General features: G+C 71.0%; 57 protein-coding genes and 2 pseudogenes (1 of these 59 cut by a window edge). 35 read left to right on the top strand and 24 right to left on the bottom strand.

Annotation, left to right across the window (positions count from 1 at the left end; translation table 11 throughout):
* The 4 genes from AC07DI_RS35645 to AC07DI_RS35630 form a co-directional block, all read left to right on the top strand.
* Positions 1-11, top strand: the 3' portion of a protein-coding gene (locus tag AC07DI_RS35645; RefSeq protein ID WP_478908924.1) for a PQQ-binding-like beta-propeller repeat protein. Its footprint begins 742 nt before the window's first position; 11 of the gene's 753 nt are visible here — the last part of the coding sequence; its start codon lies beyond the left edge, outside the window; it ends in the stop codon at positions 9-11.
* 121 nt (positions 12-132) lie between these two features.
* Positions 133-1,731 (top strand): ABC-F family ATP-binding cassette domain-containing protein, encoded by a 1,599-nt coding sequence (locus AC07DI_RS35640; protein ID WP_384257642.1) that lies wholly within the window; start codon positions 133-135, stop codon positions 1,729-1,731.
* Between the two features lie 389 nt (positions 1,732-2,120).
* A complete protein-coding gene (locus AC07DI_RS35635; protein ID WP_055550175.1) occupies positions 2,121-2,342 on the top strand; it encodes a helix-turn-helix domain-containing protein in 222 nt (73 codons plus the stop codon).
* Between the two features lie 134 nt (positions 2,343-2,476).
* Positions 2,477-3,280 (top strand): enoyl-CoA hydratase/isomerase family protein, encoded by an 804-nt coding sequence (locus AC07DI_RS35630; protein ID WP_384257644.1) that lies wholly within the window; start codon positions 2,477-2,479, stop codon positions 3,278-3,280.
* A gap of 219 nt (positions 3,281-3,499) precedes the next feature.
* Here the strand turns inward: AC07DI_RS35630 and AC07DI_RS35625 are convergent, their stop codons facing one another.
* Entirely contained in the window at positions 3,500-4,249 is a 750-nt protein-coding gene (locus tag AC07DI_RS35625; protein ID WP_478908922.1) for a nucleopolyhedrovirus P10 family protein, read from the bottom strand.
* A 113-nt stretch (positions 4,250-4,362) separates the two neighbouring features.
* Here AC07DI_RS35625 and AC07DI_RS35620 point away from each other — a divergent pair, with 113 nt between their 5' ends.
* From AC07DI_RS35620 to amaP, 5 genes are read left to right on the top strand one after another with little or no spacing between them, the layout of a single operon-like run.
* Positions 4,363-4,851 carry an Asp23/Gls24 family envelope stress response protein gene (locus AC07DI_RS35620; protein WP_384257649.1) on the top strand — a complete coding sequence of 163 codons (489 nt, stop codon included), beginning with the start codon at positions 4,363-4,365 and terminating at the stop codon, positions 4,849-4,851.
* Positions 4,852-4,874: 23 nt separating this feature from the next.
* Positions 4,875-5,060 carry a hypothetical protein gene (locus tag AC07DI_RS35615; protein ID WP_384257650.1) on the top strand — a complete coding sequence of 62 codons (186 nt, stop codon included), beginning with the start codon at positions 4,875-4,877 and terminating at the stop codon, positions 5,058-5,060.
* A gap of 3 nt (positions 5,061-5,063) precedes the next feature.
* A complete protein-coding gene (locus AC07DI_RS35610; protein ID WP_384257653.1) occupies positions 5,064-5,408 on the top strand; it encodes an Asp23/Gls24 family envelope stress response protein in 345 nt (114 codons plus the stop codon).
* A complete protein-coding gene (locus AC07DI_RS35605) occupies positions 5,405-6,097 on the top strand; it encodes a DUF6286 domain-containing protein (RefSeq protein ID WP_478908920.1) in 693 nt (230 codons plus the stop codon). Before AC07DI_RS35610 ends, AC07DI_RS35605 begins: the two co-directional genes overlap by 4 nt.
* A gap of 5 nt (positions 6,098-6,102) precedes the next feature.
* Positions 6,103-6,681 carry an alkaline shock response membrane anchor protein AmaP gene (amaP, locus tag AC07DI_RS35600; RefSeq protein ID WP_384257657.1) on the top strand — a complete coding sequence of 193 codons (579 nt, stop codon included), beginning with the start codon at positions 6,103-6,105 and terminating at the stop codon, positions 6,679-6,681.
* Positions 6,682-6,707: 26 nt separating this feature from the next.
* Here amaP and AC07DI_RS35595 read toward each other — a convergent pair whose 3' ends face one another.
* From AC07DI_RS35595 to AC07DI_RS35570, 6 genes are all read right to left on the bottom strand, one after another.
* On the bottom strand, positions 6,708-7,463 hold the full coding sequence (locus tag AC07DI_RS35595; RefSeq protein WP_478908919.1) for an SDR family oxidoreductase: 756 nt from the start codon (positions 7,461-7,463) through the stop codon (positions 6,708-6,710).
* A gap of 4 nt (positions 7,464-7,467) precedes the next feature.
* On the bottom strand, positions 7,468-9,252 hold the full coding sequence (locus AC07DI_RS35590) for a glycoside hydrolase family 15 protein (RefSeq protein ID WP_478908917.1): 1,785 nt from the start codon (positions 9,250-9,252) through the stop codon (positions 7,468-7,470).
* A 56-nt stretch (positions 9,253-9,308) separates the two neighbouring features.
* Entirely contained in the window at positions 9,309-10,097 is a 789-nt protein-coding gene (locus AC07DI_RS35585; RefSeq protein WP_384257663.1) for an SURF1 family cytochrome oxidase biogenesis protein, read from the bottom strand.
* A gap of 49 nt (positions 10,098-10,146) precedes the next feature.
* Complete coding sequence (locus AC07DI_RS35580; protein WP_478908915.1) at positions 10,147-10,380, bottom strand: hypothetical protein; 234 nt, start codon at positions 10,378-10,380, stop codon at positions 10,147-10,149.
* 103 nt (positions 10,381-10,483) lie between these two features.
* Complete coding sequence (locus AC07DI_RS35575; RefSeq protein WP_384257668.1) at positions 10,484-11,479, bottom strand: DEDDh family exonuclease; 996 nt, start codon at positions 11,477-11,479, stop codon at positions 10,484-10,486.
* Positions 11,480-11,510: 31 nt separating this feature from the next.
* Positions 11,511-12,161, bottom strand: a complete 651-nt coding sequence (locus AC07DI_RS35570) for a TetR/AcrR family transcriptional regulator (protein WP_384257670.1) — start codon at positions 12,159-12,161, stop codon at positions 11,511-11,513.
* 82 nt (positions 12,162-12,243) lie between these two features.
* On the opposite strand from AC07DI_RS35570, the gene AC07DI_RS35565 reads away from it, so the two are divergent.
* From AC07DI_RS35565 to AC07DI_RS35540, 6 genes are all read left to right on the top strand, one after another.
* Entirely contained in the window at positions 12,244-13,041 is a 798-nt protein-coding gene (locus AC07DI_RS35565) for an acetoacetate decarboxylase family protein (protein WP_478908913.1), read from the top strand.
* Position 13,042: 1 nt separating this feature from the next.
* Positions 13,043-13,927 (top strand): SDR family NAD(P)-dependent oxidoreductase, encoded by an 885-nt coding sequence (locus tag AC07DI_RS35560; protein WP_478908912.1) that lies wholly within the window; start codon positions 13,043-13,045, stop codon positions 13,925-13,927.
* A 33-nt stretch (positions 13,928-13,960) separates the two neighbouring features.
* Positions 13,961-15,250 carry an amidohydrolase family protein gene (locus AC07DI_RS35555; RefSeq protein WP_478908910.1) on the top strand — a complete coding sequence of 430 codons (1,290 nt, stop codon included), beginning with the start codon at positions 13,961-13,963 and terminating at the stop codon, positions 15,248-15,250.
* A complete protein-coding gene (locus AC07DI_RS35550) occupies positions 15,247-16,500 on the top strand; it encodes an amidohydrolase family protein (RefSeq protein WP_478908908.1) in 1,254 nt (417 codons plus the stop codon). The genes AC07DI_RS35555 and AC07DI_RS35550 overlap by 4 nt, the downstream gene beginning before the upstream one ends.
* A 186-nt stretch (positions 16,501-16,686) precedes the next feature.
* Positions 16,687-17,601, top strand: coding sequence for a sterol desaturase family protein (locus AC07DI_RS35545; protein ID WP_478908906.1), 915 nt, complete (start codon positions 16,687-16,689; stop codon positions 17,599-17,601).
* Entirely contained in the window at positions 17,598-18,311 is a 714-nt protein-coding gene (locus AC07DI_RS35540; protein WP_478908904.1) for a lysoplasmalogenase, read from the top strand. The genes AC07DI_RS35545 and AC07DI_RS35540 overlap by 4 nt, the downstream gene beginning before the upstream one ends.
* Here AC07DI_RS35540 and AC07DI_RS35535 read toward each other — a convergent pair.
* The 4 genes from AC07DI_RS35535 to AC07DI_RS35520 all read right to left on the bottom strand — a co-directional run bounded on the left by AC07DI_RS35535 (position 18,280) and on the right by AC07DI_RS35520 (position 23,215).
* The gene (locus tag AC07DI_RS35535) at positions 18,280-19,335 is read right to left on the bottom strand and encodes a CopD family protein (protein WP_478908903.1); all 1,056 of its coding nucleotides are present in this window, start codon (positions 19,333-19,335) and stop codon (positions 18,280-18,282) included. The genes AC07DI_RS35540 and AC07DI_RS35535 overlap by 32 nt on opposite strands.
* Positions 19,336-19,436: 101 nt before the next feature.
* Positions 19,437-20,006: a hypothetical protein gene (locus AC07DI_RS35530; protein WP_478908901.1), complete on the bottom strand. Its 570-nt coding sequence runs from the start codon at positions 20,004-20,006 to the stop codon at positions 19,437-19,439.
* Between the two features lie 81 nt (positions 20,007-20,087).
* A complete protein-coding gene (locus tag AC07DI_RS35525) occupies positions 20,088-21,656 on the bottom strand; it encodes a S8 family serine peptidase (protein WP_384257691.1) in 1,569 nt (522 codons plus the stop codon).
* A gap of 14 nt (positions 21,657-21,670) precedes the next feature.
* Positions 21,671-23,215, bottom strand: a complete 1,545-nt coding sequence (locus tag AC07DI_RS35520) for a S8 family serine peptidase (RefSeq protein ID WP_478908900.1) — start codon at positions 23,213-23,215, stop codon at positions 21,671-21,673.
* A 355-nt stretch (positions 23,216-23,570) separates the two neighbouring features.
* Between AC07DI_RS35520 and AC07DI_RS35515 the strand changes: the two genes are divergently transcribed.
* From AC07DI_RS35515 to moaA, 3 genes are all read left to right on the top strand, one after another.
* The gene (locus tag AC07DI_RS35515; protein WP_478908898.1) at positions 23,571-23,969 is read left to right on the top strand and encodes a DUF485 domain-containing protein; all 399 of its coding nucleotides are present in this window, start codon (positions 23,571-23,573) and stop codon (positions 23,967-23,969) included.
* Complete coding sequence (locus tag AC07DI_RS35510; protein WP_478908897.1) at positions 23,966-25,603, top strand: solute symporter family protein; 1,638 nt, start codon at positions 23,966-23,968, stop codon at positions 25,601-25,603. The genes AC07DI_RS35515 and AC07DI_RS35510 overlap by 4 nt, the downstream gene beginning before the upstream one ends.
* 158 nt (positions 25,604-25,761) lie before the next feature.
* Positions 25,762-26,769 (top strand): GTP 3',8-cyclase MoaA, encoded by a 1,008-nt coding sequence (gene moaA / locus AC07DI_RS35505; protein WP_478908895.1) that lies wholly within the window; start codon positions 25,762-25,764, stop codon positions 26,767-26,769.
* Between the two features lie 18 nt (positions 26,770-26,787).
* Here moaA and AC07DI_RS35500 read toward each other — a convergent pair whose 3' ends face one another.
* Both AC07DI_RS35500 and AC07DI_RS35495 read right to left on the bottom strand, forming a co-directional pair.
* Positions 26,788-27,003, bottom strand: coding sequence for a hypothetical protein (locus tag AC07DI_RS35500; RefSeq protein ID WP_478908892.1), 216 nt, complete (start codon positions 27,001-27,003; stop codon positions 26,788-26,790).
* A gap of 187 nt (positions 27,004-27,190) precedes the next feature.
* Positions 27,191-27,577: a DUF3099 domain-containing protein gene (locus tag AC07DI_RS35495; RefSeq protein ID WP_478908891.1), complete on the bottom strand. Its 387-nt coding sequence runs from the start codon at positions 27,575-27,577 to the stop codon at positions 27,191-27,193.
* Positions 27,578-27,802: 225 nt separating this feature from the next.
* On the opposite strand from AC07DI_RS35495, the gene AC07DI_RS35490 reads away from it, so the two are divergent.
* Positions 27,803-28,078, top strand: coding sequence for a GlsB/YeaQ/YmgE family stress response membrane protein (locus AC07DI_RS35490; protein WP_384257707.1), 276 nt, complete (start codon positions 27,803-27,805; stop codon positions 28,076-28,078).
* A gap of 116 nt (positions 28,079-28,194) precedes the next feature.
* Here AC07DI_RS35490 and tyrS read toward each other — a convergent pair whose 3' ends face one another.
* From tyrS to AC07DI_RS35475, 3 genes are all read right to left on the bottom strand, one after another.
* On the bottom strand, positions 28,195-29,463 hold the full coding sequence (gene tyrS, locus AC07DI_RS35485) for a tyrosine--tRNA ligase (protein ID WP_478908890.1): 1,269 nt from the start codon (positions 29,461-29,463) through the stop codon (positions 28,195-28,197).
* 92 nt (positions 29,464-29,555) lie between these two features.
* Positions 29,556-30,956: a metallopeptidase TldD-related protein gene (locus AC07DI_RS35480; RefSeq protein WP_478908888.1), complete on the bottom strand. Its 1,401-nt coding sequence runs from the start codon at positions 30,954-30,956 to the stop codon at positions 29,556-29,558.
* Positions 30,953-32,476 (bottom strand): TldD/PmbA family protein, encoded by a 1,524-nt coding sequence (locus tag AC07DI_RS35475; RefSeq protein WP_478908886.1) that lies wholly within the window; start codon positions 32,474-32,476, stop codon positions 30,953-30,955. The genes AC07DI_RS35480 and AC07DI_RS35475 overlap by 4 nt, the downstream gene beginning before the upstream one ends.
* Positions 32,477-32,660: 184 nt before the next feature.
* On the opposite strand from AC07DI_RS35475, the gene fabG reads away from it, so the two are divergent.
* The 3 genes from fabG (at position 32,661) to AC07DI_RS35460 (ending at position 34,627) form a co-directional block, all read left to right on the top strand.
* Positions 32,661-33,380: a 3-oxoacyl-[acyl-carrier-protein] reductase gene (gene fabG, locus AC07DI_RS35470; protein ID WP_478908884.1), complete on the top strand. Its 720-nt coding sequence runs from the start codon at positions 32,661-32,663 to the stop codon at positions 33,378-33,380.
* 4 nt (positions 33,381-33,384) lie between these two features.
* Positions 33,385-34,146, top strand: a complete 762-nt coding sequence (gene fabI, locus AC07DI_RS35465; RefSeq protein WP_478908882.1) for an enoyl-ACP reductase FabI — start codon at positions 33,385-33,387, stop codon at positions 34,144-34,146.
* A 145-nt stretch (positions 34,147-34,291) separates the two neighbouring features.
* Complete coding sequence (locus AC07DI_RS35460) at positions 34,292-34,627, top strand: hypothetical protein (protein WP_384257775.1); 336 nt, start codon at positions 34,292-34,294, stop codon at positions 34,625-34,627.
* On the opposite strand, the gene AC07DI_RS35455 is transcribed toward AC07DI_RS35460, so the two are convergent.
* The gene (locus tag AC07DI_RS35455; protein ID WP_478908881.1) at positions 34,611-35,321 is read right to left on the bottom strand and encodes a FadR/GntR family transcriptional regulator; all 711 of its coding nucleotides are present in this window, start codon (positions 35,319-35,321) and stop codon (positions 34,611-34,613) included. The genes AC07DI_RS35460 and AC07DI_RS35455 overlap by 17 nt on opposite strands.
* Before the next feature lie 108 nt (positions 35,322-35,429).
* Here AC07DI_RS35455 and AC07DI_RS35450 point away from each other — a divergent pair.
* The 4 genes and pseudogenes from AC07DI_RS35450 (at position 35,430) to AC07DI_RS35435 (ending at position 37,935) form a co-directional block, all read left to right on the top strand.
* A pseudogene (locus AC07DI_RS35450) lies at positions 35,430-36,734 on the top strand (CynX/NimT family MFS transporter).
* Between the two features lie 69 nt (positions 36,735-36,803).
* Positions 36,804-36,920 (top strand): SGM_5486 family transporter-associated protein, encoded by a 117-nt coding sequence (locus tag AC07DI_RS35445; RefSeq protein WP_268770442.1) that lies wholly within the window; start codon positions 36,804-36,806, stop codon positions 36,918-36,920.
* A gap of 192 nt (positions 36,921-37,112) precedes the next feature.
* Positions 37,113-37,328: a hypothetical protein gene (locus AC07DI_RS35440; protein WP_384257727.1), complete on the top strand. Its 216-nt coding sequence runs from the start codon at positions 37,113-37,115 to the stop codon at positions 37,326-37,328.
* Between the two features lie 88 nt (positions 37,329-37,416).
* Positions 37,417-37,935 (top strand): SixA phosphatase family protein, encoded by a 519-nt coding sequence (locus AC07DI_RS35435; protein ID WP_478908878.1) that lies wholly within the window; start codon positions 37,417-37,419, stop codon positions 37,933-37,935.
* Positions 37,936-38,044: 109 nt separating this feature from the next.
* Here AC07DI_RS35435 and serB read toward each other — a convergent pair whose 3' ends face one another.
* Positions 38,045-39,259: a phosphoserine phosphatase SerB gene (gene serB, locus AC07DI_RS35430; protein ID WP_384257733.1), complete on the bottom strand. Its 1,215-nt coding sequence runs from the start codon at positions 39,257-39,259 to the stop codon at positions 38,045-38,047.
* A 238-nt stretch (positions 39,260-39,497) separates the two neighbouring features.
* Positions 39,498-41,273, bottom strand: coding sequence for a streptophobe family protein (locus AC07DI_RS35425; protein ID WP_478908875.1), 1,776 nt, complete (start codon positions 41,271-41,273; stop codon positions 39,498-39,500).
* Between the two features lie 340 nt (positions 41,274-41,613).
* Between AC07DI_RS35425 and AC07DI_RS35420 the strand changes: the two genes are divergently transcribed.
* Complete coding sequence (locus tag AC07DI_RS35420; protein ID WP_478908873.1) at positions 41,614-44,214, top strand: ABC transporter ATP-binding protein/permease; 2,601 nt, start codon at positions 41,614-41,616, stop codon at positions 44,212-44,214.
* A 107-nt stretch (positions 44,215-44,321) separates the two neighbouring features.
* On the opposite strand, the gene AC07DI_RS35415 is transcribed toward AC07DI_RS35420, so the two are convergent.
* Complete coding sequence (locus AC07DI_RS35415) at positions 44,322-45,041, bottom strand: transglycosylase SLT domain-containing protein (RefSeq protein ID WP_478908871.1); 720 nt, start codon at positions 45,039-45,041, stop codon at positions 44,322-44,324.
* A 462-nt stretch (positions 45,042-45,503) separates the two neighbouring features.
* Between AC07DI_RS35415 and AC07DI_RS35410 the strand changes: the two genes are divergently transcribed.
* The 4 genes from AC07DI_RS35410 (at position 45,504) to AC07DI_RS35395 (ending at position 48,081) form a co-directional block, all read left to right on the top strand.
* Positions 45,504-46,649, top strand: coding sequence for a GAF domain-containing sensor histidine kinase (locus AC07DI_RS35410; protein WP_384257742.1), 1,146 nt, complete (start codon positions 45,504-45,506; stop codon positions 46,647-46,649).
* Positions 46,642-47,304: a response regulator gene (locus AC07DI_RS35405; RefSeq protein WP_384257744.1), complete on the top strand. Its 663-nt coding sequence runs from the start codon at positions 46,642-46,644 to the stop codon at positions 47,302-47,304. Before AC07DI_RS35410 ends, AC07DI_RS35405 begins: the two co-directional genes overlap by 8 nt.
* Positions 47,305-47,460: 156 nt before the next feature.
* Positions 47,461-47,706 (top strand): chaplin, encoded by a 246-nt coding sequence (locus AC07DI_RS35400; RefSeq protein WP_384257747.1) that lies wholly within the window; start codon positions 47,461-47,463, stop codon positions 47,704-47,706.
* A 126-nt stretch (positions 47,707-47,832) separates the two neighbouring features.
* Positions 47,833-48,081 (top strand): chaplin, encoded by a 249-nt coding sequence (locus tag AC07DI_RS35395; protein WP_384257749.1) that lies wholly within the window; start codon positions 47,833-47,835, stop codon positions 48,079-48,081.
* Between the two features lie 155 nt (positions 48,082-48,236).
* Here AC07DI_RS35395 and AC07DI_RS35390 read toward each other — a convergent pair whose 3' ends face one another.
* A complete protein-coding gene (locus AC07DI_RS35390; protein ID WP_478908868.1) occupies positions 48,237-49,025 on the bottom strand; it encodes a hypothetical protein in 789 nt (262 codons plus the stop codon).
* A gap of 103 nt (positions 49,026-49,128) precedes the next feature.
* Between AC07DI_RS35390 and AC07DI_RS35385 the strand changes: the two are divergent.
* The 3 genes and pseudogenes from AC07DI_RS35385 to AC07DI_RS35375 all read left to right on the top strand — a co-directional run.
* Positions 49,129-49,677 (top strand): annotated as a pseudogene (locus tag AC07DI_RS35385) (ABC transporter ATP-binding protein); the annotation flags it as partial.
* A 308-nt stretch (positions 49,678-49,985) separates the two neighbouring features.
* A complete protein-coding gene (locus AC07DI_RS35380) occupies positions 49,986-50,414 on the top strand; it encodes an NfeD family protein (protein ID WP_478908866.1) in 429 nt (142 codons plus the stop codon).
* A gap of 99 nt (positions 50,415-50,513) precedes the next feature.
* Positions 50,514-51,452 (top strand): SPFH domain-containing protein, encoded by a 939-nt coding sequence (locus AC07DI_RS35375; RefSeq protein WP_384257759.1) that lies wholly within the window; start codon positions 50,514-50,516, stop codon positions 51,450-51,452.
* Between the two features lie 70 nt (positions 51,453-51,522).
* Here the strand turns inward: AC07DI_RS35375 and AC07DI_RS35370 are convergent, their stop codons facing one another.
* The 3 genes from AC07DI_RS35370 to AC07DI_RS35360 all read right to left on the bottom strand — a co-directional run bounded on the left by AC07DI_RS35370 (position 51,523) and on the right by AC07DI_RS35360 (position 53,566).
* Positions 51,523-52,029 carry an HNH endonuclease gene (locus AC07DI_RS35370; RefSeq protein WP_384257762.1) on the bottom strand — a complete coding sequence of 169 codons (507 nt, stop codon included), beginning with the start codon at positions 52,027-52,029 and terminating at the stop codon, positions 51,523-51,525.
* A 176-nt stretch (positions 52,030-52,205) separates the two neighbouring features.
* Positions 52,206-52,745: a YbhB/YbcL family Raf kinase inhibitor-like protein gene (locus AC07DI_RS35365; RefSeq protein ID WP_478908863.1), complete on the bottom strand. Its 540-nt coding sequence runs from the start codon at positions 52,743-52,745 to the stop codon at positions 52,206-52,208.
* Between the two features lie 38 nt (positions 52,746-52,783).
* Positions 52,784-53,566: a sporulation protein gene (locus AC07DI_RS35360; protein ID WP_478908862.1), complete on the bottom strand. Its 783-nt coding sequence runs from the start codon at positions 53,564-53,566 to the stop codon at positions 52,784-52,786.
* Between the two features lie 163 nt (positions 53,567-53,729).
* On the opposite strand from AC07DI_RS35360, the gene AC07DI_RS35355 reads away from it, so the two are divergent.
* A complete protein-coding gene (locus AC07DI_RS35355; RefSeq protein ID WP_384257768.1) occupies positions 53,730-54,371 on the top strand; it encodes a DNA-3-methyladenine glycosylase in 642 nt (213 codons plus the stop codon).
* Positions 54,372-54,802 lie beyond the last annotated feature (431 nt).

The following is a 54,802-nucleotide window of genomic DNA, read 5'->3' as shown; positions in this document are numbered from 1 at the left end:
CGGAAAAGTAGTTGCGAGGGCCCGTTAGACTGGCTGTCATGGCAGCACCTCTCCTCAGTTGGACGGCATAGACACCGGTCCTGAGCACCTCAGTCGTCCCTCCCGCCGTCCACTCTGTTTCAGGAGAACCCCGTGATCACCGCTTCCGGCATCGAGCTGCGCGCCGGCGCCCGCATCCTCATCGAGAACGCCACCTTCCGCATCGCGAAGGGCGACCGCATCGGCCTCGTCGGTCGCAACGGGGCGGGCAAGACCACCCTCACCAAGTGCCTGGCCGGTGAGGGCATCCCCGCCGGCGGCACGATCTCCCGCTCCGGAGAGGTCGGGTACCTGCCGCAGGACCCCCGCACCGGCGACCTCGACGTCCTCGCGCGCGACCGCATCCTCTCCGCCCGCGGCCTGGACACCCTGATCCGCAAGATGCGCGAGAACGAACAGCGCATCGCGAGCGGCTCGGGCGCCACCCGCGAGAAGGCCCTCAAGCAGTACGAGCGCCAGGAGACGGAGTTCCTCACCAAGGGCGGGTACGCCGCCGAGGCCGAGGCCGCCACCATCGCCGCCGCGCTCAACCTCCCCGACCGGGTGCTCGGCCAGCCCCTGCACACGCTCTCCGGTGGTCAGCGCCGCCGTATCGAGCTGGCCCGCATCCTCTTCTCGGACGCCGACACGCTCCTCCTGGACGAGCCGACCAACCACCTCGACGCCGACTCCATCGTCTGGCTGCGCGACTACCTGAAGACGTACCGCGGCGGCTTCATCGTGATCTCCCACGACGTCGACCTGGTCGAGACGGTCGTCAACAAGGTCTTCTACCTGGACGCCAACCGCGCCCAGATCGACGTCTACAACATGGGCTGGAAGCTCTACCAGCAGCAGCGCGAGTCCGACGAGAAGCGCCGCAAGCGCGAGCGCCAGAACGCCGAGAAGAAGGCCGCGACGCTCCATTCGCAGGCCGACAAGATGCGCGCCAAGGCCACCAAGACGGTCGCCGCGCAGAACATGGCCAAGCGCGCCGACAAGCTCCTCGCGGGCCTTGAGGAGGTGCGCCAGAACGACAAGGTCGCCAAGCTGCGCTTCCCCGAGCCCTCGCCCTGCGGCAAGACGCCGCTGATGGCCGAGGGGCTCTCGAAGTCGTACGGCTCGCTGGAGATCTTCACCGACGTCGACCTCGCCATCGACAAGGGCTCGCGCGTCGTCATCCTCGGCCTCAACGGCGCGGGCAAGACCACCCTGCTCCGCCTCCTCGGCGGCGCCGAGAAGCCCGACACCGGGCAGGTCATCGAGGGCCACGGCCTCAAGCTCGGCTACTACGCGCAGGAGCACGAGACCCTGGACCCCGAGCGCACGGTCCTGGAGAACATGCGCTCGGCCGCCCCCGACCTCGACCTGGTGGCGGTCCGCAAGACGCTCGGCTCGTTCCTCTTCTCCGGGGACGACGTCGACAAGCCGGCGGGCGTGCTCTCCGGCGGTGAGAAGACCCGGCTCGCCCTCGCGACCCTGGTCGTCTCCTCCGCCAACGTCCTCCTCCTCGACGAGCCCACCAACAACCTCGACCCGGCCAGCCGCGAGGAGATCCTCGGCGCGCTGCGCACCTACAAGGGCGCGGTCGTCCTCGTCACGCACGACGAGGGCGCCGTGGAGGCCCTCCAGCCGGAGCGGATCATCCTGCTGCCGGACGGCGTCGAGGACCTGTGGGGCCAGGACTACGCGGATCTGGTCGCCCTCGCCTGAGGCCGGTGGCCCCACAGGCCCGTGCCGGGGCGGCGGTGCGTCCACCGTGCTTGATCGAATGACTGATCCACTGGGTATGGATCATTCGGCCGATCCGTGATCCCTCATCTGTGTGAGCTGTCCTCGTACCGACGTGTGTCATACACGGATTTCGGCGCCGACCTGCGAGGAGTCGCGCTCCCTCCCCTCGCACCGCCCTGACCTGCCCCTTCGTCGCGGTCTCCGTTCGGCTGAGTGAAATTCAGCGCGCGGAATGGTGAACTCCGCTCGTGTCCGGGGCGCCTCGGACGGCCAACCTCGTCGCATGGACCTTGTCGAATGGGTGGCCAGGAACGCCGAGAGGGGTGATCATGAGAAGTCCAGAGCGCACTTCCCATGAGGAGGCACGGGTGGCCGAGACTCTGAAGAAGGGCAGCCGGGTAACCGGCGCCGCGCGCGACAAGCTCGCGGCAGACCTGAAGAAGAAGTACGACGGCGGTGCGAGCATCCGGGCTTTGGCCGAGGAGACCGGCCGGAGCTACGGTTTTGTGCACCGCATGCTCAGCGAGTCCGGCGTCACGCTGCGGGGACGCGGCGGGGCGACGCGAGGCAAGAAGGCCGCCGCCGGCTGACGGCAGGAGGCAGGCTGTCCCATGCTCCGATGGTGACCACCCGGTCGGCCGACAGATCGGCCGGGTGGTTACTGTGCAGTCACTTGCGGGCGCATCCGTGCGTCCGGCCCGACCGCACCCCATCGGAGGCACCCATGGCTTCGTCCGACAGCGAGCTCGCACCGGTTCTCGACAAGGACGGCGTACGCCTCACCATCGACGAGGCCGTCGCCACGGTGACGCTGACCAATCCGGCCAAGCGCAACGCCCAATCTCCCGCGCTGTGGAGGGCGTTGACGGAGGCAGGTCAGCGGCTGCCCGGCAGCGTCCGCGTCGTGGTGCTGCGCGGTGAGGGCAAGTCCTTCTCCGCGGGCCTCGACCGGCAGGCGTTCACGCCCGAGGGCTTCGACGGCGAGCCGTCCTTCATCGATCTGGCACGCGGTGAGGACTGCGTACTCGACGCCACGATCGCCGAGTACCAAGAGGCGTTCACCTGGTGGCGGCGGAGCGACATCGTGTCCATCGCCGCCGTCCAGGGCCACGCCATCGGCGCGGGCTTCCAGCTCGCGCTCGCCTGCGATCTGCGCATCGCGGCCGACGACGTGCAGTTCGCCATGCGCGAGACCAGCCTGGGCCTGGTCCCCGACCTCACCGGCACGCATCCGCTGGTGGGCCTCGTCGGCTACGCCCGCGCACTGGAGATCTGCGCCACCGGACGGTTCGTCCACGCGGACGAGGCCGAGCGCACCGGCCTGGCCAACCTCGTCGTCCCCGTGGACCAACTCGACGCGACCGCCAAGGACCTGGCCGCCGCGCTCGTCGCCGCGCCCCGCGACGCCGTCATCGAGACCAAGGCGCTGCTGCAGGGCGCCGCGGGCCGCTCCTACGAGGAGCAGCGCGTCGCCGAGCGCGCCGCACAGGGACGCAGGCTCCGGGACCTCGCGGGCCTCGGCGACTGACCCGGCACCGTCGCCGCGGGCTCTCAGAGCCTGTGTCATATCCCCGGCCGGGTGGTCGCCGCCTGGCACGCACGCTCGCCGCGTTGCCGAAAAGCCCTAGTAGCTCTTCCCCCAGGCCTGAACGGCCCGGGGGGACCCCCACCGAGGACTTTCCGGCGCCTTGCGATCGCACGCACCAGACGACGCCCACTGATCCGACCGGGGATATGACACAGGCTCTCAGCCCACCTCGGTGACCAGCACGGCCACCGACGGATGGTCGGGCAGGGCCGCGCCGACCGCCGCGCGGACCGCGAGCGCCACGTCCAGAGCGCGGTGCCCGCCGTCCGTAGCGAGCTCCACGCGCGCGTGGCGGCGCGGCAGCGCTGCCGCCTCCGGGCGCTCCTCGATGTGCACGGCCCGGCCGAGCACCCCGGTGAGCCCGGCCACCCCGGGCACCGAGAGGACGGCCTGCTCGACGCGTGCGGCGTCACCGTCGCGCGGCTCGCCCCCGCTCTCCCCGCCGTCCCCCTCCTCGTCACCGGAGTGCCCCGCGGGCGCGGGGTCACCCGGTGGGCGTACGCCGGCGTCCGCGCCCTCGTCGAGCAGAGCCGTCACCTCCAGATCCACCGCGTCGGCCCGCAGGCCGACCCGGTGCGCCGCGGTGGTCAGCGCGGCGCGCAGCCGGTCCGCCGCCGCGGGCAGCGGCTCGCCGGTCACGGCCGCGAAGTCCGCGGTGATCCGCAGCGGCCCCGGCGGCAGCGCGCTCGGCGGCGGCGGCACCGCCGGCTCCTGCGCGTGCTCCGGATCGGCGGGCGCGACGCGGAGCGTGCCGAGGCGCACACCGGTGACGTTGTCAGCCATTCGGCGCAACGCTGCGTCCACCGCCGATTCCGTCACCCACGCGCCGTCACCCGCGCCGCCCAGCGGCAGCACCCGCCCGAGCCCCAGCTGCCGGCGTACCGCCTGGGTCCAACCCTCTCCCGTCATGGCTCCAGCCTGCCCCATCCCGAGCGCGCGGGCGCGGGGCCGCGCTTACTGTGGGCGCAGAAGCAGCCTCATTCGACGGAGCAGTTCCCCCTGTCGAAAGGAACGGGACGGCGATGACCGAGAGCGGACAGCGCAAGGCGTCTCAGACGCTGGAGAAGAATTCCCTGGACGAGAGCGCGGCGAAGTCCGCGCCGGGCCGGAGCGGCGGCGGTGACCCCGCGAGCCGGGGCCGCACCACCATCGCGGACGGCGTCGTCGAGAAGATCGCGGGGCTCGCCGCACGCGATGTCGAGGGCGTGCACGCCATGGGCGGCGGCCTCGCACGGACCTTCGGGGCCGTGCGCGACCGGGTCCCCGGCGGCTCCAAGTCCGTGTCGCGCGGCGTGAAGGCCGAGGTCGGCGAGGTGCAGACCGCGCTCGACCTGGAGATCGTCGTCGAGTACGGCGTACCGATCGCGGACGTCGCACAGGACGTACGCGAGAACGTGATCGCGGCCGTCGAGCGCATGACCGGGCTCGAGGTCGTCGAGGTCAACATCGCGGTGAGCGATGTGAAACTGCCCGACGAGGACGACGACGAGTCCCAGGGACGCCTCCAGTAGGACGTCTCGCGAAGGAGCGCACGATGAGCATGGCCGTGATCGGCATGGTGGCCGGAATGGCTCTCGGATTCGCCGGATACTTCGGCGGATTCGGAGCGTTCCTGCTGGTGGCCGCCTTGGGCGCCATCGGCTTCGTGGCCGGCAAGTTCCTCGACGGGGACCTGGAGCCCGGCGACTTCTTCCGCAGCCGCGGCGACCGGCGGCGGTGAGCGGTGGCGGCACAGGTCGCGCCCGAGGAGCGCGGCGCGACCCGGATCGCCGACCGGGTCGTCGCGAAGATCGCCGCGCAGGCGGCCCGTGAGGCGGTGGACGCGGTTCCGCCGGACGGTACGCCGCCGCGCGCCACCGTCTCCGTCCGCCATGACGCGGCCCGCATCCGGGTCAGCCTCGAACTGGACTACCCCTGCGACATCGGCGGCCAGTGCGGCGCGGTGCGTCGCCATGTCGCCCAGCGGGTAAAGGCGTTGGCGGGGATGGACGTGCCCGAGGTGGCCGTCCAGGTGGAGCGGCTGCACTCGGCGCGGGTCCGCGCCGGGGCACAGGGGAGGACACGATGAGCGAACCCCAGGGGGGCGGCGCCACCCAGCCGCTGCCGGTCGTCGAACAGTCCGGGAGCGAGCCCGGGCAGTTCGGGAGCGAGCTCGACCAGTCGGCCTCCGCGTCCGCCTACCAGCCGCCGCCCACGCTCTCCGGCGACGAAGGCAGGGCCCGCCGCTTCTGGTCGGCCCGCCGGGTGCCCGCGGCCCTGCTCGCCCTGCTGGTCCTCGCGGGTTCCGGGCTGCTCCTGTACGACATCGTCGCCGTCAGGGCCGACCACCCGGCGATGTGGTGGCGGCGCGAACTGGCCCACCAGCTCGGGCACCGCCCCCTCGACGACACGGCCGTACTGGCCGGCGCCGCCGTGGCCGCCCTGATCGGGCTCTGGCTCCTCCTGCTGGCGGTGACGCCCGGTCAGCGCGCGGTCCTTCCGATGCGGCGTACGCACTCCGACGTGCGCGCGGGCCTGTACCGCGGCGCGGCAGCGACGGTGCTGCGCGACCGGGCGATGGACGTGCCGGGAGTGCAGTCCGTGCGGGTCCGCATGACGCGTTCCAAGGTGGATGTGCGCGCCGTCTCGCACTTCCGTGAACTCGACGACGTACGCGGCGACCTGGACACCACGCTGGCCGACGGCATCCACGAACTGGGCCTCGCGCGGGCCCCCGGGCTCTCGGTCCACGTGGCCCGGCCCGGCAGGAAGGGGTGAGCGCGATGCTGCGCACCGTCAACCGCGTCGTCCTCGCACTCGCCGGACTCGTGCTGCTCGTCCTCGGCGGCTCCGTGCTCGCCGTCGGCCTCGGCGCGCCCCCGCCCTCGTGGTGGATCCACGACGGCCGCCACGACGTGCTGCTGAGCACCGCCGACCGCACGCGCTGGCGGGACGAGGGCTGGTTCTGGCCCACCGTCATCGCCGTCCTCGCGGTCATCGTGCTGCTCGCCCTGTGGTGGCTCTCCGCACAGCTGCGCAGGCACCGCCTCGCCGAGGTCCTGGTGGAGACCGGGGACGGCGAGGGCGCGCTGCTGCGCGGGCGCGCCATGGAGAACGTGCTGGCCGGTGAGGCCGAGGCACTGGACGGCGTCCGGCGCGCGCAGGTCGCCCTGACCGGGCGGCGCGGCACGCCGAGGGCGCGCGCGGAGCTCGTGCTCGAACCCCACGCCACGCCGTCCGACGCGCTGCACCGGTTCTCCGCCGAGACCCTCGCGCACGCCCGCGACTCGGCGGGCCTCGCGAGCCTGCCGGCGACGGTGCGGCTGCGCGGCCTCAAGCACGGCGCCGAACGCGTGAGCTGACCGGCCCGCGCGAGACGGGGGCGGCCTCAGAAGCCGCTGCGCGACCCGCCGTCCACCGGCACCATGATGCCCGTCAGGTACGACGCCGCGGGCGAGAGCAGGAACGCCGCCGTGCGGCCGAACTCCTCCGGCATGCCGTAGCGGCGCAGCGGGATGCCCGCCTCGTTGGCGGCGCGGGTGGCCTCCGGGTCGGGGGAGAGGCCGTCCAGCTGGCGCATGCGGTCGGTGGCGATGCGGCCGGGGAGTACGCCGATGACGCGGATGCCGCGCGGGCCGAGCTCGTCGGCGAGCGACTTGGCGAACCCGGCGAGTCCCGGCCGCAGTCCGTTCGAGATCGTCAGGCCCGCGATCGGCTCGTACACCGAACCGGAGAGGACGAAGCCGATGACGCCGCCCTCGCCGAGCTCGGCGGCGGCGGCGCGGGCGAGCCGCACGGCGCCGAGGAAGACCGAATCGAACGCCGCCTGCCACTGCTCGTCGGTGTTGTCCGCGACGAAGCCGGGGGCGGGCCCGCCGACGCTGATCAGCACGCCGTCGAAGCCGCCGAAGTGTTCGCGCGCCGCGGCGATCAGCGCGTCTGCGGCGCCCGGGTCCGCGTTGTCGGCGGCGACACCCGCGGCGCACGGGCCGAGCTCGGCGGCCGCCTCGGTGACGGTCTTCTCGTCGCGGCCCGTCACCACGACCTTCGCGCCGTCGGCGACCAGCGCGCGGGCGGTGGCGTTGCCGAGGCCCCGGGTGGCGCCGGTGACTACGTACACACGGTCCTTCAGTCCCAAATCCATGGCCCTATCCTCCCGCGCCCTCCCCGAACAGCGCGAGGGCGGTGTTGACGAGGCCGATGTGGCTGAACGCCTGCGGGAAGTTGCCCAGCTGCCGGCCGGCCGCGGGGTCGTACTCCTCCGCCAGCAGCCCCACGTCGTTGCGGAGGAGCAGGAGCTTCTCGAACAGCTCGCGCGCCTCCTTCGTGCGGCCCGTCATGTGCAGGGCGTCCGCCAGCCAGAACGAGCAGACGAGGAAGACGCCCTCCTCGCCCGGCAGCCCGTCGATGACCGTCTGGTCCGCGGTGTAGCGGCGCAGGAATCCGTTGTGGCCGAGCTCGGCGCGGACCGCGTCGATGGTGCCGATGACGCGCGGGTCGTCGGGCGGCAGGAAGCCCACGCGCGGGATGAGGAGAGTCGAGGCGTCCAGCTCCGCGGAGCCGTAGAACTGCGTGAAGGTGTTGCGGGCCGCGTCGTAGCCGCGCTCGCAGACCTCGCGGTGCACCTCGTCCCGCAGCTCGCGCCAGCGCTCGACGTCACCGCGCAGCTTCGGGTTCTCCTCCAGGGCGCGCACCGTGCGGTCGGCGGCGACCCACACCATGACCTTGGAGTACACGAAGTGGCGGCGCGGCCCGCGCACCTCCCACAGGCCCTGGTCCGGCTCCCGCCACTTCTCGTACAGGAATTCGAGCAGGGCGAGCTGGAGGTTCCAGGCGTGCGGGGGTGTGGGCAGGCCCGAACGGTCGGCGAGGGCGAGGGAGTCGACCACCTCGCCGTACACGTCGAGCTGCAGCTGTTTGACGGCCTCGTTGCCGATGCGCACCGGGGCGGATTCCGCGTAGCCGGGCAGCCAGGGGATCTCGTACTCGGGCAGGCGCTGCTCACCCGCGAGGCCGTAGACGATCTGCAGGGCAGCCGGGTCGCCCGCGACGGCGCGCAGCAGCCAGTTGCGCCAGGCCTCGGCCTCCTCGGAGTAGCCGGCCGCGAGCAGCGCGCCCAGGGTGAGGGTGGAGTCGCGCAGCCAGCAGAAGCGGTAGTCCCAGTTGCGGACGCCGCCGGGCTCCTCGGGGAGCGAGGTGGTGGGGGCGGCCACGATGCCGCCGGTGGGGGCGTAGGTGAGGGCCTTGAGGGTGATGAGGGAGCGGACGACGGCGTCGCGGTGCGGTCCTTCGTAGTGGCAGCGGTCCGCCCAGGCCCGCCAGTCCGCCAGGCTGTCGCGGAGCGCGCCGTACGGGTCGACGAGCGGCGGGCGCGGCTCGTGCGAGGGGTGCCAGGTGAGGACGAACGCGACCTGCTCGCCCTCCGCGACGGTGAACTCCGAGTGGGTGCCGAACTGATGCCCCCAGGTGTGCACCGCGGGCTCGCTGCGCAGCCACACCGAGTCGGGGCCCGCCACGGCGATGCGGTGGCCGTCCCTTTTGCGCATCCACGGCACGACCGAGCCGTAGTCGAAGCGCAGGCGCAGGGTGCTGCGTACGGTGACGGTGCCCTTGAGGCCCTCGACGATGCGTACGACATCGGGGGCGCGGTCGCGCTGCGGCATGAAGTCGGTGACCCGGACGGATCCGTCCGCCGTCTCCCACTCCGAGTCGAGGACGAGGGAGTCGGGCCGGTAGGCGCGGCGGGTGCAGGGGCCCGCGCCCTTCGGGGCGATGCGCCAGTGGCCGTTCTCCTCGTCGCCGAGCAGCGCGGCGAAGCAGGCGGCCGAGTCGAATCGGGGCAGGCAGAGCCAGTCCAGGGAGCCGTCCCTGCCGATCAGGGCGGCGGTCTGGTGGTCGCCGATGAGCGCGTAGTCCTCGATGGGGTGATGCACGGGGAACGGCTTCCCGCGAAGGGGCCCGGCCAATCCGGAGCCCCGGAGCCGTGTGATCAGGCGGTGGCGGGGACGGTCTCCTCGGCGGGGGACTCGGCGGCGGCCGCGCGGTCGCGCCGCTCCCTGCGGACCAGGACGACCCAGCCGACCGGGACGCCCGCGGCGAAGAGCCACCACTGGACCGCGTACGCCATGTGCGGGCCGATGCCGCTGTGGTCGGGTTCGCCGATCAGTTCGGGGGAGCCGCCGGGCGACTCGGGCGAGGTCTGCTCGACGTAGCCGCCGAGGACCTGCTTGCCGAGGCTGGCGGCCTGCTGCCCGCTGCTGATCAGCATGATCTGACGGTCCGGCAGGCCGCGGACGTTCTTGATGCCGCTGGCCGCGGAGGTCTCGTCGGCCTTCAGGCGGCCGGTGATGGTGACCTCGCCCCTGGGGGCGGCGGGGATCTTCGGGAAGGCGGTCTGCGGGCCGTCGGCGGGGATCCAGCCGCGGTTGACGAGCAGGACCTTGCCGTCGTCCAGGACGAAGGGGGTCAGGACGTGGAAGCCGACCTCGTCGTCGGAGTTGGTGCGACGGCGCACGACGACCTCGTGCTTCGTGTCGTACGTCCCCTTGGCGCTCACCCGGCGGTACAGGTCCGCCTTGGGCACCTCGTGGCCGGGCGAGGTGATCCTCTCGGCGGGGACCGGGTCGGCGGCCAGTGCCTCGGTGACCCGCTGGTTCTGCGCGACACGGTGCTCATGGCGGTGCAGCTGCCAGAAACCCAGCTCGACCATCACGGGGATGAGAACGAGGGCGATGAGGGTGAGGATCACCCACTGCCGGGACAACAGGAAGCGGTACACCCCACGAAGGTACCTCTCGGGTCGTGGGGTGCCGGGCGGCGGGGTCCGGTCAGACGCTGTCGACGATGCCCACCCGCCCCTCCGCGCGCGAGCAGTGGGCGCCGCAGTACCAGTGGCCCTCCACCTCGACGCCCTGACCGATGATGCGGCACCGGCAGTGCTCGCAGATGGGCGCCATGCGGTGGATGGCGCAGGAGAAGCAGTCGAAGACGTGCACCGCACCCTGCGCGTGCACTCCAAAGGACATCCCGTAGTCGTTTCCGCAGACCTCGCAACGTGCCATGCGCCACAGGGTGGGATGCCGAGGCGGTGCGGGGCGAGCGGTCGGCGGGCGAGTCGTGCGGCAATCACCCGTCTGACGCCTGCGGGGGTGCAAAGACAGGCGCTTACGGCTCCGTGGCGGACGTCACGTCCTGGAGGAGCTGCCCGAAGGCCGCCTCGTCGATCACCGGCGTGCCGAACGAGCGCGCCTTGACGGTCTTGGACGTACCGGACTCCGGGTCATTGGTGACGAGCAGGCTCGTGAGGCGGGACACACTCGTCGCGATGTGCAGCCCGGCCTCCACCGCCCGGTCCTCCAGGAGTTCGCGCTCGACGGAGGTGTCCCCGGAGAACGCGACCCGCATGCCCTGCTTGAGCGGTTTGCCCGGTTCGTAACGCCCCGGGTTCGGGTACGGGCACGGCGGCCGCTTGCGCGAGGGGCGCCAACTCCCGGGGCGGTACGAGGAGACGGGCGCAGGACCCGTCGACTGGCGCACGATCCGGGGCGCGCCGTCGGACCACTCGGTGAGCGGCCTGCACTCCAGGAGCGGCAGGCGGACATTGCCGCCGGCCGCCGCATGGAGGCTCGGCCGGAACGCCTCGGCGAGCACGCGCGCGTCGTCCAGGGCGTTGTGTGCGTGCCGCTGTTCGACGCCGAAGTGCGCGGCCAGGGACTCCAGCTTGTGGTTGGGCAGCGGGAGGGCCAGCTCCTTGGAGAGCGCGATGGTGCACAGCCGCTGGCGCACGGGGGCGGTGCGCTCCGCGCGCGCGTACTCCCTGGCGATCATCGACCAGTCGAAGACGGCGTTGTGCGCGACGAGAACCCGGCCGTCGAGGCGTCCCGCGAACTCCTCGGCGATGTCCCCGAAGAGGGGCGCGTCCGCGAGCATGGCGGTCGTGAGGCCGTGGATCCAGACGGGCCCCGGATCGCGCTGGGGGTTGACCAGCGTGTACCAGTGGTCCTCGATCTCGCCCCTGGCGTCCACGCGGTAGACGGCGGCCGACACTATGCGGTCGTCGCGGGCCAGTCCGGTGGTCTCCACGTCGACGACCGCGTACCCCGTTGGGTACGCGGCCGGCCAGGGGGCTGCGGACGCTGCGGTCGTGCGGTCTTCGAGCATGGTCCATGAGGATACGGGCCGCGACTGACAGTCAGGTCCCCGGTCCGAGCAGTCCGGCCACCAGAGCCCTGACGGAGACGCGGAACACCGCCTCCGGATCGAGGGGTGCGGCCAGCGCGCGGGCGAGCGCGCCGTCGTCCTCCGCGGTCCGCGCCGTCCACAGCTCCTCCTCGCCGGGGTGCTGCTCAGGGGCGCGTTCGCGGTTGCGCTCGACCAGGACGTGGCCGACGACGTGGAACTGGACGGCGCGCACGGCCTCGGCCGCGCGGACGCCGCGCAGCCCCGCCCCGTGCACCTCGTGCACGAGGGTCCGCTGGGCGGGCAGGAACATCCGTTCCGTCAGGCCCCGTTCGTGGACCATCGCCACGAGGTGCGGATGGTCGAGGAGCCGGCGGCGCAGGGCGCGGGCCACGGAGGCGACGCGCTGCGCGGGGGTGCGGCCGGTGGCGCGGATCTCGCCGAGGTCGGCGAGGGTGCGCTCGACAAGGGCGTCCAGGAGCGACTCGCGGTTGCCGACGTGCCAGTAGATCGAGGTGACGGCGGTGCCGAGCTCGGCGGCGAGCGCCCGCATCGTCAGGGCCCGCGGGCCGTGCCGCTTGACGAGACGCGCGGCGGTGTCCAGGACCTGCTCCCGGTCCAGCGGCGCGCGGGGATCGTCGCGCTGTGTCTCTTTACCCTTCACGACGACTGTTGTAACTGTGTTACAGAACCGCCGCAAGTCCCGGCCGCGGAGCCGATTCCGCGCTGACGAAGGGTGGTACGACATGACACGTGTGCGCTACGGAGCGCGCGACGAGGCGGAGATCGCCGCCGCGCGCACCGCGAGTTCCAGGCTCCCCGACATCTGGTCGACGGGGGTGGTGGCCGTCTGGGAGAGCGACCCGGACGCGGTCGCGGCCGTCCTGCCGCCGCCGCTGAAACCCACCGGGCGCCCCCTGGTGCGGGCCAACATCAGCAAGGTCGACCTGCCCGGCTACCCGCTGGGCGCGGGCTCGGTCGCCGTCGCCGCCGCGCACGGGGACGTGGAGGGCTGGTATCCGCTGGTGATGCCGATGACCCACGAGCGGGCCCTGATCGGCGGGCGCGAGGTCTTCGGGGAGCCGAAGAAGCTCGGCGAGGTGGAGGTCGAGCGCGACGGCCTCGTGGTGCGGGCGAGCCTCGCCCGGCACGGCATCGCGTTCGTGGAGGTGCGCGGCGCGGTCAGCGGCGCCCTGCCACTGCCGGAGCCGGTCCGGAAGACCGACTTCTACTTCAAGTTCCTGCCCGCGGTGGACGGTTCGGGCTTCGATGCGGACCCGGTGCTCGTGCACTGCGTACGCAATGAGAAGGTCCGCAAACTGGAGGCCGTCACCGGCGACGTCGTGCTGCGCGAGTCGATGTACGACCCGGTGGCCGACCTCCCGGTGCGCTCGGTCGTCGAGATCACCATCGGCGAGAAGACCACCGACCAGCAGGGCAGGGTCGTCGAGCGGGTCGGCGCGGAGGCCCTGCTGCCCTACATCCACCAGCGTTACGACGACCCCGCACAGATCCTCGACGGACCGCCCGAGAGGAGCGCCTGAGATGGAGCTGCGGGAAGGGCAGGTCGCCGTCGTCACCGGGGCGGCGAGCGGCATCGGCCTCGCCATGGCCCGGAGGTTCGCGGCGGACGGCCTGAAGGTGGTGCTCGCCGACGTCGAGGAGGGCGCCCTGGAGAAGGCCGCCGCGTCCCTGCGGGAGGACGGCGCGACGGTGCACGCGCGCGTGGTCGACGTCGGGGTGCGCGAACAGGTGCTCGCCCTCGCCGACGAGGCGTACGACAAGTTCGGCGCCGTCCACGTGCTGTGCAACAACGCGGGCGTCGGCTCGGGCGCCGAGGGCCGCATGTGGGAGCACGACCCGAACGACTGGAAGTGGGCCTTCGAGGTCAACGTCTGGGGCGTCTTCCACGGCATCCAGGCCTTCGTGCCCCGGATGATCGAGGGCGGCGAGCCGGGCCACGTCGTCAACACCTCGTCCGGCGACGGCGGCATCGCACCGCTGCCCACCGCCTCCGTGTACGCGGTCACCAAGGCCGCCGTGGTGACGATGACCGAGTCGCTCTACGCCCATCTGAAGGCGGAGCACGCGCGCGTGGGCGCCTCCGTGCTCTTCCCCGGACCCCACATGCTCCGCACCGGCCTGTGGGAGTCGCACCGCAACCGGCCGGGACGCTACGCCAAGTCGCGCCCCCGCAAGGCCCCTTACCGCAGCCTCGGCCAGTGGGAGGCCGCGATGAGGGAGGCGGGTCAGGAGGTGGAGTTCACGCCTGTCGAGCAGGTCGCGGACTTCGTGGCCGAGGGCATCGCGGCCGGCCGCTTCTGGCTGCTGCCGGCCGGCGAGCACAGCGACCGGCAGATCAGGGCGAGGGCGCAGTCGATGCTCGACCGGTCCGACCCGGCGTACCTGGAAAGCTTCATCCTGGACTGAGGGATTCGTCCGGGACCGACTGAGGGACGTGTGATGACGGCTCAGCAGAACGACCCGTACCTGATCATCTCCTCCGACTGCCACGCCGGACTCCCCACCGAGGAGTACCGGCCCTACCTGGAGCGCCGGTTCCACCGCGAATTCGACGCCTTCCTCGGCGAGCGCGACGCCCGCCGCGATGAGGCGACCCGGCTCGGCATCCGCAACGACGCCTTCGCCGCCAAGTGGTTCCAGGACAACGAAGAGGGCCTGCGCGGCGGCTGGGACACCGCGCAGCGCCTCAAGGAGCTGGACGGCGACGGCGTGGCCGCCGAGGTCGTCTTCCCCGACGCGGACGCCGTCGACAGCCGGACGGCCGCCCCCTTCGGAGTGGGCCTCGGCCTCTCCGGCGACCAGGACCCCGAGCTCGGCATGGCGGGCGCGCAGGCGCACAACCGCTGGCTGGCCGACTTCGTCTCCGAGCACCCCGAACGGCACTGCGGCGTCGCCCTGCTGCCCATCACCGGTGAGACCGACCGCGTCGTCGCCGAGGTGCGCCGCGCCAAGGAGTCGGGGCTCGGCGCACTGATGATCCCCTCCATGTGGGTCGACAAGGCGCCCTACCACGACCGGCGTTACGACCCCGTGTGGGCCGCGGCGGCCGAGTGCGCGATGCCCGTGGTCACCCACTCCGGTGCGGCGCCCCGCCAGGAGTACGGCGACCACCTCGGGATCTACGTCAGCGAAGTGACGTGGTGGCCCGCGCGGCCGCTGTGGTTCATGCTCTGGTCCGGCGTCTTCGAGCGCCATCCGGGGCTCAGGTTCGGTGTCGCGGAGTCCGGTTGCTGGTGGCTGCCGAACCTCCTGTGGTTCATGGACCGCCTCTACCTGGGCGCGCACGGCGGCAAGAAGCTCTCCCCGTTCGCGGAGCTGAAGCGCCCGCCGCACGAGTACCTGGACCGGCAGCTCTTCGTCTGTGCCACCAACACCAAGCGCCGCGAGCTCGCCCAGCGCTACGAGATCGGCGTCGACAACATCCTCTGGGGCAGCGACTTCCCGCACCCCGAGGGCACCTGGCCCGACACGCGCGCGTGGCTGCGGAAGACCTTCCACGACATCCCCGTCGCGGAGAGCCGCCGCATGCTCGGCCTCGCCGCCGCCGAGGTCTTCGGCTTCGACACGGAGAAGCTCGCACCGCTGGCCCGCCGCATCGGCCCGACCCCGGCCGAGCTGGGCCAGGACGTCGACCAGCGGGCCGTGGAGGCCTCCTGGGCGCGCTCGCGCGAGGTGGGCCGCCACTGGCTGACCGACCACGACTTCCCGGTACTGGGGGCGGACGCATGAACGCACCACGTACGACCGAGGACCGCTACACCGTCATCTCCGCCGACTGCCACGCGGGCGCCGACCTCCTCGACTACCGGCCGTACCTGGAATCGCGCCACCACGACGCGTTCGACGCGTGGGCGGCCACCTACGTCAACCCGTACGAGGACCTGCTCGCCGACACCGCCGACCGCAACTGGAACTCGGACCGCCGCGTCGCCGAACTCGAGGCGGACGGCATCGTCGCCGAGGTCGTCTTCCCCAACACCATCCCGCCGTTCTTCCCCTCGGCGTCCCTGATGGCCCCGGCGCCGACCCGCGAGGAGTTCGAGCAGCGCTGGGCGGGCCTGCGCGCCCACAACCGCTGGCTCGCGGAGTTCTGCGCCGCCGCCCCTGGCCGCAGGGCGGGCGTCTTCCAGATCCTCCTGAACGACGTCGACCGGGCCGTCGAGGAGATCCACCGGTCGGTGGAGGCGGGCCTGACGGGCGGCCTCATGCTGCCCGGCACCCCGCCGGGCTCCGGCCTGCCCGAGCTGTACTCCGCCGTGTACGACCCGATCTGGGCGGCCTGCGCCGAGCTGGGCGTGCCGGTCAACCACCACGCGGGCTCCGCCTCACCGCCGCTCGGCGAGGAGCCGGCCGCGCGCGCGGTGTTCATGGTCGAGACGACGTGGTTCTCGCACCGGGCCCTGTGGCACCTGGTCTTCGGCGGGGCCTTCCGCCGCCACCCGCGGCTCAGGCTCGTCCTCACCGAACAGGGCTCGGGGTGGATCCCCGGCGTGCTCGACATGCTGGACTACTACCACGGACGGCTCGTCGCGGCGGCGCGCAGGACCGGCACCCCGGACACGGCCGAGGCCAAGTTCGGCACGGGCCTCGCCGACGCGATGGGCAAGGGCCCCTCCGAGGTGTGGCGCGAGAACTGCTTCGTCGGCGCCAGCTTCATGCGTCCCCACGAAGCGGCCCTGCGCGAGCGGATCGGCCTCGACAAGATCATGTGGGGCAGCGACTACCCGCACGACGAGGGCACGTACCCCTACTCGCGCGAAGGCCTGCGCATCTCCTACGCCGGCTTCCCCAGGGAGGAGATCGCGGCCATGGTCGGCGGCAACGCGGCCCGCGTCTACGGCTTCGACCTGGAGCGGCTCGACCGTATCGCCGCGCGCGTGGGACCCACGGTCCGGGAACTCGACGAGCCCCTCAAGGAACCACCCGCCGACGCGACGAGCCCGGTGTTCGCGCCGGGGGCGTCGGTACGGGTCTGGTGAGGGCGTAGCGGCTCGGGGCGGCACCGCGGAGACGGGGTGCCGCCCCGGCCCCGAATTCCCGGGCCCGGCCCGCGGTTTGAAGCCGGGCCTTTGGTGAGGATCACCAACAACCGCTCCCGTACCGCCGGTAATACTTGTCGGTAACAACCTCTAGTCGTGGACGAATAGCCGTTCTACCGTGCACGCATGTCCCCGAACCTGCCCGATGTCGTGCTGTGGTCCATCCCCGCCTTCGTCCTGCTCACCGTCGTCGAGATCGTGAGCCACCGGATCCATCCCGACGACGACGCCGCGGGGTACGACACCAAGGACGCCGCCACCAGTATCGGCATGGGGCTCGGCAGCCTCGTCTTCGACTTCCTGTGGAAGATCCCGATCGTCGCGATCTACACCCTGGTCTACGAGCTGACCCCGCTGCGCGTGCCCGTCCTGTGGTGGACCGTCCCGCTGATGCTCCTCGCCCAGGACTTCTTCTACTACTGGTCGCACCGGGGCCACCACGTCATCCGCATCCTGTGGGCCTGCCACGTCGTGCACCACTCCAGCCGCAAGTTCAACCTCACGACGGCTCTGCGCCAGCCCTGGACGAGCCTCACGGTGTGGCCGTTCTACCTGCCGCTCATCGCCTGCGGCGTCCATCCGGCGGCCCTCGCGTTCTGCTCGTCGGCCAACCTGGTCTACCAGTTCTGGATCCACACCGAACGCATCGGGAAGCTGCCCCGCCCCTTCGAGTACGTCTTCAACACGCCCTCGCACCACCGCGTGCACCACGCCTCCCAGGGCGGCTACCTGGACCGCAACTTCGGCGGCATCCTGATCGTCTGGGACCGCGTGTTCGGCTCCTGGGTCGCCGAGACCGACCGTCCCGTGTACGGCCTGACGAAGAACATCGACACGTACAACCCGCTGCGCGTCGCCACCCACGAGTACGTGGCCATCGCCAAGGACCTCAAGCGGGCCGCCAGTTGGCGCGAGCGGGCCGGGCGGGTCTTCGGCGGCCCCGGCTGGCAGCCGAGGACCCCGCAGGCACCCGCGGCCCCGCAGGCACCCGCGGCGGCCGTGCCCGCCCCCGACGTGACGGTCCCGGAACGGGCGGCGTGACGCGCCCGCCGGCGCCGCGGCTCCTCCTCGGCGCCTTCGGCGTCACCGCGGCCGGTGACCTCCTCGCCCTCCTCGCGGACTCCGGCCCCGGCCACGCCGCCCTCAAACCGCTGCTCATGCCGCTCCTCGCCGCGTACGCCGCCGCGCTCGGCGGCCCCCGGCCGCTCGTCGCGGCGCTCCTCTTCGGCTGGGGCGGTGACACCCTCCTGCTCTTCGACGCCGAGCCGGCCTTCCTCGCCGGGATGGGGTCCTTCGCCGCAGGACACGTCTGCTACCTCGTGCTGTTCAAGCGGTACGGCGACACCCGGAGGTACGCACCCGGCGGCGGATCGCCGCGCGCCCGCGGGGCGGCGCTCGTCACCGCGTACGCCCTCGCGCTCGTCGCCGTCGTGACACTGCTCTGGCCCGATCTGCCGGCCGGGATGCGGGGTCCGGTCGCGGGCTACAGCCTGCTGCTCACCGCCATGGCCCTCGGCGCGACCACGCTCGGCGTCACGGCCGCCGCCGGAGGGGCGCTGTTCCTGCTCTCGGACACCCTCATCGCGACCGGCGTCGCCGAGTGGCCGCAGCTGCCCCGGCCCGACTTCGCCATCATGATCACGTACCTCGCGGCGCAGTACCTGCTGACCGCGGCGGTGCTCCGGACCGGCGCCGAGCCGGAACCGCGCCCGGTGCACCTCACCAGCGGATCGGCACCGGCACCGCGGTGAGCAGTGCCGAGAGCACCACGACGACGCCCAGCGCGAGCACCTCCCCGCGCGCGGGAACGTACGCCGAGAGGCGGTCCTCCGTGCGGCGCAACCGGCGGCGGGCCAGCAGCGCGAGCGCCGCGACGACAGCGACGAGCAGCAGCTTGGCGAGCAGGGTGCGGCCGTACGCGGTCTCCGTGAGCTGGTCGGTCACCGTGCCCGGCGGCATCCGGCGCAGCGTGCTGCACACCCCGGTCGCGGTGATCGCGGCGAGCAGGACGGCGGCCACGCGCGCGTAGAGCCCCAGTACCGCGACGGCCTCCCGCGGAGCGGACGTCCGCCACCGCCGCAGCAGGCGCAGGACGTACAGCAGTCCGCCCGCCCACAGGGCGCCGCAGGACAGGTGCACCAGGGTGAGGCCGCTGCCGACGAGCGGGGCGTCCTCCACGGGAGGGTGGGCCCGCAGCGCCTCCGCGACGACGACCGCGGCCAGCGGGAGTGCGGCGCCCGATGGGCGCCGGGTGCGTGCGCAGAGCGCCGCCACGAGGAAGGCGTTGACCTCCAGGAGGGCGAGCCTGCCGTCCCGGGTGTCGTAGAGCCGGCCGATGTCCAGGTCGGCGAGGCCCTGCGGCACGAGATTGCCGTTGGCCACGATGGCCGCGAGCCCGAGCGCCGCCGCGCACCCCGCCCACGCCGCGTACGCGCCCCAGCCGCGCGGTGCCCGGTGCAGCGGCGCCCCCGGGACCCGGCGGGCGAGGCGACCGGCGAAGACCTCGCCCAACTGCACGCAGAGGGCGGCGAACACGACCGTCCGCAGGAACGTGATCACGGCGGTGCCGGGGGCCTCGGCCTCGCCCGTACCGCGCAGCGCCACCGAGGGGCCGAGCAGCGGGACGAGCGCGGCGACGGCCACGAGGACGAGCACGGCGACGGCGCCACCGGGGGAGGGGCGGCGGCGCGGGGCGCGGTGCGGGACGGAGGCGGCGGCCGGTATGCCGCTTGTGGCGTCGCCTCCCGGCTCGACGGACGGACGAATGGAGCTCACGACGAAATCCTCACCAGGGCGTCCCCGACGGGCAAGTTCTGAGGGACAACTGGTGCAATACCGTTTCGAACGGGTGTAATGGTTCGGGCAGCGGCGGGCCGCTAGGCCGAGTGCGCGGTTTCCCCGGACGCGGAGGCCGCCGACCACCACAGCCTGATCGACTTCTCCGGGTCCGACGGCCGCAGCTCCCACCCCTGCGCGGCCGCGGCCCGTACGACGTAGTCGCCGCCGACACCGCGGTAGGCGCGCCGCGGGATCTCGCACTCGGCGGGCGGCAGCGGCTTCTTGGGCTTGCGCGGGGCCGAGGCCCTGGCGGTCCACCGGGCGAGGAGCTTGTCGACCTCGGCGCGGTAGTGGCCTGCGTCCCCCTCGTACCGCATCTCGGACCAGAGCACGCACCACCGGGGAAGCGTGGTGATCCGGCCGAACGCGCGGTCCATGAACCGCTCGAACCCCTTCTCGTACGAGCTGCTCACCGCGGCGACGACCTCGGTGAGCAGCCCGAAGGCGAGGGTGGCGCAGAAGACCGCGATCCCGAACACGATCCAGAACGGCAGGAACAGCACGGTCGCGACGAACCGCGCCACCAGCTGCCACCGGGGGCGGACGGGCCACGCGGCCCAGGCCTGTGTGCTCGACGCGACGAACTGCTCGTCCCTGTACTCGTACATGGTTCGACATCCTCTCCCGCGCCGCTCGCGAAGGGCCGGGCGGCCCCTCGACCGCCCGGCCCCGACCACCGCGAGGCGGCTCTACTTGCGCACGGCGTCCAGCGCGTCGGCCATGCCCACGCCGTAGAAGCCGTTCTTGTTGCGGCCGCCCTCGCAGACCGCGTCGACCTTGCCGTCACCGTCGAAGTCGTACGGGTCGGTGCACGCCATCCGGTCCGCCTGGCGGTACATGAGCTCCTTCACCCGCGCCGCCGAGGCGTGCGGGTGCGTCGACTTGACCAGCGCGGCGAGACCCGCGACGTGCGGGGACGCCATCGACGTACCGGCCTTGTAGCCGAACTTGCCGCCCGGCAGCGTCGAGAGGATCCGGCCGTCGACGGCCGGCGGCGCCGGCGTCTGGTACTTGGTGGAGTCGCCGCCCGGCGCCGCGATGTCGATGACGCCCTTGCCGTAGTTCGAGTACGAGGACTTGATGCCCTTCGCACCCGTGGCCGAGACGGTCACGACGCCCGGCAGCTGCGACGGGATGTCGAAGCAGTCCTTGGTCCTGACGGTCCGCGGCACCGGGGTGGTGTCGTCGGGGCTCGAGTCGTCGAGGATCTCGTCCTGGGCGAGGTCGGTCTTCGCGTTGCCCGCGGCCGCGACGTTCACCGCGCCCTTGCGCTCGGCGTACTTGGACGCCCTGCCGACCGCGTCGACCAGTGCCTTCTGGTCGTCGTCCGTCGTGCAGTTGAACAGCCACGGGTCGGTGTAGTAGCTGCTGTTGGTGACGTCGACGCCGTGGTCGGCCGCCCACACGAAGCCGCAGACCACGGCCTCCGTGTAGTACATGCCGGTCGCGGGCTCGGCCACCTTCAGGCTCGCCACCTTCACGCCGGGCGCGACGCCCGTGATTCCGGTGCCGTTCTTGGCGGCGGCGATGGTGCCCGCCACGTGCATGCCGTGGTCGCTCTCGCCGGCCACCGGCCGCCAGGCGTCGCCCTTCTGGACGGGTATGCCGCCCAGGCAGCTCGCCGAGGCCTCGCGGTCGAAGTTCGGCGCGATGTCGGGGTGCGTGTCGTCGACACCGGAGTCGAGGACGCCGACCGTGACCCTGCGGCTGCCGAGCGAGATCTCGTGCGCCTTGTCCGCCTTCATGGCGGGCAGGTCCCACTGCAGGGGCTCCAGCTCGTCCTGGCCCGCCGACGCCTTGCCCGCCGCGGCCTTCGCCTCGGCCGCGGTCAGCGGACGCTCCGACTCCAGGGCGTCGTCGGCCTGCGCCGAGAGCGGCGCGGTGCGGGTGGCGCCCGCCGAGTCGACGCCCTTCACCCGGCGGATCGTCTTCGCGAAGTCCGCGTTCGCCGAGTGGACGACGATGACACCGATCTTGTCGTACGCGATGACGACGTCGCCGCCCGCCTTGGCGATGGCCTTCTTGACGCGCGCCGAAGTGCCCTTGCCGGGCCGGACGTTCACGACGTAGCTCATCGACGCGGCGTCCGAGGCGGACGCGGACGCGGAGGCGGGGGCGTCCGGGATCGCGGCCGGGCGCGCCGACGCCGTCCCCGGCAGGAACGCGAGGGCCGAGACCACCGCGACGCCGAGCGGCAGGGCGAGTGCGCGGCGCGAGCGCGGGGAGGCGGTGGTACGGGTGGTGTGGGACCTGGTCACGAGCTGTCTCCCCTTCACTTCTTCTTCACGGCGTCGAGCGCGTCGACGAGACCGCTGCCGTAGAAGCCGTTCTTGTGCTTGCCACCGCTCTCGCAGACCGCGTCGATGTCACCGTCGCCGTCGGGGTCGTACGCGGTCGGGCACTCCAGCCGGTCGGCCTGCTTCTTCAGGAGCCGCTGCAGCTCGGCCGGGCCCGCCTTGGGGTGGGTGGACTTGATGAGCGCGGCGACGCCTGCGGCGTGCGGCGAGGCCATCGACGTGCCCTGCAGCCAGCCGTACTGGCCGCCCGGCATGGTGGACAGGATGCGGCCGTTCTTGGAGGGGGTGTCGGCCGGGATCTGGAACTTGTCGCCGCCCGGGGCCGTGACGTCGATGACGCCCTTGCCGTAGCTGGAGTAGATCGACTTCAGGTTCCGCACACCGGTCGCGCTGACGGTGACGACGCCGGGCAGCTGGGTCGGCACGTCGAGGCATTCGTGCGGGTCGATGGTGCGGGAGACCGGGGTGGAGTCGTTCGGGCTTGAGGTGTCGACGATCGCGTCCGAGTCCAGGTCATGGTTGGAGTTGCCCGCGGAGGCCAGGCTGAGCGTGCCCTTCTTCTGGGCGTACAGCTGGGCGCGGTTGACCGCGTCGAGGATCGCCTTCTGGTCCGGGTCGTCCTTGCAGTTGTACAGCCACGGGTCCACGTAGTAGCTGTTGTTGGTGATCTCGACGCTGTGCTCGGCGGCGAACACGAAGGCGCAGACCACGTTCTCCGGGTAGAACAGCTCGTTGACCGGGTCTGCCACCTTGATGCCCGCGATCCTCACGCCGGGCGCCACGCCCGCGACGCCGACGCCGTTGCGCGCGGCGGCGATCTCACCGGCCACGTGCGTGCCGTGGTAGTGGTCGGGCTTCGTCGGGCGCCAGGCCCCGGCGGAGGTGTCCGCCTTGCCGCCGGCGCAGTTCGCCGACTGCGACGGCGAGAAGTTCGGGGCGAGGTCCGGGTGGGTGTCGTCGACGCCGGTGTCGATCACGGCGACCGTGACGTTCCTGCTGCCCGGGTTGATCTTCGCGGCCTTGTCGGCGCCGATCGCCCGCAGGTCCCACTGATCGGCTTCCATCGGCTCGGCGTCCGGGGCGGCGTGCCGCTTCAGGGACTTGGCCTCGGCCTCGGTGAGGAGCTCGGCCCGGCCGTCCTCGGTGGTGCCCGCCGCCTTCAGCGGGGAGGTGTGGGTAGCGCCCGCGGACTGAACGCCGCGGACGCCGCGTATCCGCTCGCCGAACTGCGGGTCCGCCGAGTGCACGACGATGACGCCGATCTTGTCGTGCGTGACGACGACGGAGCCGCCGGCCCTCGCTATCGCCTTCTCGACGTACGCGATCGTCTTGCGGTCCGTACGGGTGTTGACGACGTACGCGAAGACGGGGGCGTCCTTCGCGGACCGCGCCGACACCGGGGCGGGGGAGCCGTCCGGGGCCGCGGTGGCGGAGCCGGGCATGAAGCCGACCGAGGCGGCGAGGGCGAGGCCGAGCGGCACGGTGAGTGCCGTACGGCGTCTGGAACGCAGATGAGCCATGGGATCTCCACATCATCCGGAGACGAGAACCGCACACGGAATTGCATACGGAACTGCCCGAACACGACTGGTGCTCGGGCAGGTACATGACGGGTGGTTCAGGGTGAAGCTAACCCGGAAAGTCCCAGGCCATCAATGAGTTGCCGAAGAAATCGGGGAGTTCGGCCACGTCGCGCGGCGCGCGGGGACGTTGAGCAGGGGACGGAAGCAACATCAACCCCCTGTCGGATCACGTCCCGTGGCCTTAGCATCGCCATCCGTGGCCCACGTGATCCGCGTCACTCCCGGATGCGAGGCCTGCGACCCCATGGAACAACTGTCCGTCCCCACCCCACCCGCACCACGAGGAGACTCCGTGGCCACCGACGCACCGCCCCCTTCGAAGGGTGGCGCAGGAAAAGACCCCGCTCCCCACGCGCCCTCCACGGAGGAGTTCATCGAGGTGCAGGAGGGCGCGGAATTCGGTGAACTGCGCCGCTCGCACCGCTCGTTCGCCTTCCCGCTCACCGTCGCCTTCATCGCCTGGTACCTCGGGTACGTCCTGCTCTCCAACTACGCGGGCGAGTTCATGGGCACCAAGCTGTTCGGCAACATCAACGTCGCCCTGGCCCTCGGCCTCGGGCAGTTTCTGACCACGTTCCTCATCGCCTGGTTCTACTCGCGACACGCCGCCGCGCGGCTCGACCCCAAGGCCGAGGCCATCAGGGCTCGCATGGAGAACGGCCCGCAGACCCGCCTGGAGGGCGACGCATGAGCCCCGCGCACCCCGCCGTCATCGAGCTGGCGGCCGCGTCCGACGCCTCCGAGCACCGGACGCTGATCATCAGCCTCTTCGCGGCCTTCGTCGTCGCGACCCTCGTCATCACCGTGTGGGCCGGGCGGCAGACCAAGAGCGCCGCCGACTTCTACGCGGGCGGCCGGCAGTTCACCGGCTTCCAGAACGGCCTGGCCATCTCCGGCGACTACATGTCCGCCGCGTCCTTCCTCGGCATCGCGGGCGCCATCGCCCTCTTCGGCTACGACGGCTTCCTCTACTCCATCGGCTTCCTGGTCGCCTGGCTGGTGGCGCTCCTCCTCGTCGCCGAACCGCTGCGCAACTCCGGCCGCTACACGATGGGCGACGTCCTCGCGTACCGCATGCGCCAGCGCCCGGTCCGCACCGCGGCCGGCACCTCCACCATCGTCGTCTCGATCTTCTACCTGCTCGCGCAGATGGCCGGTGCGGGCGTCCTCGTCTCGCTGCTCCTCGGCATCACCTCCGACGCGGGCAAGATCCTCATCGTCGCCCTCGTCGGCGTCCTGATGATCGTCTACGTCACCATCGGCGGCATGAAGGGCACCACCTGGGTGCAGATGGTGAAGGCCGTCCTGCTCATCGCGGGCACCATCCTCATCACCTTCCTGATCCTGCTGAAGTTCCACTTCAACGTCTCCGACCTGCTCGGCACCGCCGCCTCCAACAGCGGCAAGGGCTCCGCCTTCCTGGAGCCCGGCCTCAAGTACGGCGCGAGCGGCACCACCAAGCTGGACTTCATCTCGCTCGGCATCGCCCTGGTCCTGGGCACCGCGGGCCTGCCGCACATCCTGATCCGCTTCTACACGGTGCCCACAGCCAAGGCCGCCCGTAAGTCAGTGAACTGGGCCATCGGCATCATCGGCGCCTTCTACCTGATGACGATCGTCCTCGGCTTCGGCGCCGCCGCGCTGCTCAAGCCCGGCGACATCATCGCCTCCAACAAGGCGGGCAACACCGCGGCGCCGCTCGCCGCCATGGAGATCGGCGGCGGTGGCGACTCCACCGGCGGCGCGCTGCTGCTCGCGGTGATCTCCGCGGTCGCCTTCGCCACCATCCTCGCCGTCGTCGCGGGCCTCACCCTCGCCTCGTCGTCGTCATTCGCGCACGACATCTACGCCAACGTCATCCGCAAGGGCAAGGCCACCGAGAAGGAGGAGATGAAGGCCGCCCGCTGGGCCACCGTCTTCATCGGCATCGTCTCCATCGCGCTCGGCGCACTCGCCCGCGACCTGAACGTGGCGGGCCTGGTCGCCCTCGCCTTCGCGGTCGCGGCCTCCGCCAACCTGCCGACCATCCTCTACAGCCTGTTCTGGAAGAGGTTCACCACGCAGGGCGCGCTCTGGTCCATCTACGGCGGCCTCGTCGCCGCCGTCGGCCTGGTGCTGTTCTCCCCGGTCGTCTCCGGCAAGCCGAGCTCGATGTTCCCCGACGCGAACTTCGACTACTTCCCGCTGGAGAACCCGGGCCTGATCTCCATCCCGCTGGGCTTCCTGCTCGGCTGGCTCGGCTCGCTCCTCTCCAAGGAGGAGCCCGACAAGGGCAAGTACGCGGAGCTGGAGGTCAAGTCCCTCACCGGCGTCGGAGCGCACTGACGAGAAATTGTTCACGCGTTCGCAGCGGCCGCGTCGTAGAGTCCTACGACGCGGCCGCGCTGTTCCTCGTGGCAAATGGCCCATGGCGTTGTCAGAGGTCTGGCGTAAGGTCGAAACCAGTCGGGAACATCAGCACCAACCGCCGGGGAGGGGCCGCAGTGCTCATCGACACGTATGGCCGCGTAGCCACTGACCTGCGCGTATCACTGACCGACCGCTGCAATCTGCGCTGTACGTACTGTATGCCGGAGGAAGGCCTGCAGTGGCTGGCCAAGCCCGATCTGCTCACCGACGACGAGATCGTCCGCCTCGTGCGCATCGCCGTCACACAGCTCGGCATCACCGAGGTCCGCTTTACCGGCGGCGAGCCGCTGCTGCGCCCCGGTCTCGTCGGCATCGTCGAGCGCTGCGCCCAGCTCGAGCCCCGCCCGAAGATGTCCCTGACGACGAACGGCATCGGTCTCAAGCGCACCGCGAAGGCCCTCAAGGCCGCGGGCCTGGACCGGGTCAACGTCTCCCTGGACACCCTGCGCCCCGACGTCTTCAAGACACTCACCCGCCGTGACCGCCACAAGGACGTCCTCGAAGGCCTCGAAGCGGCCCGCGACGCCGGCCTCACCCCGGTCAAGGTCAACACCGTCCTGATGCCGGGTCTGAACGACGACGAGGCCCCCGACCTCCTCGCCTGGGCCGTGGAGAACGCGTACGAGCTGCGCTTCATCGAGCAGATGCCCCTCGACGCCCAGCACGGCTGGAAGCGCGACGGAATGATCACAGCAGGTGACATCCTGAACTCCCTGCGCACCCGCTTCGAGCTCACCGAGGAAGGCTCCACGGAGCGCGGCTCGGCCCCCGCGGAGCGCTGGATCGTCGACGGCGGCCCGCACCGCGTCGGCGTCATCGCCTCCGTCACCCGCCCGTTCTGCTCGGCCTGCGACCGCACCCGGCTGACCGCCGACGGCCAGGTGCGCACCTGCCTGTTCGCCACGGAGGAGACCGACCTGCGCGGAGCCCTGCGCGCGGCCCCCGAGAGCAGCACGGACGGCTCGGAGGAGGCCATCGCCCGCATCTGGAAGCTCGCCATGTGGGGCAAGAAGGCGGGCTCGGGCCTGGACGACCCGTCGTTCCTGCAGCCGGAGCGCCCGATGTCGGCGATCGGCGGCTAGTCGGCCCGGCCGGCTCGGCTAGCCCTCCCGGGCTTCCCATTCCGCGAGCGGCACCACGTCCTTCAACATCCCGCGCACGCCCAGGAATTGGGCGAGGTGCTCGCGGTGCTCCCCGCACGCGAGCCACGTCTTGCGCCGCTCGGGAGTATGGATCTTGGGGTTGTTCCAGGCGAGCACCCAGACCGCGTCGACGCGGCAGCCCTTGGCGGAACAGATGGGGGTTTCGTCACTCACAGTCGCGTCCAAGTGCTTCACAACAAGGCGACGCCGAGCAGCCACGGGGGGAGCTGCCCGGCGTCGGTCTGTCGCTCCGACGGGGGATGCGGAGCGCGTACGAAGTATGTCACGGGGGACCCGGTGACTGGCACCGGAACTACATGAATGGTCTGAGGTTTTCTTGAGCTTGGCGCAACGTCGACGGTCAGCTCTGCTCGTGCGCCGCGTTCCGCCGCTGGTCGTACGAGGATGCCAGGGGATCTTCCGGGGCGGATTCAGCGGCGGCGGTCGCGACGGGCGGCGCCAGCATTGGCCGAGAAGGAGCGGGTACGAACGTCGACGGCAGCGACGGCGCGTTCTCCCGGCCGGCGTTGGCGATCACGACGGAGACGTACGGCAGGAGAATTCCGAGTACCAGAGCGACGAACGCGACGTGCCGTTCGACGTTCCACAGCACCGCCGCGGCCACGACCGACACCGTACGCACCGTCATCGAGATCACATACCGGCGCTGCCTGCCCCGGACGTCCTCCGCGAGACCCTGCCGCGCCCCCGTGATCCGGAAGACCTGGCCGCTGCTCTGCTTCCGCATCACGCTCCACCGCCCTGTCCGATGTGCCGGACTCTCCGTGGATACCTGCCCCGGTCCGACCCCTCAACGTTACGCCGCGGCTGCGTCGCCTACGAGACCGGGGCAGGCCTCACCTCGGTGCTCTTCCTGCGCCGTGCCACGTATGGCGGTGCCCGACATGCGCCGTATGGCGGACCGGCCGACACTTGCCGTAACGCTCATGTGGAGCCATATGAGGAGGCAGCTATGGGCTGGTTGTGGGCGATCATCGTGGGATTCGTGCTGGGGCTGATTGCCAAGGCGATCCTGCCCGGTAAGCAGCACAGTCCGCTCTGGCTGACCACGGTGTTCGGAATCATCGGAGCCGTCCTGGGCAACTGGCTCGCCACGCAGTTCGGCATCAACGAGACCAAGGGCATCGACTGGGGGCGCCACGCGCTGCAGCTGGTCGCCGCGGTCGTGGTCGTCGGCCTGGGTGACGCTGCGTACAACATGATCCGGGGCAAGAGGCGAACGGCCTAGCCGCACGGGCGCACTCACGCACTCACGCACTCACGCACTCACGCACGGAAGAGGGCCGGTCCGCACGGACCGGCCCTCTTCGCATGTGCGGGTCGGGCCCCGCCGCGTGCCCGCGCTCAGCCCGCCGTGACCTCGACCGCGGCCAGGTTCTTCTTGCCGCGGCGCAGCACCAGCCAGCGCCCGTGCAGCAGATCCGAGCGGGACGGCACGGCGTCCTCGGCGGCGACCTTCACGTTGTTCACGTAGGCACCGCCCTCCTTGACCGTGCGGCGGGCGGCCGACTTGCTCGCCACCAGGCCGACCTCGGCGAGCAGGTCCACGACCGGTCCGAGCTCGGCGACCTGGACGTGCGGCAGCTCGGAGAGCGCCGCGGCCAGCGTCGCCTCGTCGAGATCGGCGAGGTCGCCCTGGCCGAACAGCGCCTTGGACGCGGCGATGACCGCGGCACACTGGTCCGCGCCGTGCACCAGCGTGGTCAGCTCCTCGGCGAGCGCGCGCTGCGCGGCGCGCGCCTGCGGACGCTCCTCCGTCTGCTTCTCGATCTCCTCCAGCTCCTCGCGGGACTTGAAGGACAGGATCCGCATGTACGTCGAGATGTCCCGGTCGTCCACGTTCAGCCAGAACTGGTAGAACGCGTACGGCGTCGTCATCTCCGGGTCGAGCCAGACGGCGCCGCCCTCGGTCTTGCCGAACTTGGTGCCGTCCGCCTTGACCATCAGCGGTGTGGCGAGCGCGTGGACCGTCGCGTCCGGCTCCAGGCGGTGGATCAGGTCGATGCCGGCCGTGAGGTTGCCCCACTGGTCGGATCCGCCCTGCTGGAGCGTGCAGCCGTACCGCCGGTACAGCTCCAGGAAGTCCATGCCCTGCAGGAGCTGGTAGCTGAACTCCGTGTAGGAGATGCCTTCCTGCGACTCCAGGCGGCGGGCCACGGAGTCCTTGGTGAGCATCTTGTTCACGCGGAAGTGCTTGCCGATGTCGCGCAGGAACTCGATCGCGGACAGGCCCGCGGTCCAGTCGAGGTTGTTGACCATCGTGGCGGCGTTGTCGCCCTCGAAGGACAGGAACGGCTCGATCTGCGAACGCAGCCGGGCCACCCAGTTCGCGACCGTCTCCGGATCGTTCAGGGTGCGCTCGGCGGTCGGCCGCGGGTCGCCGATCTGGCCGGTGGCCCCGCCGACGAGCGCCAGCGGCCGGTGCCCCGCCTGCTGGAGCCTGCGGACGGTGAGGACCTGCACCAGATGCCCGACGTGCAGGCTCGCCGCGGTCGGGTCGAAGCCGCAATAGAACGTGACGGGACCGTCCGCGAGCGCCTTGCGCAGTGCGTCTTCATCGGTGGACAGGGAGAAGAGTCCCCGCCACTTCAGCTCGTCGACGATGTCCGTCACGGTCTCGTGTCTCCTTGGGTGTGCTTGCACGGTGCACGAAAGTGCGAGGTTGCACGGAAGTGCGACGTCGCACGGAAGTGCAAGGTCTGAGGTTATACGCCCTGGCTGACCGAACTCATGTTGAAATCCGGGACGCGCAACGCGGGCATGGCGGCCCGGGTGAACCAGTCGCCCCACTCGCGCGGCAGTGTCCGCTCCGTACGGCCCGCCTCGGTGGCCCGGCCGAGCACGCCGACCGGCGACTCGTTGAACCGGAAGTTGTTCACCTCGCCCACCACCTCGCCGTTCTCCACGAGGTACACGCCGTCCCTGGTCAGGCCGGTGAGCAGCAGCGTCGCCGGGTCGACCTCGCGGATGTACCAGAGGCAGGTGAGCAGCAGTCCGCGCTCGGTGGCCGCGACCATCTCGTCCAGTGAGCGGTCGCCGCCGCCGTCCAGGACGAGGTTGTCGACGGTCGGCGTCACCGGCAGCCCGGTCAGCTCCGCGCTGTGCCGGCTGGTGGCCAGGTGAGCGAGGTCACCGGCGCGGATCCACTCGGTGGCGGAGAGTGGCAGGCCGTTGTCGAAGACGGAGGCGTCACCGCCCGAGGCGTGCGCGAGGACGAACGGCGCCGCCTCAAGGCCCGGCTCGTGCGGGTCGCTGCGCAGCGTCAGCGGCAGCCCGGCGATCCGCTCGCCGAGCCGCGTGGCGCCGCCCGGCTTGGCGAAGACGGTGCGGCCCTCGACGGCGTCGCGGGCCGACGACTGCCAGATCTGGTAGATCAGCAGGTCCGCGACGGCGGTCGGCGGCAGCAGCGTCTCGTACCGCCCCGCGGGCAGGTCGATGCGCCGCTCCGCCCAGGTCAGGCGCCGCGCGAGCTCGGCGTCGAGCGCCGCCGGGTCCACGTCCCCGAAGTCGCGGGTGGCCCGCCCCGCCCACGCCGACCTGGTGCGGTCGGGAGACTTGGCGTTCAGCTCGAAGGTGCCGGTCGGCTGGTCGTGCCGCAGCCGCAGCCCCGTCGACGTACCGAGGTAGCTGGAGACGAACTCGTGGTTGGCGAAGCCGTACAGCTCGCGGCCGCCCGCCCGGGCCCGCGCGAACGCTTCCCCGAGCGCCGGCGCGAACTCCGCGAAGACGGCGGAGGAGGTCTCGGCGGGCGCCTCGGTGAAGTCGGGGGACGCGGCGGTGCCGGTCACGAGCGGCTGGGCGTCCTCGGCGGGGCCCGCGCCGCGCGCGGCCTCCTCGGCGGCCCGCACCAGCGGCTCCAGGTCGTCGGCGGTCACGGCCGAGCGCGTCACGACCCCGGAGGCGGTGCCTTCCTTGCCGTCGACGGTCGCGATGACGGTGAGGGTGCGACCGCGGGTCACGCCGTTGGTGGTCAGCGCGTTGCCCGCCCAGCGCAGGTTCGCCGTCGACTCCTCGTCGGCGATCACGACGCAGCCGTCGGCGGTGGACAGTTCGAGGGCGCGCTCGACGATCTCGTGCGGCCTGGTGCTGCGCATCGACGGGCTCATCGACCGGCCTCCTGCGTGGTGTTGAGAATGTTCACGCCCCGGAACAGGGCGGACGGGCAGCCGTGCGAGACGGCGGCGATCTGGCCCGGCTGGGCCTTGCCGCAGTTGAAGGCGCCGCCGAGGACATACGTCTGCGGGCCGCCGACCGCCGTCATCGAGCCCCAGAAGTCGGTGGTCGTCGCCTGGTAGGCGACGTCGCGCAGCTGCCCGGCGAGCCGCCCGTTCTCGATCTTGTAGAACCGCTGCCCGGTAAACTGGAAGTTGTACCTCTGCATGTCAATCGACCAGGATCGGTCCCCGACCACGTAGATGCCGCGGTCGACGCCCGCGATCAGGTCCTCCGTGGAGAGCCCGCCGGGATCCGGCCGCAGCGAGACGTTGGCCATGCGCTGCACCGGTACGTGTCCGGGGGAGTCCGCGAACGCGCAGCCGTTGGAGCGCTCGAAGCCGGTGAGCTTCGCGATGCGCCGGTCCAGCTGGTAGCCGACCAGTGTGCCGTCCTTGATGAGGTCCCAGGACTGCGCGGCCACGCCCTCGTCGTCGTACCCGACGGTCGCGAGCCCGTGCTCGGCGGTCCTGTCGCCCGTCACGTTCATCAGCGGTGAGCCGTACGCCAGCTCACCGAGCCGGTCGAAGGTGGCGAACGATGTCCCCGCGTACGCCGCTTCGTAGCCGAGCGCGCGGTCCAGCTCGGTGGCGTGGCCGATGGATTCGTGGATCGTCAGCCAGAGGTTGGACGGGTCGACGATCAGGTCGTACGAGCCCGCCCGCACACTCGGCGCCCGCATCTTCTCGGCCAACTGCTCGGGGATCTCGGCGAGTTCGCTCTCCCAGTCCCAGCCGGTCCCCGTGAGGTACTCCCAGCCGCGCCCGGCCGGCGGCGCGATCGTCCGCATCGAGTCGAACTCGCCGCTCGACTCGTCGACGGCCACCGCCGTCAGCTGCGGGTGCAGCCGCACGCGCTGCTGGGTGGTCACCGTCCCCGCCGTGTCCGCGTAGAACTTGTTCTCGTGGACGGTGAGCAGCTCGGCGTCGACATGCGCGACGCCGTCCGCGGCGAGCAGCCGCGCGCTCCAGTCGGCGAGCAGCCCCGCCTTCTCCTCGGCCGGCACGGAGAACGGATCGATCTCGTACGAGGAGATCCACGTCCGCTCCGCGTGCACCGGCTCGTCCGCGAGCTCCACCCGCTCGTCCGCGCCCGCGGCCTTGATGACCTGCGCGGACAGCTTCGCCATCGCCACGGCCTGCGAGGCGACCCGGGCCGCCGCGTCCATCGTCATGTCGACACCCGAGGCGAAGCCCCAGGTGCCGCCGTGCACCACCCGCACCGCGTACCCGAGGTCCGTGGTGTCGGAGGTGCCCGCCGGTCTGGCGTCGCGCAGCCGCCAGGAGGCGCTGCGCACCCGCTCCAGGCGGAAGTCCGCGTGGTCGGCGCCGAGCGCCCGCGCGCGGGCGAGCGCGGCGTCGGCGAGAGGCCGCAACGGCAGTGCCGCGAAGGCTTCATCGATGGAATGGGGCACGGGTGTCTCCCTGTTGTCGGCGCCGGTCGGGTCCGATCATGTCGTCCGGAGGGCCCAGGGACCAGAGTTTATGTAGGGACCCGACAGGGAGTCCTCCGAGCCACTGTCGGTCGTCGATTCTCCGTATCGCGACAGGTACCGATAGGTTTTCGAGGTACCAGACCGCTAGGGAAAGGGTGATCCGTTGAGCCGCTCGGTTCTCGTCACCGGAGGAAACCGGGGCATCGGCCTCGCCATCGCCCGCGCATTCGCCGACGCCGGCGACAAGGTCGCGATCACCTTCCGCTCGGGTGAGCCGCCGAAGGAACTCACCGGCGCCGGTGTCCTCGCCGTCAAGTGCGACATCACCGACGCCGAGCAGGTGGAGCAGGCCTACAAGGAGATCGAGGAGAAGCACGGGAACGTCGAGGTCCTGGTCGCCAACGCGGGCATCACCAAGGACCAGCTCCTGATGCGCATGACCGAGGACGACTTCACGTCCGTCCTCGACACCAACCTCACCGGCACCTTCCGCGTCGTCAAGCGCGCCAACCGCGGCATGCTGCGCGCCAGGAAGGGCCGCGTCGTCCTCATCTCCTCGGTCGTGGGTCTGCTGGGCGGCGCCGGGCAGGCGAACTACGCCGCCTCCAAGGCGGGCCTGGTCGGCTTCGCGCGCTCGCTCGCCCGCGAGCTGGGATCGCGCAACCTCACCTTCAACGTCGTCGCACCCGGTTTCGTCGACACCGACATGACCAAGGTGCTGACGGACGAGCAGCGCGCGGGCATCGTCGCCCAGGTGCCGCTCGGCCGTTACGCGCAGCCCGAGGAGATCGCCGCCGCGGTGAAGTTCCTCGCGTCCGACGACGCCTCGTACATCACTGGAGCCGTCATCCCCGTTGACGGCGGATTGGGCATGGGTCACTGATCACATGAGCGGAATTCTCGACGGCAAGCGCATCCTCGTCACGGGTGTGCTGATGGAGTCCTCCATCGCCTTCCACGCGGCCAAGGTCGCTCAGGAGCAGGGCGCGGAGGTCATCCTGACCGCCTTCCCGCGGCCCACCCTGACCGAGCGCATCGCCAAGAAGCTGCCCAAGCCCGCCAAGGTCATCGAGCTTGACGTGACCAACCAGGAGCACCTGGACCGCCTGGAGGGCCTCGTCCGCGACGAGCTCGGCGGTCTGGACGGCGTCGTCCACTCCATCGGGTTCGCCCCGCAGGGCGCCTTCAACTTCCTGGAGGCCACCTTCGAGGACGTCTCGACGGCGATGCACGTCTCCGCGTACTCCCTGAAGTCGCTCACGATGGCGTGCCGCCCCCTGTTCGGCGACAGCGCCTCGGTCGTCGGCCTCACCTTCGACGCCCAGTACGCCTGGCCCAAGTACGACTGGATGGGCCCGGCCAAGGCCGCCCTCGAGGCCACCAGCCGCTACCTCGCCCGCGACCTGGGCAAGGAGGACATCCGCTGCAACCTGATCTCCGCGGGGCCGATCGGCTCCATGGCGGCCAAGTCCATCCCGGGCTTCGCCGACCTCGCGGACGTCTGGAACAGCCGCTCGCCGCTGAGCTGGGACATGGCCGACCCCGAGCCCGCGGGCCGAGGCATCGTCGCCCTGCTCTCGGACTTCTTCCCGAAGACGACCGGCGAGATCATCCACGTCGACGGCGGCGTGCACATGATGGGCGCCTGACCTGGCATTTCGCCCGTCATACGGTACGTTCCCGAGGCCCCGTCCTCCGCAGCGCGCGGGAGGCGGGGCCTCACCCGTTCGGCCCACGGGCCGGGCGGCGGCGGGGGAGTGGCGGGCACCCTGGAGTGTGCGTCTCTCCGGTGCGGTGCTCGTGGCTCTCGCTCTTGTGGTCGCCGCGCCGAGCGGTGCGCCGCAGGGACCGCATCCCGCGCGCGCGGGAGGGGCGGCGGGCGCGAAGGCGCAGAAGGCCCGGCCCTTCGGCTCCGAGTGCCGTACGGGCGTCGCGGGCCAGACCGTCGTCGCGTACTGCCACAACCCCTACCCCGAGACCGACCGCGTCCGCCTGCACGTGGAGTGCGCCCGCTGGTGGGACATCGACACCGACTCGCGGCCCGTCGAGGCGGGGCCCGCGATGACGGTGCGGCTCACCGGGCGGTGCTGGAAAGAGGTCCGCTCCGTCTGGGTCAGCCACCAGAAGTGACGCCCCGGCCGTCGGTCCTCCCCGACCGCTCAGGGCGGCACATGAACGGATAGCCCGCGGCCTCCACGGCGGCGGCCTGCGCGTCCCCGGCACGGATCGCGTCGACCAGCCTGGCGTGGTCCATGTGCGTCTCGGGGGTCAGCTCCGTGCCGATGTCCTCGCGCAGCCAGTCCCGCAGGACCTCGCCGAGGTCCGCGTACAGCGCCGTCATGACGTCGTTGTGCGAGGCGGCGACGACGGCCATGTGGAAGGTCGCGTCGGCCGTCACGAACGCCTCGGCGTCCCCGGAGGCCCAGGCCTCCTCGCGGCGTACCAGCAGGCCGTCGAGCTGCTTGAGGTCGCGCTCGGTACGGCGCTCCGCGGCGAGCTCGGCGGCGCTCGACTCCAGCGTGCTGCGCAGCTCGGCGATGTGCCGCGGGTCCGCGTCGGCGAACCTGCGCTGCATGACGCCGGCCAGCTCGCTCGTCGCGACCACATAGGTGCCCGAACCCTGGCGGATGTCGAGCAGGCCGTTGTGCGCGAGGGCGCGCACCGCCTCCCTGACCGTGTTCCTGGCCACGCCAAGCTGCTCCACCAGCTCCGGCTCGGTGGGAATGCGGGAGCCCACCGGCCACTCGCCCGAGGAGATCTGGTTGCGCAGCTCGGCGATGACCTGTTCGGAGAGTGCCGAACGGCGAGGGGTGGTCAGCGGCATGACGTTCCTTCGTGCAGTGGCGGTGGCGGTGGGGGCTGAGGGGCTTGCGTTCCAGGTGTGACGGAATCGATTGGACAGCCAATCATCCCATGATTCTATGATGGCCCCATGGCTAGTGAGGAAACCGGCACGATGACCCCGCCCACGACACCCCCCGTCCGCACCGCGGCCGGGGAGAAACAGGCCCCCACGCGCGCGTGGGCGACGCGACTCGTCATCGTCGGCATCGTCCTCGCGGCCATGAACCTGCGCCCCGCCATCACCAGCCTCGGCGCCCTCCTCGAAGAGGTGCGCGACGGCCTCGGCATGAGCGGCACCCTCGCCGGACTGCTCACCTCCGTACCGCCCCTCTGCTTCGCGGTCTTCGGAGTGATGGCCCCCCGCTTCGCCCGGCGCTTCGGTCCCGGCGCCGTCGTCTGCGTCGGCATGGCCGCGATCGCCGCGGGACTGCTCATCCGGCCCTTCGTCGGCGGCACCGCGGGCTTCCTCGCCGCCACCGCTCTCGCCCTCATGGGCATCGCGGTCAGCAACGTCCTCATGCCGGTCATCGTCAAGCGCTGGTTCCCCGACCGCGTCGGCTCGATGACCGGCCTGTACTCGATGGCACTGGCGCTCGGCACCTCCCTCGCCGCGGCGCTCACGGTCCCGATGACCGACGCGCTCGGCGGGCGCTGGCAGACCGGACTCGCCGTCTGGGCGGGCCTCGCCGTCGTCGCCGTCGTGCCGTGGATCCCGCTCGTCTAGGACCGCGGCCCGGTCTCCGCAGCCGCCCCGGAGCACGTCGACCCCGCGGTGCGGCAGGAGGACGCCGGACTGCGCATCACCCACAGCCGCACCGCCTGGGCCCTCGCCGTCTTCTTCGGACTCCAGGCGACGGCCGCGTACATCACGATGGGCTGGATGCCGCAGATCTTCCGGGACGCGGGCGTCCCGGCGGGCGAGGCGGGCGTGCTGCTCGCCGTCACGATGGCCATGGGCGTGCCGCTGGCTTTCGTCATCCCGAGGGTCGCCACGCGCCTGCCCAACCAGGGGCCCGTCGTGATCGTCCTCGGTCTCTGCGGCCTCGCCGGATACGCGGGCCTCTACCTCGCCCCCGCCGCCGGCGCCTGGGGCTGGGCACTGCTGATGGGCATCTCCAACTGCGCCTTCCCGCTCGCCCTCACGATGGTCGGAATGCGGGCCAAGAGCAGCGTGGGCGTCGCGAAGCTGTCCGCCTTCGCGCAGAGCACCGGCTACCTGATCTCGATCCCGGGACCGCTCCTCGTGGGCGTGCTCTACCAGCACAGCGGCGGCTGGGGCCTGCCCCTCACCCTCATGGCGTGCCTGATGGTGCCGCAGATCGTCGTCGGCACCCTGGCGGGCCGCAACCGCACGGTCGAGGACGAAGTGGCGGCCAGGGCCGCGGCGGCCTGACCCCGACGGGCGCCGAAGGGGCCCGACCCCGACGGCGGGGGGACCGGCGAAGGGTGCGAGACTGGCCATATGCCCGTCCTCGACCCGAACCCCCAGAACGGCCAGAAGAAGCTGCTCATCGTGCTCGGCGCGATGCTGGCCATCACCGTGATCATCGGCGTCATCGCCTCCATCGCCTCGCCGTGAGCCGACGCCCGCAAGGGACCCGAACGGACCTCGGCGGGGCGGATGGTGGGGCTAGCACCCCCATCCCCTAGGGGGCCAGTGTCAGGGTCAAGTGGGTGGGTCTCCGGATGGGGTTGAGGGGCGCCGATCACCTAACTTCGAGTGGTGGCCGCGAAAACGCGGCGCGGAGCACTCGAAGACCACGGAGGCGGCATGTCGGCCCGATCGCACACCCGGCGCGACCCGGCGGAGTCCGGCAGCGTCGAGATCCAGCTCCCGTGGTGGGCGATCGCCCTCCCCGCCGTCGCCTTCGCGGCCCTGCTCCTGCTCATCCTGAACCCCGTGGACGCGCACGCCACCGCAGGCGAACCGATCATCACCCACCTCCTGGAGCGCATACAGGCGCTGGTCCTGCGCACGGCCTCATGACCCCCCGCGCGCCCATGCCGTCACTCCTGGCGAGGGAGCGCACCAACTCCCTGCGCCTCGTGGCGCGTTTCATGCGAAGCTGGGATGTATGAGCGTCGCAGAACCCCGCAGGATTGTCCTCTTCCGGCATGCGAAGGCCGACTGGCCGCAGGTTTCCGACCACGAGCGCCCGCTCGCCGATCGCGGCCGCCGGGACGCCCCCGTCGCCGGGCGCAAGCTGGCCGACAGCGGCATCCCGTTCGACCAGGCCCTCTGCTCCACCGCGGCCCGGACCCGCGAGACCTGGAAGCTCGCCGTCCAGGAGCTGCCGCAGCGGCCCAAGACCGTCTACGAGGAGCGGGTGTACGAAGCCTCTCCCGGTGAGCTGGTCGCCGTACTCAACGAAACCCCGGACGACGTGCAGAACCTCGTCCTGATCGGCCACAATCCCGGGGTCCAGGGCCTGACGGATGTCCTTGCCGGTGACTGCGAGGGTGACGCCAGAGAGCGGCTGAACCGCCGGGGCTTTCCCACCGCGGCCTTCGCCGTGCTGACGTACTCCGGCTCGTGGAAGGCGCTCGAACCCGGCGTGGCCACCCTCGTCGACTACTGGGCGCCGTCCGAGTAGCGACCCGCCCCTCCTCCATCGTGAAGGGGCCCGGCACCTTGCGGTGCCGGGCCCCTTCTACGTACGCGTCGACGCACGCGCGGGGTGCGGCGGGGGTCGGTGCGGCGGGTCAGTCCAGGTGCATGTCCGCGGCCTCGACCTCTTCGCGGGTGATGCCGAGGAGATAGAGGACGGTGTCGAGGAAGGGGACGTTCACCGCGGTGTGCGCGGCCTCGCGGACCACGGGCTTGGCGTTGAAGGCGACACCGAGGCCCGCCGCGTTCAGCATGTCGAGGTCGTTCGCGCCGTCGCCGATCGCGACGGTCTGCTCCAGTGGCACCCCGGCCTCCCTGGCGAAGCGGCGCAGGAGGCGCGCCTTGCCCGCCCGGTCGACGATCTCGCCGGTCACCCTGCCGGTGAGCTTGCCGTCGACGATCTCCAGGGTGTTGGCCTGGGCGAAGTCGAGGCCGAGACGTTCCTGCAGATCATCGGTGACCTGAGTGAACCCACCCGAGACGACGCCCACTTGGTAGCCGAGGCGCTTGAGCGTACGGATGAGGGTGCGGGCGCCCGGCGTGAGCCTGACCTCGGAACGGACCTTGTCGACGACCGACGCGTCGAGCCCGGCGAGCAGCTTGACCCGGGCGTGCAGAGACTGCTCGAAGTCCAGCTCGCCGCGCATCGCGGCCGCCGTCACCTCGGCGACCTCGTCCTCGCAGCCCGCGTGCGCGGCGAAGAGCTCGATGACCTCGTCCTGGATCAGCGTCGAGTCGACGTCCATCACGACCAGCCGCTGGGCGCGGCGGTGCAGGCCGGCCGCGACGACCGCGACGTCCACGCCGAGCTTCGCCGCCTCGGTCGCGAGGGCCGTGCGCAGGGTCTCGGTCTCCGTGCCGGACACCGCGAACTCGACGGCGGTGACCGGGTACTTGGCGAGCCGGAAGATACGGTCGATGTTGCCGCCGGTGGCCGTTATCCGGGCGGCGATCGCGGCCGTCGACTCCGAGGTCAGTGGGTGGCCGAGGACGGTCACCAGCGAACGTCCGAGACCGCGCGGCCGGTTGTCGCCGATGCCCGAGATGATCTCGGCCTGCATCTTCATGGACTCCGCCCAGCTGTGGACGGTGGCGCGCAGGTCGCCCTCCAGACCGGCGGGCGGCTCGGTCACGAGCGCGCACAGCACGATGCGGCCGCGGGTGACGACCTGCTCGATGTCGACGACGTCGACGGAGTAGGCGGCGAGGGTGTCGAAGAGACCGGCGGTGATACCGGGACGGTCCTTGCCGAAGATCTTGACGAGAAGCGTCGGGATGTCGGCGGGCTGAGGGGGCTGCGAAGCACTCATGGTGATCCCTACGGTATCCGCCTCCCTGGCATGGGGGTGGTGGCGGTCCGCTGGCCGGACAGGGGGGACTGTCGTGGGGCGGCTTGTATGCGGCGCCGCCGCTTCGCGGTGGATTCCTCCCACCCGCTCACCCACCGGTCTGCCCCGGGGGAGCCCGCCTTCCGTTGTGGGCAGGCGTTCCGCGGGCGGAACGGGTGGGCACGACCCCCGGTGCCGGGGGCGAGGACAGTGGCTCCGGTCAGCGGGGCCCGCGTGGCTCCGGTGGCGGGGGAGGCGGCGGTGGAGGGGGAGGCCAGTCCCCCGAGCGGGTGCGTGGCCGCTTCGGGGGAGGTGACGGGCGCGGTACGACCGGGCCCACCACCGTCGGCGCACCGGATACGTCCTGGGGAGGCCGCAGGTAAGGGTTCGTGTCCGGGTTCGGCGGCCGGTGCGGGGTCCCGGGGCGGTATGGCCCGGCACCGGTCGGCGCACCGCTCGGCGCACCGGTCGGCGCACCGCTCGGCGCACCGGTCGGCGCACCGGTCGGCGCACCCGGCGACGTCCCGGTCCGCGCACTGGACGGTGAACCATGCGACGCACCGCTCGACGCACCGGCCGACCCACCGGACACCTCCCCGGCCAGCGCCGGCACCGCCGCCCTGCTCCCGGCCGCCCCCGCCCCCACCGCGAGCACCGCCCCCGCCGCCCCCGCCACGAGCCCCCACGCCGCCCCGATCAGCGCCGCCGCCCCCAGCCGTCCGTGCAGCTCGATGCCCGCGCCGAACGCGTCGAAGCCGAGTACGGAGAGCGAGGCGTCGGCGGACACCCCGGTCAACCACGCCAGGAGGGGGAGCCCGAGCGCTGTCACGATCCCGAGACGCACCCCGCACCGCCCCGCGAACCCCGGAACGGAGACCACCCCGCGCGCCCAAGGGGTCCGCACTGCCGTCAGCACCCCCGCGAACAACATCAGCACGGCCGTCGCGACGCCCAACAGCCATACTCTGCCGTCGAGTTCGGCGAGCCTGCCGAGCGTGAGCACCTTGTCGGACGGGCCCGACAGGAGGTCGTCCACCGGATCGGGCAGGAAATGGGTGAGCGATCCCGTCGCCCTGCCGTCCCACGGCACGAAGAGCCCCACGGGGATGCCGAGCCACACGCCGTTCGGCGCCCCGAGCAGCGCCGCGCCCGCGATCCGCTTGGGGTGGGCGTCGCCGACCATCGCGTACGCCGCCGCGGCGAGCCCCGCGGCGACCGCCACAAGGACCACCGTGACCAGCGCGGACGCGGCGGGGCGCACCACCCGGTGCAGGCCGTCGAGCCGGTGGGGCAGCGGAGTGCGCCGCGACGCGAGCAGCGCGATGAGCAGGACTCCGGCCACCCAGAGCGCCCCGCCGAGCAGCGTCGGACCGGTGTCCACGGTGAATCCGACCGAGGCCTTCGCGCCCGCCAGATCCCCGAGCCGGTCGGGGAGGAGCCCGCCGACGTCCCCGATCCCGCCGGGCAGCTTGTCGCCGATGCCGCCCGGCAGCCGGTCGAGTCCCTTCTCGATCCCCTTGTCGATGCCGAGCTGCTTGCCGTTGATCGTGATGAGGTCGTGACCCGTCCAGGCGAGCCCCGCGAGCATCGCCACGAAGAGGACGATCACCGCCGCCGCGCGCGCGAGAAGTTCGGCGGGCGCGATGACCGGGCCCGCCGCGCGCAGGGAGCGGAGGAAGAAGTGGGCGAGGAGCAGGGCTCCCACGAGGCCCACGCCGAGTGGCGCGATATCGATCGTCGTGGCCGCCTCGGCGCCGTCCAGACCGAACGCCGAGACATCGCCGGACGGCGTGACCGACCCCCCTGCGCCCAGTGCGACGGTCGCCGCCGTCATCGGTCCGAGTGAGCCCACCGCGTCGGCCCCGAGCAGATGCAGTCCGAGCGCGGCCGTCCCCGCCATGCCGACCAGCGCCCAACTCACCGCGGCGATCGCGGAGAGCAGCACATCACCCCACCGCACGTCCCTGCCTTGGCTTTTGTGCTCACCGGCTGCCATGAGGACCCCCCGAAACACCGTGCGCCACCCCACCTCCACGCGCACGCGTCTCATGCGTTTCGCACAACTCATGGGTCCCGGAGCCGTGATGGGCGCCATGAGTGAAATGCGCTGAATGAGGCTGAATGAGCATGATCCGTATGCACTGATGGGTGCTTACTACTCTCCGGGTCGGTTTCTGCCCCGTCAACAAGGCAACCCCTGACGCCCCGGCGCAGTCTTCACAAGGCCCGACTTTCGGTCAGAGCCCTCCGCCTGAAATAGTTCCTCCCGATGTTCGACATCCCTAGACTCCCCACCGATGGGGGCTAGCTCGGGGGACAACTCAGTGGGGCATGGAGTGCCGGAACTCGTACTGGAATTGAATGGCAGGACCTGGACGCTCGACGCGTCCAGGCCGTACACCCTCGGACGTGATCCGCAGGGGGATATCTCGCTCGACGACGCCAGGGTGTCCTGGCGGCACGCGACGATCAGCTGGAGCGGGCGCAGTTGGGTCATCGAGGACCACGGCAGCACGAACGGCACCTTCGTCAAGGGCCAGCGGATCCACCAGATGGAAATCGGCCCGGGTTCGGCCGTGCACCTCGGCAACGCGACCGACGGTCCGCTGGTGAACGTGTCCGGCAGCGCCGCGGGCGCGGCCGCCGCGGCCGTCTCCGCGCCGCAGCACGCGCCCCAGCAACACCAGCAGGAGGCACCCGGCTGGGCCGCGCAGGCCCCGCACCAGCAGCAGGCCCCGCAGCACCAGGCACCCCAGCCGCAGGCCCCGTACCAGGCCCAGCAGCAGGGCTGGCCGCAACAGCAGCAGCATCAGCCGCCGCAGCAGCACCAGTCGCACGTGCCCCCGCAGCAGGGCGGCCCGTCCGAGCAGTACGGGCAGAAGACTCCGGGTTCCGGCGGCGTCGCGGGGGCTCCGCCGGTCTACGGTGACCGCAGTCCGACGACGTTCCACCAGCTGGCGCTCGGCCGCAAGATGCGCATCGGCCGCGCCCTGGAGAACGAGCTCGTCGTCTCCGACCTGCAGGTCTCTCGCCACCACGCCGAGTTCACGGCGACGCCCGACGGCCGCTTCGAGATCCACGACCTCGGGTCCCACAACGGCACGTACGTCAACGGCCAGCCGATCGCGAAATCCTCGACGGTCCTGATCGGCCCGAACGACATCGTCGGCGTCGGCCACTCGACCTTCCGCCTCGTCGGCGGACAGCTCGAGGAGTTCGTCGACACCGGTGACGTCTCCTTCTCGGCCCGCCACCTCACGGTCACCGTCGACGGCGGCAAGCAGATCCTCAAGGACGTCTCCTTCGGCGTCCCGGAGAAGTCGCTCATCGCGGTCATCGGACCCTCGGGTTCCGGCAAGTCGACCCTGCTCAAGGCGCTCACCGGCTACCGGCCCGCCAACCAGGGCGACGTCCTCTACGACAACCGGAACCTGTACAAGCAGTTCGCCGAGCTGCGTCAGCGCATCGGTCTGGTCCCGCAGGACGACATCCTGCACAAGGAACTGACCGTCAAGAAGGCCCTCAAGTACGCGGCCAAGCTGCGCTTCCCCGCCGACACCACGGAGGCCGAGCGCGACTCCCGCATAGACGAGGTGCTGCGCGAGCTGAAGCTGGACATCCACAAGGAGAAGAAGGTCACCTCCCTCTCCGGTGGCCAGCGCAAGCGCGTCTCGGTGGCCCTGGAGCTCCTGACCAAGCCGTCGCTGATCTTCCTGGACGAGCCGACCTCCGGCCTCGACCCGGGCATGGACCGCGACGTCATGCAGCTGCTCCGCGGCCTCGCCGACGACGGCCGCACGGTCCTCGTCGTCACGCACTCGGTCGCCGAGCTGGCCATCTGCGACAAGCTCCTGGTGATGGCCCCGGGCGGTTCGGTGGCGTACTTCGGTCCGCCGGAGGAAGCCCTCAACTTCTTCGGCTACAGCACCTGGGCCGACGTCTTCTCCGCCTTCGAGAACTACCGCGACTACGACTGGGCGGGCCGCTGGAAGGGCTCGCAGCACTACCAGATGTACGCCGCGGACATCGACGCCGTCGCCGCGCAGTCCGTACAGATGCCGCCGCCGCAGGCCGTGAAGCCGCCGAAACCGCAGGGCTGGGGTTCGCAGCTGTGGACGCTGATCCGCCGCTACGTCTCCGTGATCGCCTCCGACAAGGGCTTCATGGGCCTGATGGTGATCCTGCCCGCGGTCCTCGGCATCGTCAGCGTCGTCATCCCTGCCGACTTCGGCCTCGCCCCGCCGAAACCGCCCGTCAAGTTCAACGGCGACGCGGGCACGATCATGCTCATCCTCGCGGTCGGCATGTGCTTCTCGGGCGCGGCCAACTCCGTACGTGAGCTGATCAAGGAACGGGTCATCTACGAACGGGAACGGGCGACCGGCCTCTCCCGCTCGGCGTACCTGATGTCCAAGGTCATCGTCCTCGGCGTGATCACGGCCATCCAGGGCGTCATCATCTGCGGCATCGGCTTCGCCCCCCGCGATCTGCCGGAAGAGGGCCTGATCATGCCCCCGGCCGCGGAGATCTGCCTGACGATCATCGCGCTCGGCTTCACCTCGATGATGTTCGGCCTGGTCATCTCCTCGCTGGTGAAGACCTCCGAGAAGACCATGCCGCTCCTGGTGATGTTCGCGATCGTCCAGGTCGTGTTCACCGGCGTCCTCTTCCAGGTCTACGGCTCGCCCGGCCTCGAGCAGTTCGCCTGGCTGATGCCGTCGCGCTGGGCCATCGCGGGCGCGGGCTCCACGCTCGACCTGGCCCACCTGATGCCGCCGTGGGACCCGAAGAAGCCCGGCGACCTCGACCCCCTGTGGGAGCACTCGGCCACGCAGTGGGGCATCAACATCACGGTGCTGCTCGTGCTCGGCATCATCTGCGGCGTCGCGGTCGCGCGCCTGCTGCGCCGGCACGAGCCGGAGGTCATGCGGAAGTAGGCGCCTTCGGGCGCACGAGAAGGGCGGCACCCCGTGCGGGGTGCCGCCCTTCGGCGTCTGCGAACCTCATCTTCGGCTGAAGAGGTCCAGTGATCAGGCGATCAAGGTCAGTAGGCGCCGTTCACGTTGTCCATCGAGCCGTAGCGGTCGGCGGCGTAGTTGGCCGCGGCCGTGATGTTGGCGACCGGGTCGTAGATGTTCGTGGAGGTGCCGTCGACGTGGTAGGCGTCGAACGTCGGCTTGATGACCTGGAGCAGGCCGATCGACGGGGTGCCGTTGATGGCGTTGATGTCCCAGCCGTTGACGGCGCTCGGGTTGCCCGCGGACTCACGGATGATGTTGCGGTGCAGGCCCTCGTAGGAGCCGGGGATGCCCTTGGCCTTCATGATGTCCAGGGACTGGCGGATCCAGCCGTCGAGGTTGTTGGCGTAGACGGGCTTGCGGGCGGCGGCGCGGCTCGCGGCCTCCTGCGCCCTGCGCTCGTCCTCGGCCTTCTTCTTCGCGGCGGCCTCGTCGGCGGCCTTCTTGGCGTCCTCGGCCTTCTTCTTCTCCTCGGCGGCCTTCGCGGCGTCCTTGGCCTGCTTGTCGGCGCTGCTGTGCTGCTTGATGACACCGGCGCGGACGGCCTGCTCGGCCTCGACGTTCTGCTTGAAGGCCACCGGGGCGGCGGCGTCCAGGCTCTGGGTCTCGGTACCCGCGTCGGCGCTGCCCGGCACGAGGGAGAAGGCGAGGGCGGCGGCACCGAGCGTGGCGACACCGGCGATCGAGAACTTCTGGGACCTGGTCACGGTGGACGGACTATGACCGGGGAGGTTGAACTTGGACATGCGAGTTGGACCTCTTCGAATAGCGGAGGCCGCTCTGGTCCGGTGGGGACATTGCTACTCCGGCACAAACGCCGCGGTGGTCGTACCGCGGCGCCGAGCGACGGGAGCAATTGTTAGCGGGCGCAAAATTCTGAGGCAAAGGTGTGACATACGATCCGGGGTAGTGGATCAGGGGGTCGGAAGATGCCCCCGGCGGCCCCGCTTACCCGCCATGGAAAGGGGCCATGCATCCACTAGCAGCCTTCGTACGTGACGTTGGTCCTATGCGCGGGCTCACATCGGACACGTAACAACCTCACCGCTAGTTGCCCGAGCAATGCTCTCGGTGAGGGCCCTCCTCCGTCTGGTGCCACAGACGCCAGACGGCGTACCGCCCGGACCATGGGCCTAGGCCCCGCGGCCTAGGCGGAGGCCGCCACATGACGGATACGCAGTGTCACACCCCGCCGGTACGGTGTGATCATGAGTCAAGGACCCCGGACCGGCCTGACCGCGGTGAGTTCCGCGCTCCTCGCCATGAGCAGGCACCTGGAGGTGCGCGACGTCCTCAAGACGATCGTCGCCTCGGCGCGCGAACTGCTCGACGCCGAGTACGCCGCCCTGGGGGTCCCCGACGACCACGGCGGCTTCGCCCAGTTCGTCGTCGACGGCGTCAGCGAGGACCAGTGGAAGGCCATCGGCCCACTGCCCCGCCAGCACGGCATCCTCGCCTCGATGCTGCAGAAGGGCGAGACCGTCCGGCTCGGCGACGTGCGCGAGGATCCGCGCTTCGGGGGCTGGCCCTCCGCCCACCCGGAGATGTCCGACTTCCTCGGCATGCCCATCCACTCCGACGAGGAGACGCTCGGCGCGCTCTTCCTCGCCAACAAGAACTGCCCCAAGCCCCAGGGTGGCTGCGGCTTCACCGAGGACGACGCGGAGCTCCTCTCCCTCCTCGCCCAGCACGCGGCCATCGCCCTCACCAACGCCCGCCTGTACGAACGCAGCCGCGAGCTGACCATCGCCGAGGAGCGCTCGCGCCTCGCCCACGAGCTGCACGACGCCGTCAGCCAGAAGCTGTTCTCACTGCGTCTGACGGCGCAGGCCGCCGCGGCCCTGGTGGACCGCGACCCGTCCCGGGCCAAGGGCGAATTGCAACAGGTGGCGGCACTCGCCGCCGACGCCGCCGACGAACTGCGCGCGGCCGTCGTCGAGCTGCGCCCCGCCGCCCTCGACGAGGACGGCCTGGTCGCCACCCTGCGTACCCACACACAGGTGCTGCACCGGGCACACTCCGCACAGGTCACCTTCGAGAGCAAGGGCGTGCGGGCGCTGCCCGCCTCGCAGGAGGAAGCCATGCTGCGGGTCGCCCAGGAGGCCCTGCACAACGCCCTGCGCCACTCCGGCGCCGAGCACGTCACGGTGGCCCTGGACAAGCGCGGCGCCGGAGCCGTCCTGCGCGTCACCGACGACGGCACGGGCTTCGACCCGCAGGTCACCCGCAGCGCGGGACGGCACTTGGGGCTGGTCTCCATGAGGGACCGCGCGAGCGGGGTCGGCGGACGGCTGACCGTGGAATCGGAGCCCGGCAAGGGCACAACGATCGAGATGGAGGTGCCCGGTGGCTGACGCTGTGCTCAATTCGAAGACCGGGATCCGGGTGCTGCTGGTCGACGACCACCAGGTGGTCCGCCGCGGTCTGCGTACGTTCCTGGAGATCCAGGACGACATCGACGTGGTCGGCGAGGCCGCCGACGGCGCCGAAGGCGTCGCCCGGGCCGAGGAGCTGAAGCCGGACGTCGTCCTGATGGACGTCAAGATGCCCGGCATGGACGGCGTCGAGGCGCTGCGCAAGCTCCGCGAGCTGGCCAACCCCGCCCGCGTCCTCATCGTCACCAGCTTCACCGAGCAGCGCACGGTCGTCCCGGCCCTGCGCGCCGGCGCCAAGGGGTACGTATACAAGGACGTCGACCCGGAAGCCCTCGCCGGCGCCATCCGCTCCGTCCACGCGGGACACGTCCTGCTGCAGCCGGAGGTGGCGGGCGCGCTGCTGTCCCAGGAGGAGGCGGGCACCGGACAGGGCCGAGGGGGTTCGCTCACCGAGCGCGAGCGCGAGGTCCTCGGCCTGATCGCCGACGGCCGCTCGAACCGCGAGATCGCCCGCGCCCTCGTCCTCTCGGAGAAGACCGTCAAGACCCACGTCTCGAACATCCTGATGAAGCTGGACCTGGCCGACCGGACCCAGGCCGCGCTGTGGGCCGTACGGCACGGTGTGACCGGCTGACCGGCGCGGGCGTCAGAGCGGACCGTCGTCTTCCGGGCTGAGATTCATACCGTCGTGTATATGTCCCCCGATTGGCGTATCCCCAAGGAGGCCCGGGCGTTCTCCAGTGCGTGCTGCGGCGGCTGGCCGCAGTTTCCGCTCAGGAGGATCGTAGAAGTGAAGAACCTCAAGAAGGCCGCTGCCGTCACGATGATCGCCGGTGGCCTGGCCGCGGCCGGCGCCGGCATGGCCTCCGCCCACGGCGGCGCGCACGCCGACGGCGTCGCCAAGAACTCGCCCGGCGTCGTCTCCGGCAACCTGGTCCAGGTCCCGGTCCACATCCCGGTGAACGCCTGCGGCAACACCCTCACCGTCATCGGCGGGCTGAACCCGGTGTTCGGGAACTTCTGCGCGAACCGCTGATCGCACCGCGCGACCGACCGGCCGCCCATACATGACCGGTCCCGCGCCGACCGCGAACCCAGCGCCCCGCGCACCCTTCTGACCCCGCAGCCGGGGTCGCCCATGTCAGCAGGAGGAGCACTTCCCATGAACAGCATCGCCAAGAAGGCCGCCCTGGCCGTTGTCGCCGCCGGACTCGCCGCGGGCGCCTCCGCCGGAGCCGCGTCCGCCACCTCGGACGCCCAGGCCAACGGCGCTGCCACGAACTCGCCGGGTGTCGGCTCCGGCAACCTCGTTCAGGTACCGGTGGACGTCCCGGTCAACGTCACCGGCAACAGCGTGAACGTCGTCGGCGTCCTGAACCCGGCGTTCGCCAACGCGACCGTGAACCACTGAGGCACGGACAGCCACTGAGGCGCCGGACAACCACTGAGGCGCCGAACAGCCACTGAGGCACCGATGGAGTGCTGAGGGCACCGGCCCCAGTACGGGCCCCGCGGACCCCCGAGGTCCGCGGGGCCCGTGGCGTTCGTGCCGCGCCGGGGGCGTCCTCAGCGCCCGCCCCGCTCCCGCTCCTCGACCCACGCGTTGTACGCGGCCACCTGCGCCCGGCGCGCGGTCCGCTCCACGGGCCGCAGAGCCTCGCCCCGTGCGGCCATCTCCGACGCACTCACCGCCCCGCCGGGACCGTTCTCGTACGCCAGCGAGATCAGCAGCCCGACCCGCTGCGCCAGCTCAAGCACCCGTACCGCGCGCGGCGGATAGCCGGGAGCGAGCACCTCGCGGCCTCGCTCGGCCCGCGCCCGGTACGCGTCGAGCGCCGCCTCCGCGACCGGACCCGACCCCGCGACATCGAGCCGCGAAAGGACCTCCGTCGCCTCCCGCAGCGCCTCCGCGAGCTCGCGCTCCGCCTCACCGAGCGAGGGCACATCGGCGGGCGGCGCCTCACGCACGGGCAGGCAGTGCCAGACGACCTCCACATGGACATCGCCGTCCGGCCCCGCCTCGTACACCTCGGGCACGAGCCCGTACGGCGCACCGAACGCGACGACGGCCTCCTCCGCCGCCAGGGCACGCGTGTTGAACTCGGGGGGACCGCTCAGCCCGAGCGGATGCCCCGGCGCGGGCAGCGCCACCCGCAGACCGGTCACCCCCAGCGAGCGCAGCCGGCCCATGGCGAGCGTCAGCCCGACCGGGCCCGACTCGCCGGGAAGTCCTTCGACCCGGTGCACCGCGTCCTCGCCGACCATCGCGAGCACCGCGTCATCCGGAGAAACAAGTCCGGCCAATAGGGCATTTCCCCATGCGGCCAAGCGTCCTGAGCGTGGTTCCGAGAGCATGCACACAGCCTAAGGACCGGGCTCACGACAGGAACGGTCGGCCGGTGGCGTAGGTTTTATCCGGGGGCCGCGTCCACCGACGCGAGCGACGACCGAGACTGCAATGGGAGACAGCGCGCTCATGAGCGATGTACTGGAGCTTGAGGACGTATCTGTGGTCCGCGAGGGCCGGGCTCTGGTGGACCAGGTCTCCTGGTCGGTGAAGGAGGGGGAGCGCTGGGTCATCCTCGGGCCGAACGGCGCGGGCAAGACCACCCTCCTCAACGTCGCCTCCAGCTACCTCTTCCCGAGCACCGGCACCGCGACCGTCCTCGGCGAGACCCTCGGCAAGCCCGGCACCGACGTCTTCGAGCTCCGCCCCCGCATCGGCATCGCCGGCATCGCGATGGCGGAGAAGCTGCCCAAGCGCCAGACCGTCCTGCAGACGGTCCTCACCGCCGCGTACGGCATGACCGCGGGTTGGCACGAGAACTACGAGGACATGGACGAGCAGCGCGCCCGCGCCTTCCTCGACCGCCTCGGCATGAGCGACTACCTGGACCGCAAGTTCGGCACCCTCTCCGAGGGCGAGCGCAAGCGCACCCTGATCGCCCGCGCCCTGATGACCGACCCCGAGCTGCTGCTCCTGGACGAGCCCGCCGCCGGTCTCGACCTCGGCGGGCGCGAGGACCTCGTACGCCGCCTCGGCCGCCTCGCCCGCGACCCGATCGCCCCCTCGATGATCATGGTCACGCACCACGTCGAGGAGATCGCCCCCGGCTTCACGCACGTCCTCATGATCCGGCAGGGCAAGGTCCTCGCCGCGGGCCCGCTGGAGCTCGAACTCACCTCGCGGAACCTCTCCCTCTGCTTCGGCCTCCCGCTCGTCGTCGAGCAGCGCAACGACCGCTGGACCGCCACGGGTCTCCCGCTCGGCTGACACCCTGTCCCCGAGGGGACCGGCGGTCCTACCATGACGGTGTGGACATCGACGCATGGGTGTGGTGGCTGATCGGAGCGGCCGCGCTCGGAATTCCGCTCGTACTGACCGCGATGCCGGAGTTCGGCATGCTCGCCATGGGAGCCGTCGCGGCCGCCGTGACGGCGGGTCTCGGCGGGGGCACGGTGCTCCAGGTCGTGGTCTTCGCGGCGGTCTCCGTCGCGCTCATCGGCGTCGTACGCCCCGTCGCGACCAGGCATCGCGCACAGCGCCCCGAACTGGCCACCGGAGTCGACGCATTGCGGGGGAGGTCCGCCGTGGTCCTCGAACGCGTCGACGGCTCGGGCGGCCGCATCAAGCTCGCGGGCGAGATCTGGTCGGCCCGCTCGCTCGACACCGACCAGGCCTACGAAGCCGGGCAGGAAGTGGATGTCGTGGAGATCGACGGAGCGACGGCCGTCGTCATGTGAATGCCCCACGGGCCGTACGGCGGTCTGACAGACTCGACCGGCAAGATCCTTGAGATCCCGCGGACACACGCCGAAGCATGAAGGGTACGGGGAGCCACGATGCAACCAATCATCATCGTCCTGATCATTCTGGTGGTGCTGGTCTTCATCGCCCTGATCAAGACCATCCAGGTCATCCCACAGGCGAGCGCCGCCATCGTCGAGCGCTTCGGCCGCTACACACGCACGCTGAACGCCGGACTGAACATCGTCGTCCCGTTCATCGACTCGATCCGCAACCGCATCGACCTGCGCGAACAGGTCGTCCCCTTCCCGCCCCAGCCGGTGATCACCCAGGACAACCTGGTGGTCAACATCGACACCGTCATCTACTACCAGGTGACCGACGCCCGCGCCGCGACGTACGAGGTCGCCAGCTACATCCAGGCGATCGAGCAGCTCACCGTCACCACCCTGCGCAACATCATCGGCGGCATGGACCTGGAGCGGACCCTCACCTCCCGCGAGGAGATCAACGCGGCGCTGCGCGGCGTCCTCGACGAGGCCACCGGCAAGTGGGGCATCCGCGTCAACCGCGTCGAGCTCAAGGCGATCGAGCCGCCGACCTCCATCCAGGACTCGATGGAGAAGCAGATGCGCGCCGACCGTGACAAGCGCGCCGCGATCCTCCAGGCCGAAGGTGTCAGGCAGTCGGAGATCCTGCGCGCCGAGGGCGAGAAGCAGTCCGCGATCCTGCGCGCCGAAGGTGAGGCCAAGGCCGCCGCCCTGCGTGCAGAGGGCGAGGCGCAGGCGATCCGCACGGTCTTCGAGTCCATCCACGCCGGCGACCCGGACCAGAAGCTCCTCTCCTACCAGTACCTCCAGATGCTCCCGAAGATCGCCGAGGGCGACGCGAACAAGCTCTGGATCGTGCCCAGCGAGATCGGCGACGCGCTCAAGGGCCTCGGCGGCGCCCTCGGCAACTTCAACCCGATGGGCGGCGGCTCGGGCAGCGGCCCCTCCGGCAAGGAGCGCCGCGAACAGCCGACGATCGACTGACGCGAGGACGAGCACAGAACCCGCGCCCCCAGGAAGTGGGGCGCGGGTGCATCACATCAGGCGGCCGGACTCAGGCCGCGGGCTGGGCCAGCCACTCCGGCAGCGAGGCCAACTCCTCCCGCCCGAGCGACAGGAGCATCGCGTCCGCGGGCGTCGGCTCGAACGGCTGCCGCAGCAACGGCATCCCGGCCTCCTCCGGAGTCCGGTTCGCCTTGCGGTGGTTGTCCAGGGCACACGACGCCACCGTGTTCAGCCAGGAGTCGGCGCCGCCCTGCGACCTCGGAACGACGTGGTCCACCGTCGTCGCACGCCTGCCGCAGTACGCGCACCGGTGCCGGTCCCTGACCAGTACGCCCCGCCTGGACCATGGCGCCTGTCTTCGGAACGGCACCCGTACGTATCTGCACAGCCTGATCACCCGTGGCACGGGTATGTCGATCGCCGCCGCGCGCACCCGGAGCCCGGGGTGGGCGTGCTCGACCACGGCCTTGTCCTGGAGCACCAGAACGACGGCCCGGTTGAGCGACACCGTCGAGAGCGGCTCGAAGCTCGCGTTCAGCACCAGCGTGTCCCGCATCAACCTGCCCACCTCCCGTATGCACCGGCCCACCGCCTGGCGGGCTGGGATCAACTCTGGCCGGGCGCGCCGAGATGGACAACGCAATAAAGATGCCCGCCCCTGGTCACTTCCATGACCGGGGGCGGGCAAACAATCCGTGAACTTGATCCGGGAAGGCTGGGCCGACGTCCCGCTCAGCTCTGCGCGGGGGCCGCGTACTCGGCGATCACCTGCGCACGCGCGAGCGTGTGGAACCGGAGGTTGAAGCCGACGAACGCGGGAGCCGCGTCCGAGTCGGGACCGAGCTTCTCCTGATCCACCGCGTACACGGTGAACACATAGCGGTGCGCGGGGTCGCCGGGCGGCGGCGCCGCACCCCCGAACTCCTTGGTCCCGAAGTCGTTGCGCACCTGCACCGCGCCCTCGGGAAGACCCTCGAACTTGCCGCTGCCCGCTCCGGCGGGCAGCTCGGTCACCGAGGCCGGGATGTCGAAGACGGTCCAGTGCCAGAAGCCGCTTCCGGTAGGGGCATCCGGATCGAAGCACGTCACGGCGAAGCTCTTGGTCCCGGGCGGGAAGCCCTCCCACCGCAGCTGCGGCGAGGTGTTCCCGGCCGCGTAGACCTGAGCGTCTTTGAGGACCGCACCCGGCTCGAAGTCCTCACTCACGACCGTGAACGACGGCACGGACGGATGGAAGTCATGGGGAAGCGGCGGCCTCTTGAGCTCGGTCACGTAGGCACCTCCTGGTTGATTGCTGATCCTCTCCGAGCCTAGAACCAGTTGCGCTTGCTGCCGACCTGGGACAGCCACTCGTTCAGGTACGCCGCCCAGTCCGTGCCCTGGAAGTCGTGGAGACCGACCGTGAACGAACGGAACGAGTCGCTGCCCTCGCTGAACAGGCCCGGCTTCCTGTCCATCTCCAGGACGACGTCCATCTCACGGTCGTCGGCGACGAAGCTCAGCTCGACCTGGTTGAGACCGCGGTACTGCTGCGGCGGGAAGAACTCGATCTCCTGGTAGAAGGGCAGCCTCTGCCGCGTACCGCGGATGTGACCGCGCTCCATGTCGGCGCTCTTGAAGCGGAAGCCCAGCTGGATGAAGGCGTCCAGGATGGCCTGCTGCGCCGGCAGCGGGTGCACGTTGATCGGGTCCAGGTCGCCGGAGTCGACGGCGCGCGCGATCTCCAGCTCGGTGGTCACACCGATGTTCATGCCGCGCAGCTGCTGCCCGTCGATGCTCGTGACCGGCGTCTCCCAGGGGATCTCCAGGCTGAACGGCACCGCGTGCACCTGGCCGGCCTGCAGCGTGAAGGCTCCGCCGAGGCGCACCTTGGTGAACTCGATGTCCTGCTTGGTCTCCTGGTCGTTGCCCTCGACCTCGACCCGGGCCTGCAGACCGACCGAGAGCGCCTCGATCTGCTGCTCCACCGACCCGCCCTGGATGCGCACCTCACCCTGGACCACACCGCCCGGCACGACGTTGACCTCGGTCAGCACGGTCTCGACCGAGGCACCGCCGGCACCCAGACTCGCGAGCAGCTTCTTGAACCCCATGACTCTCCTCCCCCAGGCCGTCAGCCTGCGGTTCGTCTCGACGTGAACCCTTGATCCGTACAAACGCGAGGGGGCCGCGCCTGGTTCCGCGCCATCACCCTGGCAACCGGGCGGCCCGCAGGCCACCCGCAAACGAAGACCACGTGTATTACGCTCGTACGACATGATCGCGGCCCCTGACCGTACGCCCCTGACCCGAGACTTCTTCGACCGCCCTGTCCTGGAGGTCGCCCCGGACCTGCTCGGACGCGTCCTCGTACGCGACTCCCCGGACGGCCCGATCGAACTCCGCCTGACAGAGGTGGAGGCATACGCCGGAGAGGTCGACCCCGGCTCCCACGCGTACCGCGGCCAGACCGCGCGCAACGGCGTGATGTTCGGACCGCCCGGCCATATGTACGTCTACTTCACCTACGGCATGTGGCACTGCATGAACCTGGTGTGCGGCCCGGAGGGCAAGGCGGGCGCGGTCCTGCTGCGCGCGGGCGAGATCACGGAGGGCGCGGCCCTGGCCCGCACCCGTCGACTCTCGGCCCGAAATGACAAGGAACTGGCCAAAGGCCCCGCGCGCCTGGCCACCGCCCTCGACGTGGACCGCCGGCTCGACGGCAGCGACGTCTGCGGGGACCCGGACTCCCCGTTCTCCGTCCTGACGGGCACACCTCCCGCTTCCGACCAGGTCATGAGCGGTCCACGCACAGGAGTGTCGGGCGAGGGCGGCGTCCACCCGTGGCGCTTCTGGACGGCCAACGACCCTACGGTGAGCCCCTATCGGGCCCATACGCCCCGGCGCCGGCGAACTTGACGCACCCCTGGCCCCTCCGTAAGGTAGTCCGAGTCGCTTGAACCGGGTACGGCAATCTGCCAACAGCCGGAAGCGGCCAACCACTACCTCACGATTTCCCCTCTGCGGGGTCCCATTCGGCGTGCTCGCATGCCGGAATTGGAACTCGCGAAACTCAATTATGAGTTGCGGAGGGGATCCGCTAAAGTAGTGAACACGCCGAAAGGCAAAGGCCCTCCAACGGCCACCGGAAATGAAATCCGAACCGGAAACGGAACGGAAAACGGATCTGGTAAGGTTGGAAACACGAAATACCGAAGGGAAGTGCCCGGAGGAAAGCCCCAGAGAATGTTCTGCGGGTGAGTACAAAGGAAGCGTCCGTTCCTTGAGAACTCAACAGCGTGCCAAAAGTCAACGCCAGATATGTTGATAACCCCGTCTCCAGCATCTGC

The organism is Streptomyces sp. NPDC044106, from assembly GCF_056433985.1.
Note: the sequence above shows the minus strand (reverse complement) of the source record. Positions and strands in the feature narration are given on the sequence as shown.

Bases quoted from the DNA above. Each gene is read 5' to 3' on its own strand.
- AC07DI_RS35630 (WP_384257644.1), top strand. From the start codon at position 2,477: ATGGCTTCGTCCGACAGCGAGCTCGCACCGGTTCTCGACAAGGACGGC.
- AC07DI_RS35625 (WP_478908922.1), bottom strand. From the start codon at position 4,249: ATGACGGGAGAGGGTTGGACCCAGGCGGTACGCCGGCAGCTGGGGCTC.
- AC07DI_RS35620 (WP_384257649.1), top strand. From the start codon at position 4,363: ATGACCGAGAGCGGACAGCGCAAGGCGTCTCAGACGCTGGAGAAGAAT.
- AC07DI_RS35615 (WP_384257650.1), top strand. From the start codon at position 4,875: ATGAGCATGGCCGTGATCGGCATGGTGGCCGGAATGGCTCTCGGATTC.
- AC07DI_RS35605 (WP_478908920.1), top strand. From the start codon at position 5,405: ATGAGCGAACCCCAGGGGGGCGGCGCCACCCAGCCGCTGCCGGTCGTC.
- amaP (WP_384257657.1), top strand. From the start codon at position 6,103: ATGCTGCGCACCGTCAACCGCGTCGTCCTCGCACTCGCCGGACTCGTG.
- AC07DI_RS35595 (WP_478908919.1), bottom strand. From the start codon at position 7,463: ATGGATTTGGGACTGAAGGACCGTGTGTACGTAGTCACCGGCGCCACC.
- AC07DI_RS35580 (WP_478908915.1), bottom strand. From the start codon at position 10,380: ATGGCACGTTGCGAGGTCTGCGGAAACGACTACGGGATGTCCTTTGGA.
- AC07DI_RS35575 (WP_384257668.1), bottom strand. From the start codon at position 11,479: ATGCTCGAAGACCGCACGACCGCAGCGTCCGCAGCCCCCTGGCCGGCC.
- AC07DI_RS35565 (WP_478908913.1), top strand. From the start codon at position 12,244: ATGACACGTGTGCGCTACGGAGCGCGCGACGAGGCGGAGATCGCCGCC.
- AC07DI_RS35560 (WP_478908912.1), top strand. From the start codon at position 13,043: ATGGAGCTGCGGGAAGGGCAGGTCGCCGTCGTCACCGGGGCGGCGAGC.
- AC07DI_RS35555 (WP_478908910.1), top strand. From the start codon at position 13,961: ATGACGGCTCAGCAGAACGACCCGTACCTGATCATCTCCTCCGACTGC.
- AC07DI_RS35550 (WP_478908908.1), top strand. From the start codon at position 15,247: ATGAACGCACCACGTACGACCGAGGACCGCTACACCGTCATCTCCGCC.
- AC07DI_RS35545 (WP_478908906.1), top strand. From the start codon at position 16,687: ATGTCCCCGAACCTGCCCGATGTCGTGCTGTGGTCCATCCCCGCCTTC.
- AC07DI_RS35530 (WP_478908901.1), bottom strand. From the start codon at position 20,006: ATGTACGAGTACAGGGACGAGCAGTTCGTCGCGTCGAGCACACAGGCC.
- AC07DI_RS35520 (WP_478908900.1), bottom strand. From the start codon at position 23,215: ATGGCTCATCTGCGTTCCAGACGCCGTACGGCACTCACCGTGCCGCTC.
- AC07DI_RS35510 (WP_478908897.1), top strand. From the start codon at position 23,966: ATGAGCCCCGCGCACCCCGCCGTCATCGAGCTGGCGGCCGCGTCCGAC.
- AC07DI_RS35495 (WP_478908891.1), bottom strand. From the start codon at position 27,577: ATGCGGAAGCAGAGCAGCGGCCAGGTCTTCCGGATCACGGGGGCGCGG.
- AC07DI_RS35490 (WP_384257707.1), top strand. From the start codon at position 27,803: ATGGGCTGGTTGTGGGCGATCATCGTGGGATTCGTGCTGGGGCTGATT.
- AC07DI_RS35480 (WP_478908888.1), bottom strand. From the start codon at position 30,956: ATGAGCCCGTCGATGCGCAGCACCAGGCCGCACGAGATCGTCGAGCGC.
- fabI (WP_478908882.1), top strand. From the start codon at position 33,385: ATGAGCGGAATTCTCGACGGCAAGCGCATCCTCGTCACGGGTGTGCTG.
- AC07DI_RS35455 (WP_478908881.1), bottom strand. From the start codon at position 35,321: ATGCCGCTGACCACCCCTCGCCGTTCGGCACTCTCCGAACAGGTCATC.
- AC07DI_RS35445 (WP_268770442.1), top strand. From the start codon at position 36,804: ATGCCCGTCCTCGACCCGAACCCCCAGAACGGCCAGAAGAAGCTGCTC.
- AC07DI_RS35440 (WP_384257727.1), top strand. From the start codon at position 37,113: ATGTCGGCCCGATCGCACACCCGGCGCGACCCGGCGGAGTCCGGCAGC.
- AC07DI_RS35435 (WP_478908878.1), top strand. From the start codon at position 37,417: ATGAGCGTCGCAGAACCCCGCAGGATTGTCCTCTTCCGGCATGCGAAG.
- serB (WP_384257733.1), bottom strand. From the start codon at position 39,259: ATGAGTGCTTCGCAGCCCCCTCAGCCCGCCGACATCCCGACGCTTCTC.
- AC07DI_RS35425 (WP_478908875.1), bottom strand. From the start codon at position 41,273: ATGGCAGCCGGTGAGCACAAAAGCCAAGGCAGGGACGTGCGGTGGGGT.
- AC07DI_RS35415 (WP_478908871.1), bottom strand. From the start codon at position 45,041: ATGTCCAAGTTCAACCTCCCCGGTCATAGTCCGTCCACCGTGACCAGG.
- AC07DI_RS35410 (WP_384257742.1), top strand. From the start codon at position 45,504: ATGAGTCAAGGACCCCGGACCGGCCTGACCGCGGTGAGTTCCGCGCTC.
- AC07DI_RS35395 (WP_384257749.1), top strand. From the start codon at position 47,833: ATGAACAGCATCGCCAAGAAGGCCGCCCTGGCCGTTGTCGCCGCCGGA.
- AC07DI_RS35390 (WP_478908868.1), bottom strand. From the start codon at position 49,025: ATGCTCTCGGAACCACGCTCAGGACGCTTGGCCGCATGGGGAAATGCC.
- AC07DI_RS35375 (WP_384257759.1), top strand. From the start codon at position 50,514: ATGCAACCAATCATCATCGTCCTGATCATTCTGGTGGTGCTGGTCTTC.
- AC07DI_RS35370 (WP_384257762.1), bottom strand. From the start codon at position 52,029: ATGCGGGACACGCTGGTGCTGAACGCGAGCTTCGAGCCGCTCTCGACG.
- AC07DI_RS35360 (WP_478908862.1), bottom strand. From the start codon at position 53,566: ATGGGGTTCAAGAAGCTGCTCGCGAGTCTGGGTGCCGGCGGTGCCTCG.
- AC07DI_RS35355 (WP_384257768.1), top strand. From the start codon at position 53,730: ATGATCGCGGCCCCTGACCGTACGCCCCTGACCCGAGACTTCTTCGAC.